This window comes from Sulfurimonas sp. (genome assembly GCF_026991475.1).
Lineage (GTDB): Bacteria > Campylobacterota > Campylobacteria > Campylobacterales > Sulfurimonadaceae > Sulfurimonas.
Window position 1 is genome coordinate 1 of the sequence record NZ_JALXBK010000047.1, and the last position, 57,671, is coordinate 57,671.

The window sequence follows — 57,671 nt, forward strand, 5'->3', positions numbered from 1 at the left end:
TTCTCAAAAGCTTCTACTTGAAGTCTCTCTAGCCCTTTTAAACAAGGTCTCTCTGTTTGTGGATGGGAATTATAGAGAAGTGATGCTTAATAGTTACTTAATGCGTTGGGAAATTTGGGGAGAATTTGAAATTCCTTTTCCAAGTACCCTTTTTACAATCAATTACTAATTATTGACCTCTATAAATACAGGCTCAGAAAAATTCGGTACATCATCATAAGAGAACACCGCATAATACTTATGGACATCTATATCACCAAAATTATCATAAGTGTAATTATCACTTCCTCCATATAGTTTCTGTCCATCATAAGGGCTACATGGAACTCTAAATCTATTTTTCACAACTATTACACCCTTATATCCATCATCATCTGGATTCGTCCATGTAAGTTTAATCATACCATCTTCTATTTTTGTAGATAAATCTTCAACTTGCTTTGGTGGATTTTTACGCTTTCTAATATAGTCTATACTTAATGTTGGCTTGTTTATATGTTTTTTATCTATCCAATTTATATTTACAGAGTGACTATTTTCTTTTTCTGATGTAGTGGACAAAATAAACATTGCTTTTGTTTGAGTTTTTGACATTTCAATAAGCTGTTCTAAAGTATATGTATCAAATACAAATCTTTGTTTTTTAGAATTTTTTACATCTTGAGTGCTAACATCATATCCTACTCTTTCTATAACATTCCTATTTTGAATTTTTTCATATGTCACTTCACCTTCTATAGATTCAATAAGCTCAACATGAAAACGTAAAGTATTTTCTTTTACATTTATCGTAGCAGCTTCAATATCTATATAAGCATCAGAAAAAACGGTATTATCTAAATCTGGAAGATTTAATAAGTCAAACTCAATACAAGCATATTTTTTCATGCCATTTTTATCAAAACCAGAAATTAGAGTATCTTCTTTAAAATTATTTACACTAACACTAAAAACAGAAGATGACTCTATATCTATTTTTGCTTCTTTGATTGTATATGTAATATCTAACTTTGGTCTATAGGTAAGTCCTCCACTAAATTTTCCATATCCTATATCCCACTGCATCATTTGTGAAGCCCTATCTAATGGTAAAGAGCTCGGTCCTTCCATCCTAAAGTATGCTTCTCTTCTTTTTAAAGCTTTTTGAAGTACTTTTAACTCTTGTGCAGCAAATTGGTATGTTCTCCATACTCCTTGAGATAGTTGATGTGAACTCGTAGGTCTATCAATATAAGAGAGCATCTTTGCATTTTTTATATCATCAAAGCTATCTATATCATCAATAGTTCTCTCATCCATCTGTCCAACACGCCATTCACCATATTTTTCAACCTGAACAGCAACTCTATTCATAGGATAAAATGATATTTTTGCTTCTGTTAAAACTGCATTTTCAGGAATACTATTTAAGGCAAACCCACATACTCCATAACATTCACCTTTTTGTTCTGAGATACCTACAAAAAGAGAGTTGTTTCCAAAGTGCTCTTGATTTTTCTTTGTTTTTTCACCAACATAACCTATTTTAGCATCTAAAGGATATAAAATTTTAGAGAACATACTCTCTGCTGGTTTTGTTCTTACACTTAAGACCTGTGCATATGGTGACTTAACGCCTTTAGCTTTACATACAGCACGAATATAATAGTAGTAATTGTTAGCACTCTTCAAGTTTGAATCTACATAAGTTTTAGATTTTGTTAGAGCTATTCTATTTGAAGCCTGTGCAAATCCCTTAAGTTTATTTGAACGATATATTTCAAAATAGATAGTTTCATCATCAGAATAATCCCAAGCAAGTTCTATCTCTTTAGCTTCTATTGTTTGTGCTACAAAATTTAATACTCTTGGTAAAGCATTTTCTTTTTTATAATTATTCACTTCAGATAAAGCCATAATAAGTGCTGGAATATTTTCCTCAATATTTTCACTCATATTTTCTTGATAATCACTAATGTTTCTCGTCCCAACTTCTGCCACTAAAGAGAGTGCTCCTTGTGAATAATAAAATTCTCGTCCGCTTCCAGATATAAGATGTACAGGAGGTTTTCCCATATGTATTCCATATTCACGAGAGGACTCTTTTCTAATCTCTTCTGCCATATTTCCAGCTAAGAGGTTCAAATCTATAGCGTCATCAGCATCTTCATGAATAAAATTATGCGCGGGGAAGAAGACATTACCTTGCGAATGATAATCCAGCGCTATAGTAATATTATTATGACCTAGCACGAAATCTCGTAATGCAGCAGTTTCTGGCTCACTAAACGCAGCAGGTCCAGAATAAACATTAGATGTATAAGTTTTGTTTGGAGTAAATCCCACACTAAAGTTTCTATTTAAATCAACTCCATAACTACCATCTGGATTTTTTCTACGATTTTTTCTCCAAAAAGCAAAATGGTTTCTTGAGTATTCAAAACCATCAGGATTAGCACAAGGAACCATATAAAGTGTTGTTTTATCTAAAATCTGATTTAGTATAGGGTCATAATCTATATGTTCAAGTATATATTTGGCAAAACTCAAAGATAATTCTATTCCAATCCATTCTCTTGCATGGATAGTTCCCGTATAAAAAAGTGCAGGTTTATCTAAATTAGTTTTTACATTTTTTGTAATACTAACTGCTATTATCTCTCTATTTTCCCATGTTGTACCGATTTTTTCGACTTGGAAAAGCTCAGGATTTGTTTTTTGTGCAGAGTTGAAAAACTCCACACACTCATCATAGGATGTATATTGTTGTCTCAAAGTAAGGCCTTCAAAGTAGTTTAGTAATGCAATTATACTTTAAAATGCTTCTCTTATCTTATTTTTTTGTTTTTCTATCTATTAAATCTACAATTAATTTTATCTTTTTATCATTGAAATCAAGACCTAATTTTTCTTGTTCTGGAGTTGCAAAAGCAGGAATACCATTTACTTCGAGTACTATATACTCCTCTTTTTCTCTATCATATATAATATCAACTCCACCAATATCTACACCAGTCGCATTACAGGCTTTTATTGCAACATCAATTATTTCATCATTTGCTTCTCGCATAAAAACACTCCCACCACTGGTTACATTTGTGCGCCAATCATCTCCACTCGCTTTACGCCCATAACAACTTACAAATTGTCCATCAACTATATCTACACGAAAATCTGTGTTATCATAATCTATAAATTTTTCTATATAAAAATATCGTAAATCCATCTGATTTAAAAATGGCATAAGCATATCTAAATTTGCTTCACTCTCTATTTTTGTTAAACCGACTCCACCCCAACCATCTGTTGGTTTATAAACCATTTTATCCCATTTCTTTATAATTTTTTTCAACTCATGCCCATCATCTCTATGACAAAGGTTATAATCAGGTGTCGCAATCTTATGATTACGCAAAACAAAAGAGGTATGGAATTTGTCTTCAGTCAAAGCAAAAGCATCATAAGAGTTTATCATCGGTATCACTCTATTGAGAGCTTGATATAAATACATTTGGTATTGTGTCTGCTCTCCGGCATTATAAGAGAAAAAGAGATCTAGTTTATTTAATTTTTCGCCATAATGCTCTTCTCCTCTATAAATAATATTGCCATTTTTAGCGATTGCATGACGCAAACTAACATCATCTAATGTCTCAATTTCTCTCTCTTTTAACTCTTTAATAATCTTTTTGGCAATTTTATCTCCGCCACCATTTTTATATAACCACATACCTATTTTTCTATTTGCCATTGCTATCCCCTTTTTTAAAATCACCATGTTGTATAAAATATTGAAATAATTTTTTGCTTAAATCTATCCGACTTACAAAACTCTGTTTATCTGCTCTTTCATGTACTGTATGATCACCATCACCATAAGGTCCAAAGCCATCTAAAGTCACTACACCACAGGAGCTTACAATATTTGCATCGCTTACTCCCCCTCTAGCTTCATGCAGAATTTCTTGAGAGCTTATACGCTTAATATCTTCTAGTAAATCTAATGATTCACAACTTTGTTGCATCACATCCCTTTGAATGCCACCACTTAACTTCGATTTTGTACCAGAGACATAAGAAGTATTTACAATATGATTCACTGCGTTTAGAACCCTTTGGCGTTCATCAATAGTGGTGTATCGCAGTTCAAAAACCATATGCGCATGGGGAGAAATTGTATTTGCACCTATTCCACCCTCTATTTTTCCAACATTTACTGTAGTTCCCCTTTTTAAGTCTGTAAGTTTTACCAACTCTTGAAGTTTATAGGAAAGTTCCAAATTTGCATCATAACCATCTGAATAATGGTTTCCAGCATGTGCTGCTTTTCCCTCAATATCTATAAAAAAAGTACCTACACCTTTACGAGCAGTTACAACTTCCATATTTTTTCCAGCTGCTTCATAAACGAAGCAGTAATCATAATTTTTTGCTAATTCGGCTGTTAAATGTTTAGAATCATCACTTCCACTCTCTTCATCACTGACAAAAAGAATATCAATATTTCGAATATCTAAGCCCTCTTTTTTAAGTGCTCTTAATGCCTCAACTAAGACGATGTTACCGCCTTTCATATCACAAACACCAGCTCCATAAACCCACTTTTCATCAACCCTATACTCCTCAAATTTTCCTTGAGGAAAAACTGTATCTAAATGACCTAAGAGAAGTAATTTTTTTGAGAATTTATCATGCGAAGAGAGATAGTGTCTATGATTTCCAATAGCATCACGCTTATGTATCTTTGGTGTATAACCCAAATCTTGCAGCCATGTATCAAATAAAAGACCAACTCTATCAACGCCACGTTTATTTTTTGTATAGGAATTAATTTTTACAACAGATTCTAAATCTTTTAAATATTGCATAATACTCCACTATCTTGAAAACTGATTTTGAGTTATTATACTATGTATGTTTGAAGTTTGTTAAAAATTTTGATGAAATTTTCTACACTATACATATAGTGTGTAAAGGGGGAATATTCTAAGGATTTATAGAGCTCAAGAGCTCAGAAGAATTATTTTCTTCTAAGTTCTTTAATACGAGCTTTTTTACCTGCAAGATCACGAAGATAAAAGAGTTTAGCACGACGAACACGACCGCGACGAATAACTTTTATCTCTGCAATTGAGTCAGAATAAAGTGGGAAAATTCTTTCAATACCAACACCGTTAGCACCGATTTTACGTACTGTAATAGTTTGACCAGTACCTTGACCACGTTTTGCAATACAAACACCCTCGTAGTTTTGAACACGAGTTTTGTCACCTTCTTTAATTGTTACTGCTAAGTTAACAGTATCACCAGCACGAAAATCTGGAATATTTTTCTCTGCTGTTTGTGCTTTTTCAAAGTTTTCAATATACTTATTTCTCAAGATTAAATCCTTAATTTTTTACAGCTTTACTGTAACTTTATATCTTTTTAGCTCATCTGGTCTGAAAAATTTTGTTTTACATTCAGACAAGGCTAATTTTAGTGAGCGAATTTTACTATGATTTCCCTTTAAGTATTCTGATGGAACACTTAGGCCTTCATATATTTTTGGTTTTGAAAATGATGGTGCTTCTAAAAGTGGCGTTTCAAAACTCTCAACCTCTAAAGATTGTGAATTTCCAAGTACCCCTTCTATATTTCTACTCGTTGCATCACATATTATCAAGGAGGCTAGTTCGCCACCTGTTAATATGTAATCACCAATAGAAAAAACTTCATCAGCATATTTTTCTATAACTCTCTCATCAATTCCCTCATATCTTCCACTCACAAAAGCTATATGGGATTTTTGTGCTAAACGCTTTGCATCATTTTGTACAAAAGGTTTTGCAACAGGAGTTAAAAAAACAATATGAACATTTTCATCTTTACATTTTAAATCATCCAAAGCATCAAATAGTGGTTGAGGATTCATAACCATCCCTGCTCCACCACCAACTGCCGTGTCATCTACTTTAAAATGTTTGTTTTTTGAGTAATCTCTAGGATTAAGATAATCTATCTCAATAACATCCTTATCAATCGCTCTTTTTAAAATTGAGTCTTTAAAATAACCCTCTATAAGGTTAGGAAAAAGAGTAACAAATGTGTATTTCATTATGATGCTTCTAAAATATCCATAGCACCACTCAGCGTGATAACTTTTTTATCTATATCAACATTCACTTTAAAAGGTTCCATAAAAGGAACTAAAAAGTTTTTTGCAAAACCCTCGTTCAGTAAAATTTCATCTGTTACTATACTCAAATAATTGGTAATACCAATTCTCTCAACTTCATGTACATTACCTAACTTCTTTCCATCTTCGTAAACATCACAATCTTCTAAATCAAAAAAGAAATATTCGCCTTCATTTAAATGACAATTCTTTCTTGTATCTTCATATGTTGTAAAAAGTTTCGCATTTGTAAACTTTTTTGCATCTTCAAGATTTGTAATATTATTCAATTTCACAAGTCCACGACCAAGGTTCACATCACTTAAAGTGACTTTATCCTTTTTATTTATAAAAAAAACTGCGCCTTTTACAAACTGTTCTGGAAAATCAGACTTAATATGTAATTTCATATCGCCTTTTAAACCAACTGTTTTACCAATTGTTGCGATATGAAGAAGTTTCATTGTGTTAAACTGCTTCAACATTGATTCGATAACTCACACCATCTTTAGCTTTACAGCCAGAAATAACAGTTTTAATCGCACCAATCATCTTACCACTTTTACCTATGAGCTTACCAATATCTTCTTGGTTTGCATAGAGAATTATTTGTGTTATTTCGTCACCCTCTTGTACTTCAACTCTTATATCATCCGGATTAGATGCTATCAGTTTTGCAAATTGTGCGACAAAATCAGCTATCATAACTACTAACGACCAGTTATCTTTTTAACACGGTCACTCATTTGAGCACCAACACCTAACCAATAATCAACTCTTTCATTATCAACTTTAAGTTCTTTTGTCATTGGATTATAGTAACCAATAAGTTCAATCCAACCACCATCTCTTCGTTTACGGCTATCTGTTACCGCGATACGGTAAAATGGTTGTTTTTTTCTTCCCATACGAGTAAGTCTAATTACTGTCATTTTGTTTCCTATTTTTTTAATTTACCTATTACTGGTTACATTTGTGCATCGTGAGAAAAGTAGTTGAAGGGGAAGTGTAAATGAAGATATAAATAAAATCTATATAGTTTTAGCTTCCCTCTTACCATCTCTATAGTTGGATGTACACATGTAACCAGTAAATAGGTTACAAATCTTCTTATCACAGAGGTATTGTTTAAGAAGATTTTAATTTCGAGCGAATTATAACTAAATAATTCTTAAATTATCTCATTCCTTGTGATATAGTTTCTATAAAAGCATTTTTTAATCCTTGAGACAGCGAACCGAAAAGCCGAAAGCACGACAGCCGTTGCCCGTGCCCGCATCGTCTGAAACGAAGTACAGATCGTACGAGCCAGAACCAGCCGGGCTACTTGACCAAATGATACCGCCTGAACCCTGATAATTCAGAGTGCCATCACCGCGGCCGCGGTCACCTGCAGATGGCAATTTTAAAAAATTATTAAAAACATCTGTATTATTTTCAAAGGAATCACCTCCACTGTTATTAACAGTTTCTGCTGCTAATTCATCTAGCGTTGGAACTCTAAAGCCTGCTGGGCAGACTGAATTGCCATCTGTTTTGCTCCAAGCTGTACTTCTTAAACTTCCGTTGTCATCTACACCACTTTCTGCACAGTCGCATGGTGAATTGCTATTTGTTATAAATTTACCATTTTCATTTGTAGCATTGATGTCTGTTGCTAGAGTTGCGGTTGTTGTGGAGTTGGACTTCTGGTGTCCATCTGCAGCTCTTCCCCACTGGTAGTAGTCTCCATAACTTTGATTGTCATCCACTGCCGTTGCTACTCTGGATGCTCCCAAGTTTCTGTCAAGCCAAATTTTTCCTGTATAAGGTGAGGCAACTTGACCATAGGTTTTTCCTCTCCATGTGATAGTTGCAAAAGTAGATTTATAGGTTTTGAGCATCGATTCATACGATGAAACAGCTACAGTAGTGTTTATCTCTTTTACTTTTTGTACAAAAACTCTCATATTGTTTTGTAGAGTCGTATCTGTAACAGTTGCGTTTATATCACTCTGTATCTGGGTATAGAGTGCATTGAGGCTTGTTGCATTCATATCTGCTCTTAGTTTATGAGTAAGATTGCCATCTTTTTCTACTACATAAAGCAGTTGCGCAAGTTTAGCCAGGTCTGTGTTGTTTGCAGCTATATAATCAACTGAAAAATCTGAGAGCGTTGCAGGATTATCACTAAGAGCTAAGTTTGCCAACTTTCCTAAAACTGTAGAGTTTCCATCTATAAATGTTGTAATGGGAGATATAACACTCCCACTACTACAACTCATATTTATATCAAAGCTTGTGTTTGTATCTTCATATGCTCCACCTGTAAGTGTAAGTGGATATGCTACAGAAGATGTAAAAGTATATTTTCCGCCTGCTCCGCTGTATGTTGCTGTTTGTCCCGAAGCATCTTTAAGCGTTGCATTTTTTATGTAACCATCGAGTGCCGTTACATTTGTTCCCGTTGAGCCTACATTTGTTGAATCAGGTGAGGAATTATTTCCTCCACTATTACAAGCATTAAAGCTTAGAGTAAGTGCTAGCAAAAGAGTTACTGAAATATATTTTCTCATTTTTTTGCCTTTTTTTAAGTATTATTAATTATAGTGTTCATATATTTAATATTTTGTTATTTTTCGGTTTGAAATGGGGGGGGGATTTTCATGAGTAAATATGTAACATTTCATATCTAAAGATATGAAATGAATGAGGTTTAAAATATGAACGAGGAGTCTTTTAACGAAGAAGTCCGCCCATTCCACCAGGACCACCTGATTGTCCCATCATTGCTTGGAGCTGTTTCATGCCATTTTTACCGGAGAATTTCTTTGCCATTTTACCAGCATTTTTGAACTGTTTTATCATTCTGTTTATCTCAACAACCTCAAGTCCACACCCTTTTGCGATTCTCTGTTTTCTTGAGTTGTTTAAAAGGTCTGGGTCTTCTCTCTCTTTTTGCGTCATAGAGCTTACCATCGCTTTGATGTTTTTAAGCTCACCGGAGTTTTCAAAGTCAAAGTCTTTAATGGCTTTAGACATATTGCCCATACCTGGAATCATTCCCATGATTGAGCTCATTGAACCCATCTTTTTCATCTGCTCCATCTGTTCTAAAAAGTCATTGAAGTTAAATTTTCCCTTTTGAATCTTTTTTGTCAGTTTTTTTGCTTGCTTTTCATCAATGACATTTGTTACCTTTTCAGCAAGTCCCTCGACATCTCCAAATCCCATAAGACGATTGACAATTCTCTCAGGTAAAAAGACTTCCAAATCTTCCATCTTCTCACCCATACCAATGAAACGCAATGGTACTTGTACTTGAGATGATAACCCAAGAGCAACCCCACCTTTTGCATCACCATCATATTTTGAGAGAATTACACCATCAATGCCGATTTTTTCTTTAAAAGTAGTCGCTGTTCTTACTGCATCTTGACCTGTCAGTGAATCTGCTACATAAAAAATCTCATCAGGCTTTGCAACCTCTTTTACATCATGAAGCTCCTGCATCAACTCATCATCAATCGCTAAACGCCCTGCGGTATCTATAAGGACAACATCAAAAATTTTCGAGTTTGCGTACTCAATCGCAGCTTTTACTACTTCTACTGGATTTTTAGTCGCTTCATCTTCATAGAGTTCTACTTCTATTTGTGCCGTGATTTGACGGAGCTGTTCAACCGCAGCCAAACGCTGTAAATCGGCTGCAACAATTAAAACTTTTTTTTGTCTGTTTTTTAAATATGTTGCAAGTTTACCCGTTGTTGTCGTCTTACCAGAACCTTGAAGACCTGTCATTAAAATAACAGTTGGAGGGTTTGGAGCAAAAACAAAGCCTTTGTTTCCTCCAACTTCTAAAAGTTCATTAAGTGTTTCACGGAGTGCTTCTAGGAATTGATCTTTTCCTATCCCCTTCTCTTTTGTGCGTGTCTGCACTTTTGTAATAAGTTCTTTGACAACTTTATGATTTACATCTGCTTTTAAAAGATTTTTCTTTAGCTCATTAAGAGCCTTTGAGAGTGCTTTATCATCATCATGAAACCGAATCTTTTTTATAGCATTTGTAAACGAATCCGTTAAAGTACCAAACATTGCATAACCTCTTTCTCTATAGTATAATTTTTTATCGTATTGTAGCCAAGTTTTTATTCAAAAGTTTTAAAACTCTTTGGTTCAGGTGCAGTAAATTCCATACCTAAAAGTCTTACTTTATGTGCATGAAGCATAACACGTTTAGCCCGACGACCACCGTATTGTTCATCACCTACAATAGGATGATCAATATATCTTGCATGAACACGAATCTGATGTGTACGCCCATTATGAATAATCACTTTTACTTTTGTCTTTTTTGCACTCACAATATCTGGAAAAAATTCTGTTCTTGCAGGTTTTCCTTTTGGTGAGACATTTGAATAGGCTCTGTTGTTTTTCTTTTGTGTAACAATAGCCTTATCCACTTCTATAGGTTCGGTTACAATCCCCTCTACCCATGCAATATACTCTTTATAGACTTTATCTTGAGCAAACTCTTTTATTGCTTTTTGGCGGAACTCTTCATTTTTTACAAGCATTAGAACACCACTTGTTTCACGGTCAAGTCTATGTAAAAGTCTTGTGCCTCGAAATTGTCTCTCAATCTCATCAGAGTTTACATAAGCTGGTTTATCTATGACTATAATGTCATCGTTTTCAAAAATTGGTTTCGCTTTTTCTATCTTTATCACTCTAAACATAGTCCGCTCATCAATCTCTCCACGAGCTATCATTACCTTTTTGTTTCCAACATATACAAGTCCACGGTCTATCATAGACTTTGCGTTTGAATTTGAAATTCCCTCTTGTTGTGCCAATAATTTATATGCTTTTTGGGTTGCCATATTTTATTCCTTAATTTTATCAATAACTTTTTGTAAATCTATCTTCTCTTCGACCATTGAAGGAGGAAGTTCTTTTGCTGCGTTTAGCGCTGCGTTTAACTCTGTTGCTTCTACATACTGCACATGATGTACATATTTAAAAAGCTCTTTTTGGTGAAAAAAGTGTTTACCTGTAATAATTTTACAACCAAAATATGCAGGTTCTAAAGGATTATGTCCACCAACATCATCTCTAAACGCTCCACCTAAAATTGCTATATCACTAATGGCATAAATATTATTTAATTCACCCATCATATCAACAAGTATCAAATCACTTGTAAAATTTTTATTTTGTGAAAAACGCTCAAGTGACAAATGCTCTTTTAACGCGAACTCTTCCATCAAAGAGTACACCTCTTCAAATCTCTCTGGATGACGAGGAACAATAACAAGTTTTGCTCCGCTGTTTGCAGTTTTATAGCTACTAAACGCAGCCAATACACTTTCCTCTTCATCTGGATGTGTACTTCCTGCTACTATTAGCTCACAATCAGGTTTCACATAGTCATAGGTTTTTTTAATCTCACCTGCAAGTTTAATATTCCCAATCACTTCAATATTTTTTGCACCAAGTGCAAAAAATCTATTTTTATCCACTTCACTCTGCACATACAAAGTAGAAACATTTGCCAGAAGTTTTTTGTAAAACCATGCAAATTTCATATACTTATCAACGCTTTTATCAGAAATTCTTGCGTTTAAAAGTATTACCTCCGCACCTCTAGCATGAGCCATAACAAAAAGCATATACCAAAACTCTGCCTCTAAAACAATAAGCTTCTTTTGTGGTTTTATCCAAAAAGGCAGATACATTTCATAAGGCAGGTATCGGATTTCAGCATCATACTTTTTAGCCTCATCCTGTCCAGTTTGTGTAATGGTCGTAATAACAACCTTCTCTTCATTTAATCTATCTAAAATAGGCTTCAGCGCTCGTGCTTCACCAAGTGAGCATACATGGAACCAAATAGATTGAGAATTTTTAAAAGGTGGATTTTTAAAAAGAAAAAAGCGTGAGGGAATTGACTCTTTGTATTTTTGTTTAAACGAAAGAATAATGATAAGTGGAAGTGCTACTAAAAAGAGCACAACACTTAAAATATAGTAGAAAAGAAAAAACGGCTTCAAGCCTACTCTTCTTCATTCGCTTTCATATAGAGAATACGTCCACAGTGAGGACAGTTTGTAATGTCTTCACCTTTGATTACATCAGCGTAAACTTTATCGCTTATAACCATGTGACAGCCCATACATGCTTGGTCTTCAACAGGTACAACAGTCGTATTTTTAGCCCAACGACGGATTTTTTGGTAAAAAGCTAAACCTTTTTGGTTTATTTCAGATAAAAGTTTCTCTTTCTTTTTGAAAACTTCTTGTCTTTCATTGTTGATTTTTTCCAATTTTGTATCAACATCAGCTTTTACATTTTCAAGATTTGCACTCAACTCTTCGAATGTCACTTTTGCCGCTTCTATCTGCTCTTTTTTTGCTTCAATGATTTTTTCAAGTCTTTGAATCTCTTCATTAGCAAATGTCACTTGCTCTTTTGCAATCTCTTCTTCAAGTTGCAAAGATTTCATTTCACGTTCAGTTTTCACTTCTGAACTTTTTTTTGCATTCTCTTCAAGTTTTTGAGAAAGTTCTGCAAGATGAAGCTCATTTTTTGCTTTTTTAACTTCTTCGTCTTTTATCTCATTCGTTAAGTTTTCAATATCTGACTCAATACTTTTTGTTTTTGCAAGTGCAGCTTCATAATTGTAGTTTGCTTCTTCAATTTGAGGTTCAAATGCATCAATTTCTTTGTCAATAATTGAAAGGTCGATTAACTGTTGTAAATGTTTATTCATTGGTGTCCTTTGGGCTTAAATATATATCAAATATATGTGAATGGGTTTTCTGATGATGCAATTATAACTTTTAAACCTAAAATTTTCAAATGCTTTTGTAAAATTTGAGCAAAAAAGCACTCACTTTCATAGTGTCCGATGTCAATTAAAGAGAGTTTTATGCTTTTAGCTTCCATTGCATCATGGTACTTAATATCCCCTGTCAGAAAGCAATCAGCATCTAAACTACGCATCAAAGAACAGCCCGAACCAGTCGTTAGCGCCACTCTTTTGACCCTATTTGCACATTTTACAGTTTTTGCACATTTAATACCAAACGCAGACGATACTTTTTTCACAAAAACATTAAAATCCTCATCTACATTAAGATAAGCAACAAATCCATTTTTTTCTTTAATTTCATAACCAAGTACCTCCGTTGCTACATAATCATTAAGGTGTGTTTGATCAAAATTTGTATGCATTGCAATATTTGAAATGTTTTTTTGAATCATTTTTTGAATTAAATTTGCAGGATATTTCGAAAAATTTAACTGCTTTAATCCGCCAAAAATAATAGGATGATGGGTAATTAAAAGTGTATTTTTTTCTAAAGAATCTATAAGTTTTTCATCTACATCTATACTTAGTGCAATGTTTGAAATATCATCTTCAAAATCACCAATTAAGAGCCCTGAATTATCCCAAGACTCCTGCAGATTAAAAGGTGAGAGTTTGTCTAAAAATTCATAAATTTCGCCTATTTTCATCTATGCTTCCTTTGTAAGTTTGTCTAGCTCTTCTTGTGCTTCTTTCATATTGCTATCTAAACGCAGTGCATTTTCATACATTTTTTTTGCCCCATCAAAATCTTTCATATCAACAAGTAGATTTCCATAATTGTAGTATGTAATAGGATTGTTTGCATCAAGTGAAAGTGAATTTTCTAAATGATCTTTTGCCTTCTCAAACGCAGCCATTTTTCTATAAAGTGATGCCATCGCCTGATGTATGTAGCTATTGTTAGGATCAAGTGCAAGAGCCTCTTTGTAATATTCTAGTGCCTCATCATCTCTATTTTGCTGCCCAAGAGTATATCCCATTTTAAAAAGTGTCTCAGGATTATTAGGTGCCTTAATATTTGCTTCTGAGTAGATTGCAAGTGCTTTTTGCAAGTCACCTTTTTGCATCTCTTCATCTGCTTTATCAATCAAAGATGAAGCATCAAACGGTGAAAAAGCCTCTGCTGTTCTAGGTGTATCATGCTTCATATCACTCTCTTGTGGATCTTGAAGTGTTTGAATATGTTCATAAATTTTATATGCAAAAAATGCCGAAGCACCAAGCATTAAGAGTTGAAATAGTGTCATTTTTTTCCTTTTAATAAATTATTGTTTAGTAGTGTAATCAACTGTAAGGGATCAACCTGTACTCCGTCAACTCTTGCACTAAAGTGTAGATGTGGCCCGGTTACTCTGCCACTTTTTCCTGAGAGTGCAATTATTTCTGAGCGTTTGACAAACGCACCTTTTTTTACTTTAAAACTGCTCAAATGAAAATAGCAGGTATAAATTCCCTCTCCATGATCTATAATCACCGTACCACCAGAATAAAATCTTTTCCGTGCTAAAACAACGCGACCATCATTTGCAGCTTTTATGGGTGTTCCCATTTTTGCGTGAAAATCTGTACCGCTATGGTAACCTTTGAGTGAATTATTATATACTCTAGCTGTTCCAAAGGGACTTGTAATGTTACTCTCAAGTGGTAAAATAAACTTCTTGGAGATATAACTCTTTTTATCAACAGTGTTGTAAATTTGCATAGCTTCTTTATACTCTTTTGCTATGCGTTTTTTTACACTTGCTGCTTTTGGATTTACCTTTTTACTTGAAACTTTTATCTGCTCTTTTTTATATTCCCCCACAAGCACATCTAAACGCAGTGCATGTTCTCTTTTTTCACCTGCGTTTAAATACTCAATTTCCATCTTTTTACTGCCAACACGCATATAATATGAAATCGGAACTAAGGCAAAATAGTATCCTTTCTTCATAGGATGTTTAAAAATAGGAAATTTCTTTTTATCAAATATAATATCTAAGTATTTTATGTGAGATGTCGCATGAAGTTCTACAAACGCAGTGCTTCCTCTTGCTACCTCATCATTTATCACACGAACACTAAACGCAGATAAAGAGGAGATAAGTAGACAAAAGACAACTAGATACCTCATTAGTAATCCTTCATTGCCCTTGCAATATCTCTCTTTTGTGCTTTCTCTTTTAAGTCATTGCGTTTATCATGCAAAAGCTTCCCTTTGGCAATTCCTATTTGCACTTTTGCAATATTTCTATCATTAAAATAGAGTTGCAACGGCACTATTGTATAGCCATCACGGGTCACTGCTTTTTCCATCTTTTGCAGCTGTTTTTTATGTAACAATAACTTCCGTGTACCTCTCTCCTCATGCCCATAGTAGTGGTGTGTAGTGTTTAATCTGCCAATGTGTGCATTAAATAAAAATGCCTCTCCTTTTACCAATCTAACAAAACTATCTTTGAGGTTTACTCTATGTGCACGCAAACCTTTGACCTCACTCCCACTCAAAACAATCCCTGCTTCAAACTTCTCTTCAATAAAATAGTCATGATATGCTTTTTTATTTTTTGCTATTGTTTCACCCATTGTTGTCCTCTTTTACTTTAAAAAAACTACTTCCGCTTCCACTAAAAAAATAATTTTCTCTGTAATGACTCTCTAGCGCTGGATACTCTTTGAGTGCTGGCGCAAAGAGGTCATTTGCTTCTTTTGGAGTCATACTTGCTAAAATTGCTTGAGAAGTCATCTTTTTAAGTGACTGCGTTTGAAATCCATCAATAGGATTATAAAAATTTTCTCTATATGATTTGTAAACTTTTGGTGTACTAATTTCTATATTAGGAGTAAAAATATCAAAAGAGAGCAAAGGCTCATCAAACTGCTCCACCACCTCACCAATACCACTGACATTAGCACTTTCATAACCATAGATAAAAAATGGTACATCTGCACCTACTCCAAGACCAATCACGGCAAGTTCGTTAAGACTCAAGCCCAAATGCAGCACTTCATTACACATTTTCAGGTAAGTTGCCGCATCACTGCTTCCCCCACCAAGTCCAGCGAAAGCAGGAATACTCTTCTCAACTTTTATAGCATGAGTATGCATCAAATTTTCTAAAGCTTCACTAGAAGTTGCTTTTTGCAGGGAAACATAGGCTTTATATATTGTATTTTGTTTTGTATTACATGAAAAATTACCTATAATTTTAAACTCAGAAGATGTTGCAGAAAGATCTTTTTTAGAGACAAAGCACAGCTCATCATAGAGATTATTTACTTTCATAAATCGTGAGACTATTTCATGGTAGTTATCTCGCATCCCAGTTATTTTTAAAAATATATTTACCTTTGCGAAAGCCCTGTATTTTTTCATAATCTTATGAGTTTCCTAACAATTTAGAGATAGCTGTAATGTCATTCTCATCAGAGTTGCCCATAGCCGCCCTATTTGTTTTTGCAATCTCTTCTAAAAGTTCACTACGCATAATAGAGATCTCTTTTGGAGCATCAATGCCAAGTTTTACGACACCATTTTCCACAGCAATTACTTTTACGACAATATTGTCTCCAATAACAATAGATTCATCTATTTTTCTTGCCAATACTAACATTCTATCCTGCCTAATTCATATTTTACGTCTGCTGCGTTTAGTGTTACAACAGAGATGTAGTTACCATTATCAATCCAGTAAGTTCCTGCTTCTTGCACTTTGAAATCTTTTAAAGCAAGAACTCTTCCATATCTAATATTATCATAATCACCCAAATAATAGTTTTGAGGGATATTAAGAGAGCTCTTTATATCTAAAGCTTTCTCATTCTCATAAAAAAACTGTCCCTCATTAAGCCGTTCAAGCATAGTTAGAGAGCCAAACTCTATGCCAAGTCTCTGTGAAACAATCAATCCAAGAGAACGGATATATGTCCCCTCACTCACCGTAGCTTCAAAAGTTACATATGGATGTGAGTAATGAATAAGCTTTGTACTATAAATTGTAGAGTTAATTTTGTTTAGAACAACCTCTCTACCAGCACGAGCCAAATCATAAGCACGCTCACCATTTATACGCTTAGCACTAAAGATAGGTGGTTCATACTCCAAATCACCCTCTAAAGATTGAATAACCTCTGCTACTTTTTGCTGTGACAACTCTGGTAAGATTTCAATGTCTTTTATCATCTCACTATCTAAAGTATCACTCTTTGCACCAAGCCAAAGTGTTGCACGGTATGTTTTTGGTGTTTTATTTAAAAAGCGAAAAAGTTTTGTATGCGAACCAAATCCGACAAGCAAAACTCCTTTTGCAAAAGGGTCCAGTGTTCCTGCAAAACCAGCCTTTTTTTCTGAGTACTTGCGTTTAAGAGTGTAGAGAAATTTATTTGAACCAATTCCGGAGGGTTTATATGCAACTATGAGTCGATTCATAATCTCTCAACAAATGATGCCAGTATTTCTCGTTTTGTTCCAGCAAAATTAATGTTTAATTTAAACTCTCTACCAGATTTACTGATGCCATTTATTCGACCTGTACCAAAAATTTTATGGCGAACTAGGTCACCCTTTTTAAACGCAGTGTTTTTCTCTACTATTAAAGAGCCTTCACAAAGTCCCGCTTCATTGAAAAATCTGCTTTTTTCCAAATCACTTCTTCGTCCCTTATAAAAACGACTTGCGGCATGACAAAGAGTAAGCGTCTCTTTTGCACGGGTAAAGGCAACATACCCCAAGCGCCTCTCCTCTTCAAGGTCACTACCCTCTCCAACAAGTGGCAAAAAGCCCTCTTCCATTCCTATAACAAATACATGTTCAAATTCCAAGCCTTTTGAAGCGTGAATACTCATCATATATATACTTTCACCTTCAACCTGATCCTGCTCACTTTGCAGTGTCAACTCATTTAAAAACTCATCTAAAGTCGCCTCTGGAGATTTTTTGATAAAGTCTCGAAAGAGTCCGTAAAATTCATCCATATTAAGTAGGCGTTCTTGTGCATCTTGTGTATTTGAATATATATCTTTAACATGAAAAGTCTCTTCTAATATATCTATAAAATCATAAGTAGACTCTTTTGTAGCTGCAGCGACATCCTCTAAACTTTGCATAAAAGTTTTCAAGGTAAGCGTATTCTTTTTCTTTACTAAAGCTTCTAGCTCTTTGACATCTACATTTTTAATATATTGAAAAATTGAGCTCCCCTGTGCATTAGCGGCCAGTTCAATTTTATCTATACTCGCTTTTCCCAGACCACGCTTTGGTTTATTTATAATTCTTTTTAAAGAGAAATCATCATGAGGGTTTGTAATGACTCTAATATATGAAATAAGGTCTTTTATCTCCGCTCTATCATAAAAGCGAAGTCCTCCTACCAGCCTGTAATTTATACCAGAACGATTTAAACCTTCTTCAATAGAACGAGAGAGAACATTAACACGGTACAAAACAGCTATCTCTTTTGCATGCACACCAGCATCTAAAAGTTTTTGAATATTTTGTGCTATTTTTCTTGCCTCTTCATTTTCATCATTGGAATTTAAAATAGTAACATCTTCACCGCTTCCTCTTGTAGCAATTAACTTTTTGCCTAAGCGTGAACGATTATGCTCAATAAGTGCATTCGCAACCTTTAAAATAGGTGAACGAGAACGGTAGTTCTCTTCAAGTTTAAATACTGTTGCACCATTGAAATCTTTATCAAACTCAATAATATTTCTAATATTCGCACCGCGCCAGCCATAAATACTCTGATCATCATCACCCACTACACAGAGGTTATTATGAGAAGTGCAGAGCTTTTGTAGAAGTTTTAGTTGTAGTTCATTTGTATCTTGATACTCATCAATCATTATATATTTGTAACGCTCAGAAGTTGCCTTTGCAAGCTCAGGGTTTTCATCAAGCAGTCTATATGTAATAGCAATCAAATCATCAAAGTCAACAAGATTATTCTCTTTGAGATACTTTTCATACTCTGCATAAACCTCTGCTATCTGTTTATAGTTAAAAAGTTCCGTTTGCTTATATGCATCATCAGGAGAGAGGAGTGAATTTTTATATCTTGAGATTTCACTCGCTATTAGTGGCGTTGGTAATTCTGAATTTATCTTTTTAATGATGCGTTTTTTATCATCCGTATCTATCACAACAAAATTATTTGCTCTTCCTATAAGATGGATATTAAATTTTAAGAATAATAAGCCAAACTTATGAAAAGTACAAAGCAGAGGAGGATAAGCAATATTTTCTATCATTGCAAGAGAACGCTCTTTCATCTCTTTTGCTGCTTTATTTGTAAATGTCAGCGTCAAAGTATTGGATGCTGGGATACCAACTACTTCAATTAAGTATGCCAAACGTGAAACAATTGTAGTAGTCTTCCCACTCCCTGCACCTGCTAAAATAAGCACAGGACCTTCTGTCTGCTTGACTGCGTTTGCTTGTGACTCGTTTAATTTATTAAATATTTTTTCCATATACAACCACTATTAACTTCAAATTAATAATATTATAACAAAATAATTTGAAATTATCACAAAACTATTGCAATAATTATAATATTGAGTTATAATTTTGATATTATTATTACTTATAGGAATTATTATGTTAAGAGATTTTGCTAAATTACAAACTTTTTTGATGGTTATCAAAGAGAAGAGTTTTTCAAAAGCGTCAGCAAAACTGGGAATTTCACAGCCTGCTGTGACACAACAAATCAAGTTTATAGAAGAGTATATTGACACCAAAATTGTTGAGAGAAAGAAAAACGGAATTGTGCTTACAAAAGAGGGAGAAGATCTCTATAGAATTGCACAAAGACTTGAAAAAGCGATACAGGCAAGTGAAAAGGATTTACTAAAAATTATTAACAAAGAGTTTACCTTTGTTATGGGTTCTTCATTTTCTATTGGCAACTATGTCCTTCCAAATTATCTTGGTGAAATAAAAAAACGTATTGGCAATGAAGTATTTATGAATGTTGATGTTTCAGAAAAAATCATCGACCAGCTTGAAGATAAGAAAATAGATGTTGCCCTTATTGAATCACCAATATTTAGAGATGGGATTATTTATAGAGAGTGGGTAGAAGATGAACTAGTTCTCTTTTCAAACCAAGCTATAAAAAAACATGTTGGTGCTGATGATTTATTAGATTTTGATTGGATATGTAGAAATGAAGATTCACATACAAGACGCTTAACTGCTGAAACTTTTGAAGAGTTAGGTGTAAACTGTAACAATTTCAATGTAATTGGTGTCCTTACAAGTCCAACTTCAATAAAAGAGACAATAATGCATGCTGATAAAAATGCAGAGAGACCTCTTGTTTCAATTATGTCACGCCATGTTATTAAATCTGAAATTGAAGAGGGAAGACTTTTTGAAGCAAAACTCAAAAATCATAAAATTACAAGACACTTCTATATTGCTTATCTTAAAGAGAGAAAGCATGATGCCTTTGTTGACAATGTAGTCAACTACCTTTTATCACTACACAGAGTATAAAAGGGAAAAACTTCCCTTACTTTAAAAACTTAGAATTCTCTGGATTTGACAAAAATGAAGCCATTGAGTTCTTCACACCACTTTCATCTGTCTTAGTCGTTTTTTCTTCGCGCTGCGTTTGCACTGCTAAATTAATAAGAACTGGTGTCTCATCTACAATCACCTGAATAATGCTCAATAGTGGTACACTTACAATACTTCCAAAATTATCACTACCAAAACCAGCCTCAAAAATAAGGTATCCATCTTCAATTCGAGCTGTCTCAAATGTATAACCTGCTAGAAAAAAGAGTGTTAATGGTCTAAACTCGCTATTTATATCTTCGGGAAGTTCAGGATTAAATGAAATCTCTTCAATTTTGCACAGTATTCCAAAATTTTGTTCTTTTTCAAAGAATAAAATAATTAAATCCTGAATATTTTTCTTCATTAAGCCGCCAAAATCTTCATCTTGAATTATCTTTTCTAACAAATTATATCCTCTATTTTTTTATAGCGTATTATATCAAAATCTATCATAGCATTCATCAAAGCCATACCCTCAAATTTTAATATATCATCCACACTAATTTGTGCCTCTTTGATTTTTCCTTCATCAAGCAAACGAGCCCGCATTGTACCCATAAGTAGAGGTTCTTTAGGTGTCAACCATTCACCTTTATACAAAAAGGCGCAGTTTGCTATTGTAGTATCTGTAATAAAACCATTTTTTACTATTAAAACATCATCTGCGGCAGCTTTTTGGATAAATAGAGTCTCTAAAGTGCCTCTATCGAGATATTTTTTATCATAAACTATTGTATCATCATAAACAAGCTTCAATGTCTCAACGCTGCGTTTAGTATAAGGATAATAATTTATTTCATAGCTCTCTTCATCATAAACAAGCCGACATCGAAACACTCCCTGCTCTTTTGGAGGGTTTAAAATTTCATCTAAACGCAATCTATTTTTCACTAAAGCACGATCTAAACGCAGCTGATGGTATGGCAAATTAAAAACCTTGCCATCCTCTACTTTTATTGTCTCAAGAAGCTTTTTATTCACAAAAGAGTTCTGTACTTAGGTATCTTTCTCCCGTATCACAAAGAATAGTAACTATAGTTTTACCTTGAAATTCTTCCCTTTGTGCTACTTGCATCGCGGCATATACATTTGCCCCTGCAGAAATCCCCACAAGCAGCCCCTCTTTTTTAGCCAACATTCTTGCTGTCTCTATAGCATCTTCATTACTCACTTTTATTACTTCACCGTAACAATGCGTATCTAAAATAGCTGGAACAAATCCAGCTCCTATGCCTTGAATTTTATGTGGAGATGGAGATTCCCCTGAGAGAATAGCTGAAGCAGCAGGTTCCACTGCAAAAACCGCTATGTTAGCATTATGCTCTTTTAAGACTTTTGATGTACCAGTAAGTGTTCCACCAGTCCCTACAGCTGCCACAAAAGCATCTACTACACCATCTGTATCGCGTAAAATCTCTTTTGCTGTTGTAAGTTCATGTATCTCTGGGTTCGCGGGATTTTCAAACTGTTGTAGTATTAAAGAGTCTGGAGTCTCTTTTTGAAGTTCTTCTGCCTTTGCAATTGCCCCATTCATTCCTTTAGCCGCAGGAGTAAGTACAAGCTCTGCACCAAGTGCTTTTAGAAGATTTCGTCTCTCTATACTCATTGAATCAGGCATAGTCAAAATAAGTTTTAAGTTTTGTGCAGCACAATTTGCCGCAAGTGCTATTCCTGTGTTACCACTTGTCGGTTCTATTATTGTAGTGTTGGACTGAATCATACCTGCTTCGACTCCTCGTCTAACCATATTAAAACCTATTCTATCTTTTACAGAACTTGTGGGATTCATAAACTCACATTTTCCTAAAATAGTAGCTCCACTAAGCGCAGATGGAGTGTTTAACCTTACTAGTGGTGTATTGCCCACAAGCTCAGTTATATTTTTTGCAATCTTCATTTTATAATTACCTCTATTTTTAGTATAATCGTATCATTATTATACTAAAAATAGAGGTTAAAAATGGCTATATACAATAGTGATGGAAAAAAATTGGTTGACGTTGAGTATGACGCAGTTCCTCAAGTAGGTGATATTATTGATACAATGCGTGTGTTATCTACTGATTATAATGAAGAAAATGAGTATGCGGTCTTTTTACTAGAACCAAATACAAGAGTAAGTTGTTATATTTTTGATGAAATTTTCATTATAGGAAATCAGAGTGGTTTTGAGAGTTTAAATGAAGCAATTTTAGCTTGGAAAAATAGTGAGATTTAAGCAAATGTATGGTGCGCAGAGGGGGATTTGAACCCCCACACCCTAAGGCACAACGACCTCAACGTTGCGTGTCTACCGTTCCACCACCTGCGCATATAAAAAGTGGTATAAAATGTCCGACTCAAAAGAGTCGAACTGAGGTTTACTTAATTTATCGTGAAACGATTAACCTAAGTAAGGGTTAGCGTAAAGTGCGATTAACGCAATTACTAGTGCATAAATAACTTGTGCTTCGATCATTGCAAGAGCGATGAACATTGTAGTCATAAGTTTAGCACCAAGACCTGGGTTACGAGCAGTTCCAGCGATAGTTGCAGCAGCAGTATGACCCATACCAACAGCTCCACCTAATGCAGCTAAACCAAGACCAACACCAGCAGCTATCATAGAGTAAGCTTTGATTGTTTGGTTAGCAACGTCACCGTCGTTAGCGAATGCAGCAGCTGAAAGAGCTACTAAAAGAAAAAGAATTTTTTTCATAATGTTTCCTTAAAATAATTACAACCCGTTCGGATAGCGTAACCCCATCAACGATGAAGCAACCTAAACATAAATGCCCAGATTTCCCTACTAGAAATTGATAGTCGAATTATATAAAACTTTTACTAAATTAACTCTTATGCGAGACCTAAAGATATTTTATTTCCCTTAAATTCCAATATTTCTACTGTAACTTTTTGTCCCTCTTTTAAAACATCAGAGACATTTTGTACTCTCTCTTTAGAAATTTTAGAGATATGAAGCAGTCCATCCGTTCCATCAGGAAGCTCTACAAAAGCACCAAAATCGACAATGCGTTTTACAACACCCTCATATTTTTGACCTACTTCATATTTTATTTTCTCTTTTTTAGGAGCATTTACAATTCCGTGAATATGCTCTTTTGCACCCTGTACACCACTTTTATTTTTACCGGTAATTTTTACTTTACCATCTTTTTTATCAATATCTATGGCAACTTCAAATTTTTCAATAATCTCACGAATAGTTTTTCCAGCCTGTCCTATAATCTCACCAATAAATCCTGGATCAATGTGAAAAAACTCTGTTGCAGGAAGAACGCCATCATTATACTCAATTGTTTTTTCTGCTTCTAACATAATGTCAATAATATGCGCACGCCCCTCTTTTGCTTGATAAAGAGCCTCTTTTAAAACACTTAAGCTAATACCACCTAGTTTAATATCCATCTGCATAGCTGTAATACCATCTTTAGAACCAGTTACTTTAAAGTCCATATCTCCATCATGGTCTTCAAGCCCCATAATATCTGAAAGAATTGCATACTCATTTTCACGACTTACCATTCCCATAGCAATACCGGCAATAGTATCACTTGTCTCTATTTCTGCAGCTTTAAGTGCCATATAGCCACCACATACTGTAGCCATAGAAGAAGAACCATTTGATTCTAAAATTTCTGAAACCAAACGCACAGTTTGTCCATCAAGATTAATAACAGGCTCCAAAGCACGCTTTGCAAGATTTCCATGACCCAGTTCTCGTCTTTTTGTTCCCATAACAGGTGATGCTTCACCTACAGAAAAACCTGGAAAATTGTAATGCACCATAAAGTTTTCATTTTGTGTACCACTGTCTGTGAGTGATTCAAACATTTGTGCATCTTTTGCTCCACCCATTGTAAGTGCCACCAATGCCTGCGTTTGACCGCGAGTAAAAAGACATGAAGAGTGTGCACTTGGAAGTACATTTGTATCTATTGTAATTGGTCGTACCTCATTTAAAGCACGCCCATCAGCTCGTACTTTATCGTTTAATATCTGCGCACGCACACGCTCCTTTTTTACCGATTCAATAGCAGCTTTAAGTTCTAACTCATCCCATTCACTATTATTTTCTAAAATTTTCTTTCGTAAATTTCTCAGTGCAGTTGAGCGTTCAGATTTTGCCATCTGTTTTATAGCTGCATCAATATCTTGCATATGATTGTCTGTTACAAAAAGAAGCATCTCTTCATTAAGAGCATCTTCTTTTAAATCAAGTGGCTGTAACTCTTTTTGATGTACTCCAAAAGAGACTTCATACTCCGTATTTGCAGCAAAAAGAGCTTTCTCTGTTTTTGCGAATACTTCTATAAGTTCATCTTCACTCATTGCGTTTGAAACATGTGTATCGAGAATAATTGTGCCAAGGCTTGGGTCCATTAAAGGGTCTAACATTGGCTCATAACTATCTTCTACATCTATTTTTTCACTTCCAATTGAACGCATTTCAATCATTAGCAGGTCAGTTTTTGTACCAGAAAGATACAAGTCAAGTGTAGAATTTTTCAAATCACTCAAAGTAGGATTAAGAACTATTTCACCATCAATTTTAGCAGCTCTAATAGCACTTACACTTCTATTTATATCGATATTTGAAGTAAAAAGTGCAGCTGAAGCTGCATTTAGTGCAAGTACCTGCATATCTGAATCAACATCAGCACTAAAGACCATAATTGTAACCTGCGTAGGATGTCCAAAACCTTTTGGAAAAAGCGGACGCAAAGATCTGTCAACAATTCGTGAAGTTAAAGTTTCAAAATCACTCGGTTTTGTTTCACGCTTAAAAAAGCCGCCTGGTATTTTACCAGCAGCGTATGTTTTTTCTATATACTGCACAGTGAGTGGTAAAAAGTCATCTTTTACAATTTCTGTTTCATCTATTACAACTGTTGCGAGTATTACTGTTTTACCAGATTTAAGCCACGCCGATCCATTTGCCTGTTTTGCAACATATCCAAAAGAGTACTCTTCGGTTTTGTTTTCTAATTCTAATTTCACATCATATTTCATCTATTTTCCTCTAGTAATTTTTCAAGTTCTTCATCATTTACATCATTAAAATCTTTATAATAGAACTCTGTTTGTACATAATCCTCTATATCATAAAGAAAAAATATCTCATCCACAAAAGTTTCTAATATTTCGAGTACATCAGTAGGGATGAGCGGTACAGCTATATAAACAGCTTTTGGCTTTTGCGCCAAAATAGTTTTAAGTGCCGTCATAAACTTGCTACCCGTTTCGCTTCCATCATCTACAAGGAGCACCACCTCATTTTGCATATCTGGGAAGGGCTTTCCTTTTCTGTATTGATAGATATAGCTAAGTATATCTTCTTCATGCTTTCTATGAGCTTCCCCATAAATGTAGTCATATTGTACACCAAAAGAGTTTATAAGCTCCTCATTTAGTACTATCTCCTCATTTTCACTTACACGGGCAATTTCACATTCAGGATTGTTTGGTGCCATAATCGCTTCTGAAAACAAAATATCTAGGTGATTAGAATACTTTCCCCGTATTGTCATACCAAGTTCAAGTCCTGCACGAGAGACTGCAACTATATTCCATTTTTCATCTCTAAACTTTTGCATAGGAAGAATATCTACAAGTTTTCGTGCAGCATCAGTTCTATTTAACAGTATATTTTTATATCTTTGCACTCTATTTTACCTTTAGTTCGCTAATTTATATGAAAACAGGGAATTATTCGCACTAGGTTTCATAAATGGTTTTAAAATAATTGTTAAATAGATATATTTATCATACACAGATGACTTACTTGTTTCACTATTTGTCAAAATAGGTCTATTATTCTCAGTGTATTTTATCCCAAAATCCCAACATCTTTTCTTATACATAAAACCAATTGAAGCACTTTTTTTCTCTTGTGTTTGCAAATCATAATTATAACTTGCATTATATGAGTAGTGAGATGAGTAGATATAATTAAGATTTGTTGTCAAATAACTTGTATATCTTTCATGATTTATAGTTTGTGGTAAAAAATCATCTTTAAAAAGATGTGAAGTAGAAAGTGTTACACCATAATTATGAAGGCTAATTTTATTAAATATTTTTGAAAATCTATTTTTATCATAATTATAAAACATATTATTATAGATTGAAAAGTAACTGTTCACCCTATAGTCCAGCTCATTTTCCAACTCTCCATACCTTTGTTGAGAATTTGAGTATGAAATTCTTTGTGAGAGTCTCTGATAAAATATCTCTTTTTGTTTCGCATCATATAAATACTGTGTAAAATCAATTTTGGCAGCATTTTCTATATCACTTAAATTGTAAAATTCACACTGAGCATCAGCTTGATTTTCAGGATTTGAACAATAATCAGCGACATCTTTATAATATCCAGTTTTTCTTTCCCATGATGATTGGTTATAACTCATAGCCATTCCAATTACATGCGTATATTTTTCATACCTTTTTGTTAATTGTGTTGAAGCAGCAAACGTATGGTAGTTTCTAGCAAAATAACCTGTTTTGTAAGTAGAGTTTTCAGAAGCCGTTATAGCTGTTCCAAAGAAATTTGAATGCTGCAGATAAAGATTTGCTTGATAAGACAAATTTAGATACTCATCAAAGAGTGAAGTTTGCAATGCTATAGGAAGATTAATATCTGTTTGAATAACTTTTTTACCCTTTTTTCTATAAATATTATTTCCTTGAACATCCAATGAATAAAGTAGATGGTTTTTTAATAATGTATTTAAATAGTGATGATAATGCAGTGTAGGAATTTTTTGCAGAGTCTCATCATTTGAAGGAAGTGTTAAATCTTCATAATACTTCAAGTATGTACCAAAATAGTTCTCATTTGTATTGTAAAAGAGATTCACTCTTGAGAGAATTTGTGTCGCTGTTGTCTGCCTTATTGTATCATTTGAGCTAAGGTTAATATAATCAACATCATTCATATGGTTTAAATCAACGTATATGCCAGACTGTCCTTCATAATTTTCATGAAACCACTGATTAAGAAAATCACTGTTTTTATATTTAAAATTAAATCCAAAATGTGATTGATTAAGTAAATTATTCTCTTGAAAATATGCATCTTTTTCTTTAAAATAACCTGCTCGAAATTCACCACCTGAGGTTGGAGAGTCTACAAAACGAAAATTTTCATAGATTCCTACGCCTCTATTTGTTCGTACCTGTGGTAATAGTTCTAAATCCCACCAATTTTGTTCAGCAATATAGAGAGGTTGTTGAAAATAAAACCCTTCAGAGCTAGAGAGTCCTAAATCTGGAGTAAGCAAACCTGTACGTCTTGTAGTATCTAGGGAGTATCCAAAATAAGGTGTATAAAACAGAGGGATGTCATAAATATAGAGTCTTGTATTATATAGATTAACCCATTTTGTTTGAGTATTATAATCAGATGAGCTAAACTCCATTGTCCAGAGGGGATCTACAGGATTACATCCACTCACAACACCAGAGGAGATCTTAATATTCTCCTTTTTACTCTCTCCCTTCTTTGCACTCATCCAAACTTGCGATCTATTCTCAAGCATATAAAAAGGCTGAAAACTTTTCTCTTTTTTAGCAATATTTAATTTTGCATAGTTTCCTAAAATTTTATATTTACCCTTGTTGTCAATACGAATATTATCGTAAAGTTCCAAATCTCCTGTTTTGCGATTATAAATTGCCCTTTTAGCTGTTAAAAGATAGTCTTTATAAGAAACACTCACCCCTCCACTTGCTTCTATCATACCATTTTTACTACTGAGAGTTGTAGCGTAAATTGCTACTTTGTCATCTGCGTTTACACAAGATAAAAAAAAGATAAAGAATAGAAGAAGAAATTTAAGCATTTACTACCAGAGTTTTGGCAGTTTTATCATGCCATGTTTGACGGGTAGGATTCATTACTCCCCATAAAAATCCAAGATAAAAAAGCATTTCACTTATTATTCTAAAAATAGCACGATTAAGGGAAACTACAAAACTTGGATTTGCCAAAGTTGCTATTTCTATCACTCGTATTTTAACCGCCAATTTTCCGAGTGTCGCACCATACTGCATTACAAAAAATGTCTGATAAACTATTTTCATCAGTAAATATTCAAAAAGATAACTGTTCGTTACTATAATAATATCTTGCATAGTTTTGGCATTTGAAAAAGTATCAGACATTGCAATAACCAATAAAAATGAGAGTAGTATCTCATCTATCAAAAATGCCAAAGCCCTCTTTTGTATAGAGGCTAGTGTTAAATGTTCACGATGGAGTAAATTTTGGATATTTTCATTCAAAGTTATCAGTTTCCTAAAGTGCTTGGTAGGCAATATCTCTGCGAAGTTTTTTTCCGGCAAAATGGACTTGACCACATCTTAAATATGCTCTATCTCGTGCCTGCTTAATGCTATCACCCAAGCCAATACAGACTAAAACGCGTCCACCTGTTGCATAGAGTTTTCCATCTTCAAGCGTTACCCCAGCAAAAGAGATATGTGTATTTTTTGCAATCTCTTCATGTTTTACATCATCTAAAATAATCTCAGCTGGAGTAGAAGAACCATACGGATAGTTTTCACTTGCCATTACAACACCAACAGCATACTGGTCTGAAAATTCTACTTTTATATCAGCTAAACGATTTGTAGCAGCCTTGTAAAACATATCAGAAACAGGAGATGTCATAAGAGGCATTAAAATCTCACATTCAGGATCACCAAAACGAACATTAAACTCTAAAGTTATTGGTTCTCCATTAACAACCATAATTCCAATAAAAAGAACACCTTCAAATGGTGCACCCTCTTTTTGCATACCGTCAAGCGTAGGACGAATAACTCTATCACGTACTTTTTGGTAAAGCTCTTCATCAACAAGCGGTGTCGGTGCGTAAGCTCCCATTCCACCAGTATTTGGACCAGTATCTCCATCACCAATGCGTTTATGATCTTGTGCAGCAGGAAGTAAAATGTAATCTTTACCATCACATACGGCAAACATAGAAAGCTCATAGCCATCTAAGAACTCTTCAACAATTACTTTTTTACCTGCATCTCCAAAGCTTTTACCACTAAGCATCTCAGAAATTGCTTTTTTTGCTTCATCATGTGATTGGGCAATAATTACACCTTTACCACCACAAAGTCCATCTGCCTTAACTACGATTGGAGTGCTTAAACTATTTGTAAATTTAAATAAATCTTCAATAGAATCACTCTCAATATATTTCGCAGTAGGAATATTATACTTTGCCAAAAAGTTTTTCATATAAACTTTTGAACCTTCAAGTTGAGCAGCCTCTTTAGAGGGTCCAAAAATCGTAAGTCCATTTTCTTTAAATATATTAACAATACCATCAACCAAAGGTGCTTCTGGTCCTACTATTGTCAGTTCAATTTCATTCTCTTTTACAAATGTAACAAGTGCATCATAATCGCTAATAGCAATGTTTTTACCAAGTTCATTTGTAGCACCATTTCCAGGCTGAAAAAAGAGTTCATGTTCCTCTTGCTCATTTTTAATAGCACGACCTATAGAGTACTCTCTACCACCGCTTCCCAAAATTAATATTTTCATAAATTCTCCAAATAAAATAAAAAGTTTAATCAATCCACCATAATGGAGCAAATAAACTTTTCAAAAGAAGTATCCAAGTAGCCGTCACACGTTGGCTTGGTTCTAAAAGCCGAATTTGGGTGAAGAGAAAATTGCCTAACGGCGACAGTTTCATCGGCAGAGTTAACATACCTCAAACGAAATCATCGACACACGACAACCTTACTAATTCACGATTTGTATATGTAGAACCCGCATTGATGTGTTGACACGCACTACTCAGATGGCGTTATTATACTAAAAAGATACTTGATTTATTTTTATTTTTCATCAAGATAGAGCTCAATTTCACTCAACAGTCGTAATAGATGTGCTTCAAAATTTTGAAATGCTTTTAATATTTTAGGATATTCTTGACGTTCTAACTCATATTCTAAAGATGCAACACTTTCACAAACTGAATATGCGCCAATATTTAGAGATACATCTTTTAAATCTCGTGCCAACATAATTGCATCTTTATATTTTTTTTCTCCTATCATATTATTAAATGATTCAGCAGAGTTTGCATACATTGTTTGAAAATCACGTAGTAAAGATTTATAAAAATCTTTCTCTCCGTCAAACTTTCCTAACTCTTTGAGTGTTGCCAACTCACTCTCATCATCCTCTTTTGTTACATTTTCATCTACATTTATCTCTATTTTATTCGATAAAGCATCATAAATTTTTTGATAAAAATCATCTAAAATAATAGGCTTTGTAATATATCCCTGCATACCAACTGCAAAAGCTTTATCTTTTGCTTCTTGTTTAGATTTAGCACTCAACGCGATAATGGGGATATTATTATTCGTTTCATCTTTTCTAATCTCTATTGTAGCATCATATCCGTTGACAATAGGCATCTCAAGGTCCATAAGAATCAAATTATATTTATTGCCTTTTTTAATCAGATTAATAACCTCTTGCCCATTTGTCACAAAACTAATATCTGCTCCCGTTTTTTCCAAAAGATTTGCTAACACTTTATGATTTAATTTATTGTCCTCTGCAACTAGTATTTTCTTTAATGAGATCTCTTTAATTTTCTCTTTTGTTCTACTTACATCTACTTCTGTTTTTAGCTCTTTAACACCATACATACCTACAAGTGTATCAAGTACATTTTGTTGTGTAAATGGTATTTTTAAAAAACCTGATATATCAAGTTTATTCATTAGATTATCATCAATTTTCGTAAATCTATATGTTGTTAAAATAATTTTGCTCTTTGCTCTATTTTTAAAGTGCATTTTTTGAAGATTTTCAATTGATTTTTCATTTATTTGTGCTTGATTAATAACAATTACATCATACTTCATTGTACTCTTAATCATATCTGCATCAAGATATGGTACAACATGCGTTTTATATCGAAAGTAACGGAAGGCACGTAAAAGTGCAATCACATTTTTATTTGAATTTTCTACAATCAGAATAGTTTTGTCGAGATAATTTTTAGATGGAAGATGATAATGACGATTGTTGTCAATATCAAAAACTTTTACCTCTGCTGTAAAGACAAAGGTAGTCCCAACATCTTTTTGACTGCGTACTTTTATAGTTCCACCCATCTTTTCCACTAACTCTTTAGAGATTAAAAGCCCTAAACCAGTACCACCAAACTCTCTGGATGTTGAAATTTCAGCCTGTGAATAAGATTTAAAAATTTTCTCCAGTTGCTCCTGTGTCATTCCAATACCATCATCAATAACACTAAATTCTAAAATTATACTCTGTGTTCGTGTCTCTTTTTTTCTGATTTTTAAATTTATATTTCCATTTTTGGCAAACTTGATCGCATTAGAGAGAAGATTGACAAGAACCTGCCCTAAACGCAGTGAATCACCAATAATATTTGCAGGAACACCATTTTCAACTTCTAATGTAACATCAATATTATTATGTTTAGCTTGCAAATATGTACTACTTAACACATGTTCTATCATAGCATTAATGTTAAATTCTCTATTTTCTATTCTTAATTCACCTGCATTTATCTTTGAAATATCTAATATATCATCAATAATTTCTAAAGCTTTCTCTGCAGATTGTTCTATATTTTGTACATTCTCTTTTTGAAAAGTTGGTAGCTCATTTTCTAAAATCAATTGACTAAGACCCATCACTGAAGCGATAGGATTACGTAGTTCATGACTAACATGTGAAAGCATTTTTTCTTTTGATTGCAGCTTACAATTTTTATTAGACAATTCAAATGACATCGTCTCATTCTTATTTTTCAACACACTGATTTTACGCATTAAAATCAATATAATAATAAGTAATGCCACAATTATTAAGCCTATAATTAATAAGACGATAATTATATTTTCAGATTTAAAATTTTGAGGCTCTGTAACTACAGCAGGTTTCTCTTTTATCTCTTTTTTTACAATTTTTTCTGTTGCTTGAACCTTAGGAACTACTGGCATAACTTTTTTTTCTACTACAGGTCTCTTTATCTTAGGAGTTTTAATTTCTATTTTTTTAGGCTCTATCTTTTCTACCTTCACAGGTAAAGGTTTTATTTTTTTAGGATATGCACTTTTATACTTTATTCTTAAAGTATCTAGTAGTTTTTGTACAACTTCTTTATTTGTTAGCGGTTCTAAAACTATTATGTAGTATTCATTTGATTTAATTATTTTAAAATGAAAATGATACTTCTCTTGATACATCCGCATCTCTTTATGAGAATAAAGAAATTTTTCTGCTTTCTTAAGTGTTTGTTTTGCTGGAAGCTCTGACAAAAAAGAGCCTAATCGTATACTTCTTACATATGTTGATGCATTCAAAGAGCTAAACATCACAAAGAACACCAATATTACATATCTCATGTTCATCCCTATTTTTTCTTTGAAGCATATTTAATTTTCACTTAAGAAAGTGTTAAAAATCTATATTTTTAGATATTTTTTGCCAATTCTACACAACTTTCAATAGTGGTATTCTCACTAATGTGATACTCAATCCCTTTTGGAACTGCCTTTGCCGTTGTCTTTCCTATAACAATAAGAGTACTGCGTTTAGAGAGAGTATGTGTTTGTAAAAAACACTCCAAACTAGAAGGAGATGTAAAAATCAGTATTGACTCTTCTACTACTTCTACATTAAGAATATCTTTTGAACATTCGCTCACATAAACAATTGCTTCATCTATAAGATAACCCTCTTTTTTAGATACAAAAACAAAATCAGAAGCAACTACTTTCGCCCTCAAATAGAGCCATCGCATACTTTTAGGATAGTTTTTTATTTTTTGTACTAAATTATCTCCATATCCTTCACCAACATCTAAAACCCTGCCACCAATTGCCTCATAACTTTTTGCACTTGCCTTTGAAACACAAAGTGCAGGAATATTTTGAAATAACTGCGTTTGATACTGTTGCAGTGCTTTTGATGCCTGTTTAGAAGTGATAATAAAAGCATCATATTTTGAAAAATCAATTTCAGGTTGTAAAAAAGTAATAGAGAGAGAATTGACACTCACCGTATCAGGATGAGAGGATATAGAAAAGAGATAAACTGGACGCATGGGAAAAGCTTTCGCCTATTCCCACTCTATAGTTGCTGGTGGCTTACTAGATATGTCGTAAACCACTCTATTTATGCCATCAACCTCGTTGATAATTCTTCTTGAGATTCTCTCAAGTAAATCATGTGGAAGGTGTGCAAATGTTGCTGTCATTCCATCAACTGCTTCAACAACACGCACACATACTGTGTTGTCATAAGTACGGTTATCACCCATAACACCTACAGATTTTACATTGAGTAAAACTGCAAATGCTTGCCATGTTTTTGCATAGTATCCACTTGCTTTTAACTCATCTAGTAAAATTACATCTGCTTCACGAAGAAGATCTAAATCAGCAGGATTTACATCTCCCATAATGCGAATTGCAAGTCCTGGTCCAGGGAATGGATGACGATTTACCATTGATTCTGGAAGGCCTAGTTCAAGTCCAATTTTACGTACCTCATCTTTAAAAAGTTCACGCAACGGCTCAATAAGTTCAAAATCCATCCAGTCAGGAAGTCCACCAACATTATGGTGAGATTTAATCACTTCAGATGGTCCATTTACAGAAATAGACTCAATAACATCAGGATAAAGTGTTCCTTGTGCTAAAAATTTAATACCATCATGCTTTTTAGCCTCTTTTTCAAACTCTTCTATAAATGTATGTCCAATAATTTTACGCTTTTTCTCAGGATCACTCACACCTGCAAGTTTTGAGAGGAAACTCTCTCTTGCATCTACAACAACTAAAGGAACTTTGAGGTTAATTTTAAAGACCTGCTCAACTTGCTCACGTTCACCTTTTCTTAAAAGTCCATTATCTACAAAGACAGGAACAAGTTGCTCACCAATTGCTTCATAGAGCATTGCTGCAACAACAGAACTATCAACACCACCGCTGAGTCCACAAAGAACTTTGCCATCACCAACACGTTCTCTTATAGATTCTATTTGTTGTTTTAAGAAGTGTTCCATTTTCCATTTTTCAGCTACACCACAAATATTTTTTGCAAAATTACGAAGCATTAAGTAACCCTCTTCTGAGTGTTGTACTTCTGGATGAAATTGCATTGCATAGACGCGTTTTTCATCATTTGCAATTGCTGCATATGGAGAGTTACTTGAAGTTGCAATAACTTTAAACCCTTCAGGAAGTGTCTCAACTCTATCTGAATGACTCATCCATACAATTCTATTATTGTCACAATCTTTAAAAAGTGGCGAAACATCATCAGGATAGCCCACTAATTCAAGCTCTGCTTTTCCATATTCATGATGATCAGAACGAATAACACTACCACCAAAATCCACTGCAATTCTTTGCATACCATAACAGATACCAAGAATAGGCAGACCCATATCGTAAACACCCTGATCCACTTCATAAGCATTTTCATTATAGACTGATGAAGGACCACCACTCAAAATAATACCTTTAGGATTTTTTGCTTTTATATCTTCTACTTTTGTATGATAAGGAAGAATTTCGCAGTAAATTTTATCTTCACGCAGACGACGAGCTATAAGTTGTGTATATTGAGAACCAAAATCGAGGACGATAATGCTAACATTTGTCATTTGAAATGCCTTTTTAAAATATGATAATTAATGAGAAAGAATACTATAAAGTAGATTAATATTTGATTTAAACGCAGCCATTAACTGCGTTTAAAAGTTAAAAATTTTAGTAAAGTCCTAAAATTTCAAATTGAACATACCAAATAGCAATTGAAACGAAGTATCCAGCCAAAACTGTCCATGAGTGTTTCATATGTGAACCAAAAGTATAAACACCACGCATTTTACCCATAACACCCACACCTGCAGCAGAACCAAAACTGATTAGACTACCACCAATACCTGCTGTCATTGTTACAAGCATCCACTGGTCTGTATCCATAGATGGAGATGATTTCAAAATAGCACTCATAACAGGAACATTATCAATAACTGCAGAGAGGAAACCTACACCAATATTTGAAGCTGTTGCCCCTGCCATTGCATAAACATCATGTACGTATTCTAAAAAGCCTAAAAAGTGTAAAGCTCCAACTGCTGAGAGAATACCAAAGAAGAAAAGAAGTGTATCGTTTTCCACTTTTTCCATATTTACATAAATATTAAATGCATTTGCACCTTTTCTTTTTAACTGAAATGAGTAGAGTTTTAAAATTGCAAGTCCAAACATCATACCCCACATTGCTGGAAAATGGAAAAATGTATGTCCTAAAACTGCAATAACAATAGTAAGCACACCTAAATATGCGACAGTCATACCACCATCTAAAACAACAGGTTTTTTCTCAGTTGAAGCATCAAAGGGAGGCTGACCATCAGGAAGGGAAAGACTTAATAAAAATGCTGTTACACCCCATCCTATTACTGAAGCTGGAAAAAGATAAAGAAAATCTACAAATTGACCTTTTTCTGCAGTCCAAGACATGAGTGTTGTAATATCTCCAAATGGAGACCATGCACCACCTGCATTTGCAGCAACAACAATATTTATAGCCCCTGGAACTAAAAATGAAATATTTTTCTTATCAATTGTAAAAAGAACAGTTGAGAGAATAAGCGCTGTTGTTAAGTTGTCTGCAACAGGAGAGATAAAAAATGCTAAAAGACCTGTTAGCCAAAAAAGTTTTTTATATGTATAACCCTTTGAAACAAGTTTATACTTCATCAAATCAAAAACACCACGCTCAAGCAGTGTTTCGATGAAGGTCATAGCCACTAAAAGGAAGAAGAATATTTCAGAAATTTCTAAAATTAATCTCTCAAGTTCTTTATGTAAAGGCATTGGATCAAGCCCGTTTATAGCATAGTAAATCCCAATAAGCATAAACATAAATGTTCCGGCAAAAAGTGATGGTTTTGCCTTATTTATCTCGTACTTCTCTTCTGTAGCTATAAAATAGTACGCTATAACAAAGACTGCTAAACTTAGCCATCCTACCCATGTCGTTGCAAGATTAATTGCTTCGTGTTCCATTATTTCTCCTCTTGTATTGTGTGAACCCCTATAGATTCACTGCGTTTAAGTGCTGATGTTACTATCTCTTTTGCGGTTAGTAAACGAAATCTAAGTAGTTTACCAATATTTTCATTTAAAAGAGCATTAATTGTCTCTAAAGCATCATTTAATCCACTTTTTGTCCGAACTATAGAGACATTTTCCCACATTATTCGTCTTAATTGATTTTTAATGTTTTTATCATTTTTAAGGCTCATCTCTTCATCTTCAAGATCGAACCTTATATCTTCTTTCTCTTCATCTATATGCTTTAAAATATCATCCACTGCTCTTGCGGCAAACACCATTCCCTCAAGTAAAGAGTTTGAAGCAAGGCGATTCGCACCATGCACTCTGGTAGATGCGACTTCACCAACAGCATAAAGATTTTTTACGCTTGGTACTTTTGCATCTAAGTCTGTTTTAATGCCACCAATAGCATAGTGAAACGCAGGAGAGATTGGTACCCGTTGTTGTGGTACTTTGTAGCCTAAACTTCGTAAATTTTTATAAATATTTGGAAAACGGTGTGCAAAATACTCTTCATTAAAATTATTAAACGCAAGATAAATTTTTAACCCTGTTTTTCTTGAGTAGTGATACATCGCTTTTGAGACAATATCACGAGAAGCAAGCTCTCCTCTCTCATCATAATCAAATAAAAATCTTCTACCATTTTCATCTTCCATTGTTGCACCCTCACCACGAAGCGCTTCTGTAAGCAACATTTTTTGTGCATTTGTAGAGTTTACAAAAACAGTTGGATGAAACTGCAACATCTCCATTCTATCGAGTGCTATGCCTTTCATCACACAAAGCCCTTGCATATCTGCACTAATGCAGGGTGCATTGGTATGGTACTCAAAGAGTGAACCAACACCACCACTCGCTATAATGACATTTTTAGCATAAATATTTCGTCGCTCTCTATGCTCAAGCAGGGTCACTCCATAACACTCGCCATCTTTAATGAGCAAATCAACAACTCTAGCATTACCAAGCATAGCGTGCGTGTTTTGTTCGAGTAAGAAGTAGTGTAAATAGCGCCCCGTAGCATCACCACCAGCATGTAAAATACGTTCACAAGAGTGTGCTGCCTCTTTTGTATAGAGAAGTTTGCCATTTTCATCTCTGTCAAATTCAAATCCATTTGCTATTAAATCATCAATGGCTGCGCGTGAATTTTCACTCAAAACATTGACAGCTTCTGTGTCACACAAACCTGCACCAGCTTCTAGTGTATCTTTTATATGAAAAGGTATATCTGCTTTATCGCGAGCAAGAGCTACACCACCTTGTGCATAAAAAGTATTGCATTTAAAAGTTTCACGCTTATTGATGAGCAGGACTTTTTTATCTTTTGGCAGATTCATAGCCGCATAAAGCCCTGCTACGCCTGCTCCTATTATTATTACATCATATCTTATCATTGGCTGCAACTCGCATTATTATCTTTTTGTAACTCTTTTTTTTGAATTATAAACTTCACATTTTTATCGCTAAAGCCTTTCTCCTCTTTGTAATATGGAGCAGCTTTATAGCCACATCCACTAAAACCTAAGAAAAAGCCTGCTATAATTAACAGATGAAAAATGTTAGCGATATTCTTAATTCTCTTCAAAATAAACCTCAGTTTTCTAAGCTTTCGCACTATAAATGCATCTCTAGGATACAGTCGTTATTTTCGCCACCTTTACAAAAGATGGTCAAGTTTGCATACATAAAAAACAACACACTTTTTTTTGTACTCAACCATCCAGGTGCCAAACAAGAGTTTGATAATAATATACAAAGCATTAAAAGTGCTTTAAAGTTCTATAATCCTGATGAGTGTCAAGCAGATAACATCCAAGATATTAAAGCATTTGTTACACATACTCCTACAAAAGTATTCACATTAGAAAAAAAAGAGCCTCAAAGATACACAGAACGCTCAAGTGGAGAGTTTGAAATAAACATTCATAACCAAGAACTCAAATCGCTTGTAGCGTCTATTCAAAACATCATAAAAGAGAAAAATGCAACTGTTAGAGACGATTAAACAACTCCCCTCTTCTGCGGGAATTTACCAATACTTCGATAAAAATGGTCACCTTTTATATGTTGGCAAGGCAAAAAATCTTGCAAACAGAGTGAAAAGCTATTGGAAATTTACACCGAAATTAGGGGCAAATACAAATCTTTCTGTGCGTATAAAAAAGATGATAGAGCAGACAGTCTCCATGAATTACATCGTCGTAAACTCCGAACATGATGCACTCATTCTTGAAAACTCTCTTATCAAGCAACTCAATCCAAAGTACAATATACTCTTAAGAGATGATAAAACCTACCCCTATATTTACATTGACAACTCTCAGGAGTATCCCCGTTTTGAAATAACACGAAAAATTATAAAGAGTAAAGACATTACCTACTTTGGTCCCTATTCTGTTGGTGCAAGAGATATTTTAAACTCTATCTATGAAATCTGTAAACTTGTCCAAAAAAAGGGTTCTCTTAAATCAAAAAAACTCTGTTTATACTATCAAATAGAGAAGTGTTTAGGGCCATGTGAACTTCCAGTTTCAAAAGAGCGTTATCAAAAAGAGATTGATTTAGCTACAAAACTCATTAAAAACAAAACATTTTTAACAAAAAACTTAAAAGAAAAAATGAACTTTTATGCCCAGGAGTTGCGTTTTGAGGAGGCAGGTGAACTGCGTGATAGAATAGAGAGGATTGAGCGTTCAGAGATTAAAAGTGACATAGATTTCGCAACAGATGAAAATTATGATATTTTTGTTATAGAGCACTCCCCCAAACGTGCCGTTGTTGTGCGTATATTTATGCGTCATGGTAAAATCATCTCCTCTACTCACAACTATATAAATCTAAATGAGGGATTTAATATAAATGAGGCCTATTCCCGTGCCTTGATTGATTTTTATAAAGATGAAAAGCCCCCTATCGTTGCACCTATTTTAGTTGCAAATATGTTTGATGACTTAGAGCTTATAGAAGAGCATTTAAGCAAGATATTTGAAAAAAAAGCCTCTATATCGATGCCACAAAGAGGTAAGAAAAAAGATTTAATCGCTCTTGCAAAACTAAACGCAGCAGAGTTACTCTCAAGAGAAACAAACATATCTAACACTAAAATAGTAGAAGATATTCAAGATTTATGCCACTTAGAAAGAGTCCCTCTAAGAATTGAGACTTTTGACAATTCACATATGGCAGGGGTGGCTACTGTTGGGGCTATGATTGTCTATGAAAACGGAAAGTTTGATAAAAAATCTTATAGAACTTACCATCTAAACGCAAGAGATGAATATGCGCAAATGAGAGAGACACTCTCTCGTCGCGTTGCAAGTTTTTCTAAAAATTCTCCACCAGATTTATGGATACTCGATGGTGGAGCAACACTTTTAAAACTTGCTTTAGAAATTTTAGAATCAAATGGCGTTTTTTTAGATGTTATTGCTATTTCTAAAGAAAAAGTTGATGCAAAGGCACATCGAGCTAAAGGAAAAGCAAATGATATTATTTACACAAAAGAGGAAGCTTTTAGACTAAAAAACAGTGACAAAAGATTACAATTTATCCAAAATTTACGAGATGAATCACATAGAGCAGCTATTACCTTTCATAAAAAAACCAAGCTCAAACTCGACCAAGAGAGTAAACTGCTCAATCTAAATGGAATTTCACCGGCAAAAGTGCAAAAACTTTTAAACCATTTTGGAACTTTTGAAGCACTCAAAAATGTTACCCAAAATGATATTTCTTCACTTTTAAATACAAAAGATGCAAAAACCATCAAAAATATTTATAAATAAGTTTTTTTTTTATCCCTTTATGATATATTTGTGATAGATTAATAATTCAAACAATTATAAGGTTTTTTTATGAGTAAGGTTATCCCAAAAGATAAAGAGTATTTTTTTGATGACAATGTGATCATTAGCCAAACAGATATAAAAGGTATTATTACATATGGAAATAGAGTTTTTTTTCAAGTTTCAGGATATAAAAAGGATGAGTTAATAGGTCAATCACATAATATTCTCAGACATCCAGATATGCCTAAAGAGGTATTTAAAAAGATGTGGAAAGCAATTCAATCTGGACAAGCTTGGAACGGACTTATAAAAAACCTGCGTAAAGATGGTCTTTACTATTGGGTGGAGACAGAAATACTTCCTGTACGGGATAATAATGATGAAATCATAGGTTACATAGCAGCAAGAAAAGCTGCTTCGAGAAAAGATATTCAAGAACATGAAGAGATTTATCAAAAAATGTTAGAGACGCAAAAGTAAGGAGAGACAATGTTAATATATAATTTTCAAAAAGAATTTTTAGGTATAGATGCTAAAGATCTCCAAGAACTGGGCTATCATGATCTATCTTCATTAAGAAGTGAAGTAACAGATTTTGCTGATTTATTTGTAAAAACACCTGGTTATATCCACAATTTTCAACATGTGCATTGGATAGATTTTATTGATTGTGCAGATGATGGTGAAATACAAAAAGTTATTATTAATGCAAATGGGAAAAACTTTACCGCCAATCTCTTAATTACATATGCTTATCTCAGCGATAATCCAATAGAAAAAGCATATCTTATTCATCTCAACAACTTAAGAGTTTTATCTAATGGAGAAGTTGAGCATATTCATGATGATATTTTGCAAAAATCTACTCCGATACATAACAAACCTATAGTAGAACCAGTTCATGAAACAGAGCAAATCCTGACACCAGAAATAGGAGAAACACCAGTACAAGATATATTGCCTCCAGAAGGTGAGAGCAATAATATAGATGAATTTATACCTCAAGTTCAAGAAAGTGTACAGGAGAATGTTCAAGAAGTCCCTGCTGTCGAAGATGTATATGACACTAATGATATAAAACTTGATATTGACTTCAAGGAAGAACCTTTTGCGAATGTCACACCTCCTACCAAAATAGCTAAAAAAGAAAAATTTGACAATGGATATATTTATAACCCAGAAGTAGCTTCAAAAGAGTTAGGTCTACCACTTGATTTAATAGAAGAGTTCATTCAAGATTTTATAGAACAAGCTGAAGATTTCAAACCTGAACTTTATAGTTCACTAAATGATGGAGATATTGACAATGTTAAAACCTTGTCTCATAAACTCAAAGGTGTTGCTGCTAACTTAAGAATTGAGGATGCATTTGAAGTTCTCGCACTTATTAATACTACTCCTGATATTTCAGTTATTCAAACAAATTTAGATCTGTTTTACAAAATTATTGCTAAACTAGCTGATAAAGAGATCGATGAAATAGTTACAGTTGAAGCAGAACAAGTGCAAGAGCAAAATCAAGGGAAAGAAGAGAAACAAGAAGAATTTTCACTTGAGCTTAAAGATGATGTTATTGAAGAGCCTATAAAAATCCAAGAAGAAGAAGAACTACCACTCACCTTTAAAGACGAACCTCAAGAAATCATTCCAGAAGAAGCTCAAGAAACTATTGAAATCAACTATTCAAAAGAGAAAGTAGCAAATGAAATTGGACTTGATATTGAAAGTTTCAAAGAACTCTTTAGTGATTATATTCATGAAACAAACATACTTATCAAAGAGATGCAAAATGCCGCTGAAAGCAACAACTTTGAGCTCGTTAACTTTGAAGTAATGAAACTCCAGGGAATGAGTGAAAATATGAGAATAAATAGTTTTAATAGTGAACTTAAAGCACTTACACACTCAACAAATCAAGATGAGTCATTCAAGCTCATTCATAAAATTCAAAATATTGTAGACCAGTTATCAAAAGTAGGAGCTTAACAATGCAACTCAGCTTAAAAAACAGATTACGACTTATCAGCCTACTACCAATTGTTATTCTATTTTTTGTAACAAGTTACTTTGTGTATACTTCTTACGACAGTTATAAAGCTGCCCAACTGTTACAAAATAAGCTCTCAACTAATAGAGAGCTCAATGACCTACTTAATAATATCTCACGAGAGAGAGGTATGACCGTTATTTACCTTGCAAACTCCTCACAAAACACTCTTAAATCTTTAATAAAGCAGAGAAAAATTGTAGATACCTTAGCAAAAAAATATCTACAAAATATCAAAAAATCTCCTAACAGACTAAGTGTTGCTTTAAAAGAGATTCAACAATCTCGTCTATTGGTAGATGAGCATAAAATAAGTTTTGAAAATGTTTATCAAAATGTATACGCAAAAGCTCGAAATATTGCAATTGAAGAACTTGAAAAAATTACGAATGAGCAACTCGACACAAATATCAATGAATACGCGAACAAGTATATAGAATTTGTTCGAGCAAGTGCATATACTGCAGCAGAAAGAGACTACCTCTCATATACTATTGCTAAATCGACCCCTTTAAATGAAGAATCAATTAATAAATGGATTTCCCTTATTGCAAAAGCAGATGCCTTAGACTATGATACTTTAAAGAATAAAATGCTAGTATCAAAGCTTAACAATATCTTTAAAAATGAGGATGCAACAGAATTATTAGAAGATATAAATGGCCAAAGAGCTGCAATTTTGGTTGAGGCCGCGCAAGGGAAATATGATACAAACGCGGGTGTTTGGTTTGCTATGCTTTCTGAAAAAATTAATATGATTTCTAATGCTGAAGAGATACTACTTGAGACAATGGATGCAAGAGCTGCCACCATTAAAACAGATGCTCTACAACTCCTTGCAATTACCCTTACAATTTGGCTTATTTCAGTTATATTAGCAATTTTTGGATTTTTACTCTCTAATGAAATTGCTAAAAATATTCTTAATCTGGAAAATGTTTTAAAAAGAGTTGCAGATGATACAAATGACACTTCCCAAAAAAGAGAAATAAATCTTCATACCGCAAAAGGTACGGAAAAAGCTTATAATCTTCTTGAACATATTATTGAGCAAACACGGCTTGATAAGGAGAGTGCACAAGAAGCAAGTGAAGCAAAATCAATGTTTCTAGCAAACATGTCACATGAGATACGAACGCCACTCAATGGTATCGTTGGATTTACTGAACTTTTAAAAGATACAGATCTTCAAGACGAACAATCTGAATTTGTTGAAATTATTGAAAAAAGTTCTGAAAATCTTTTAGAAATCATCAATAATATTCTTGACCTTTCAAAAATTGAGAGTAATAAATTAGAAATTGAAGATGTTATTTTCAATCCTATAGAAGAGTTTGAAAGTGCTGTTGAAGTTTACTCTGTTCGTGCTAGTGAAAAACAGATTGACTTAGCCTGTTTTATAGATCCGGAACTTGAACAGCCAATTAAAGGTGATCCAACAAAAATTAAAGAAGTAATCATAAATCTTCTATCAAACGCAGTCAAGTTCACAAGTAGCTCTGGAGTGATTAATGTCGACATTAGAAAACAAACTTCACTGCAAGAGGGTGTTACAAGAGTTAGATTTGAAGTGGAAGATAGTGGTATTGGTGTTACAAGTGAGCAAAAATCAAAAATATTTGAAGCCTTTTCACAGGCAGATACTTCTATTACACGTAAATATGGTGGTACAGGTCTAGGACTTACCATTTCTGCTAGATTTATTGAACTTATGGGCGGACAACTTGATTTACAAAGTGAACCAGGAGAGGGAACAACTTTCTTCTTTACCCTTGACTTTGAAGAGATTAAAACGAAGAATAGGACTCTTAAAGGAGCTTATTCAAAAATTAATGCTCTTATTTTAGAATCAAAACATAAAACAAAAAGACAAGATAGTTACCTCTTAGAATACCTTGATTTTTATGGTGTAAGTTATACAAAATACAAAGATTTAGCTGAATTAGAGAGTCTTCAAAAACAAATTAACTATGATTTACTTTTTGTTGATTATGAACACTGTAATGAAAGAGAGCTTAATTGGTATGCATCTCTTCGCCAAAAACTGATTTTAATCACAAAATCATTTTATATGAAGACTATTGAGAGTTTTGATATTGAAATATTTAAAACACTCTATGAACCACTCAACAATACAAAATTAAAAAGTGCACTTGAGAGTTATCAAAGTGAAAATTTTATAACTCTAATACAAGAGAAAAGGGTTCTAACTAATATTGATATGGAATCTGCAAAATTTAATGCAAAAGTTTTAGTTGCTGAAGACAATATTATCAATCAAAAATTGATAAAAAGGACACTTGAAGATTTAGGTCTTACAGTTAGTATTGCATCCAATGGGCTTGAAGCATTCCAAAAACGTAAAGATGGTTATTTTGATCTTATATTTATGGATATTCAAATGCCATTCCTTGATGGTATTGAAGCGACAAAAGAGATTTTAGAGTTTGAAGAAGATTACCATAGAATTCATGTTCCTATTATTGCACTAACAGCAAATGCCCTTAAAGGTGATAGAGAAAGATTTATAGAAGCTGGGCTTGATGAATACACCACAAAACCACTTGTACGTTCTGAAATTGTACTACTATTGACACAATTTTTATCTGATAAAATCATAGATGCAAGAGAAGAACCAGACATTAAAATTGAGCCTGAAGCAGCAATAGAAGAAGAACTAACAGAAGAAATAAAAGTAGAGGAACCAGAAGCTGCTGTAGAAGAACAAGAGGTAGAAGAGGTAGCAGTAGAGGAAGAAGAACAAATACCAGAGCAGAGACAAAAACAGGAGTACAAAGCAGATATAATCCTTGCTAAAAAAAGTCCTTTTGAAACAAAACTTTTTCAGAAAGTTTTAGACTCACTCGGCTATAGCTATGACGTTGCTAACACTACTGCAGAGCTAGAGAGTATGATTGCAGATAACAATTACAAAGTTATTCTTTTTGACAAAGAGTTACAAAACTTAAACATTGAAGCATTTTCAAAACTTGTTAAATCAGCAAGTCAAGAGAGTAATTTAGAAACATACCTTGTCTTAATGAATAACAATGACAATAATGGCGAAGATCTAGCTTATGTACACGAAACCATACGCAATATAGTAAATAAAGATTTACTGCGTTTAGTTATTGAAAAATTTATATAAAGGAAAATAGATGCAAAGAACTGATTTGATCGTCCTAGCAGTAGATGATGATATAATTAATTTAAAACTTTTAAAATCTATGCTGATGAAAAATAGTCATGTCAAAGAGGTTGTAGAAGCAAAAAATGGCTCTGATGCCATTGGGGTACTCAAAGCAAGAGATGACATAGACTTAATACTTTTAGACATTATAATGCCCATAATGAATGGCATAGAGATGCTAAAAGTCGTAAGAGCAGATGACAACCTTCGTCAACTTCCTATTATTGTTCTAACAACAGATGAAACTAAAAAAAATGAGGCACTCGAATCAGGTGCAAATGGATTTCTCATGAAACCAATTAGAAATGATGACCTGCTCAAAAAAATGGCAACGGTCATCCTCTAATAAACATGCAACAAGTTCTACACGAGAACTTGTTTTAAAACCTCTTCAACTCTTTTAACGGGAACAATCTCAAGTGCTTCTTGCACCTCTTTTGGAATATCTTCTAAATCTCTTTCATAATTTTTTGCAGGAATCAATACTTTTGTCATTTCAGCCTTATATGCTGCAATAAGTTTCTCTTTTAAACCGCCAATAGGAAGCACATCTCCACTCAAAGAGACCTCTCCTGTCATTGCAATCTCAGAACGAATTTTACGTGAGCTTAGTATAGATGCTATAACGCTTACCATAGCAATACCAGCACTTGGTCCATCTTTTGGAGTTGCTCCATCTGGAACATGAATATGTAGATCATAGCGCTTATAAACTTCACTAGAATCAACTTCCACAATCTCCTCTTTCTCTTTAAATGTCAAAGGGATATTATCTTGTGAAATACGTAGTTTTCTTTTATCTATAAGTGTTTTGACAACACTCATGGCAATGCGCGCTGATTCTTTCATCACATCACCAAGACTACCAGTGAGCTGAAGCGTTCCTTTACCTTTGATGCGTATACTCTCAATTTTAAGTACGTCACCACCAACCGCAGTCCAAGCCAAACCATTTACAACACCTACAACTGGAATTCTATCAGTCTTTTCAATCTCAAAAACACTCTTATCAAAAAATGTTTTTAAATTTTTCATAGATACAGAGACCTTATTCATCTCAGGATGTTTAAGTATATCTAAGGCAGCTTTTCGAGACATCTCTGCAATTCGTCTACGTAAATTTCTCACTCCCGCTTCACGTGTATAAGAGTGTATTAAATCTTTTAAAGCCGGCTTAGAAATACTAAGCTCATTTTTTTTCAGTCCATGCTTTTTTAACTCTTGTGGAATCAAATAGCGACGCGCTATCTCAAACTTCTCCTGAGGAGTATAAGAGCTGAGTGTAATAAACTCCATTCTATCACGAAGTGGAGCAGGAATACGCCCAATATCATTTGCAGTGGCAATAAAAATGACATTACTTAAATCTAAATCGAAATTAAGATAATAATCACGAAATTCACTATTTTGCTCTGGATCCAATATCTCTAAAAGTGCTGCGGTAGGGTCACCTCTTTGTGAGCGTGTTATTTTATCTATCTCATCAAGGACAATCACCGGATTTATTTTTTTAGCATCAATCAAACCTTGAGTAATACGCCCAGGCATAGCCCCAACATAAGTACGACGATGACCACGAAGTTCATTTACATCTTCAAGTCCACCAAGTGCTATTCTTACAAGAGGACGCTTTAGTGCAGTTGCTATTGAGTTAGCAAGTGATGTTTTTCCAACCCCTGGAGGTCCTGCAAAACATAAAATTGCACCCGCACTTTTTTTCGCAGTAATACCGCGAAGCTCAAGCAGCTCTTTAACTGCAAAATACTCTACTATACGCTCTTTTGGTTTCTCAAGTGAAAAGTGATCTTTGTCCAGCTGCTCTTCTACTGTCTCAATCTTTAGTGATTTTTTCGCTAAATTTCCAAAAGGGATATCTAAAACCCAGTCAAGATAGGTCTGCGTCATAGAAGCATCAGAAGAGTCAGGATGCATACGAGAAAATCTCTCTAACTGTTTAGAAATCTCTTTATAAGCATCTTCTGTCATCTTCTCTTTTTTTGCTTCAAGTTGTTTCTTATACTCTTCTATCTCTTCATCACGAGAAGTATCAACACCAAGTTCTTGCTGAATCTGCTTCATCTGCTCTTTTAAGAAGTACTCTTTGTTTACCTCTTCAATATGTGAATGCACTTTTGAGCGAATCTCTTTTTGCAACTTATTTGCTTCTATCTCTTCAATAAGATAATCAATCAAATCCAAAAATCTTTTTTCAGTATCACTCTCCACAAAAAGTTTATATGCCTGCTCTTTTTTAAGCTTAATAGTAGAACAAATCAAATCAATAATACGGTTATGGTCATGATTCTCTTCTATAGTTCTGAGCAAATCGGGAGGAAAATAGTTACTTACCGTAGAGAGCGCTCTTACCTTTTCTCTCACTACTTCTAAAATGGCATCAGCCTTAAGTGTATCAACATCTGAAGACTCAATTATATCAACATGTGCTATAAGAGGATTTTGTGAGATCTGATAAAGAGATTTTGCACGTGCAAGTCCTTGAAAAAGCACTTTTACCCTTCCATCAGGTAGAGAGACCTTACGCATAATAGAGCCAACAACACCCGTATCATATAAAGCATCAAAATCCCGCTCACCTTCATGTCCTGCTTTACTTGTACATACAATAACAAGAGAGTTGTTATCTATAGCTTTTGTTGCTGCGTTTATGTTCTCTTTATCACTTAAAAAAAGTGGCGATATCATAAACGGGTATAAAAAAAGTTCATCTTCTGCTATTACTGGAATATCAGCAGGAAATTCTCCATAATTACTCAATTTCATAAATTTTCATCCTTTACTTCGTTATATTTTCATCACTATCGCTCACTGTATTTCGTGAAACAACACTTTTTGTATCTGGTATTAAAAAAGCATACCAACTTGATTTACCATCTCCAACAAACCACTCTCTATACCAAGGAATCTTAGCTGGCGTAACATTTTTCCAGTTTATCCATGGTTGAGGATCAAGATCTCTATAATATCTTGCTGCTCTTGGTTTATCAATTCTATCATACAAGCCTGCAATACTCTCATCAAACGAAGCCCTTCCAAGATAAAGTCTCGTAAGCATTGTATCTACTAAAGAGTAATACATAGAGCGTGGATAGTTCCTCTCAAACGATTCAGCTTGTTTAATAGCCTCTTGAATAAAAACCTGATCTCTTCTTGGGTGTGGCAGTGATTTATATTTTGCTTTGATTTTTAAATACTCTGCAAACTCTATCTCATTGGCGTTTGCATAACGCTTGATATAATCATTTAAAAAATGTTCCGTTAAAAGGTACTCCCCATTATGCATGTGTGCAATTGCCAAAATCATCGTTGCCTCGGGTAAAAGTGGTGAACCAATATGCTCACCTTGCAGTGATGAATAGTAATCATCAGCCTTATCATAGTTTCCATCTGAGAGGGATTCTATAATTTTACCATACCAATAAACGGCCGGTTTATTATACTCATCAACATTTTTTGAACATCCACTAAAAAGCAGACTCAACGCAAACAAACTCAAAAATATATACATTCTCTTCATAGAATAGACTTCCTTTCGTAATTAGATTGTTATTTTATCTAAAAGATATATAACACGCATTAAATAAAAGAGATTTCAGCTTCTTTAAAGCTTACTCATTAGATAATGCAATATAGTAACTATGCTTTGCTACTGAGCCCTATTATGTGGTGCAGTGATTTTACTCTAAAGGGGACGCTATGAAAACTATAAATTTTATCAAAACTTTCACCATTTTTACATCCTTATTTATTTTCACATCGCCATCTCTTTTTGGAGATACTGCCTGCCCTGCAGGTTCTACTGCAAACTGTAGATACAATGTAACAGCGGAGGAACTAGCAGCACAAATTCAGGGTGTTGGAATCACAATTACAAACCCAAAAATCACTCATGGATCAGGAAAACAGGTTGGTATCTACACAAACGGCTCAGGTGCAAACCTTGAAATTGACAAGGGTATTATTCTTACCGGTATGAATGTGCAAGAATCTTTTACAACAAACTCTTCATGGCAGACTTCTATCAGGGAGTCAGGAACATATAACGATCCAGATTTGACAGCTATCGATACACGTTCAATTTATAATCCTGTTATTTTTGAATTTGATGTTACCCTTGATGAAAATACAAGACTTTTATTGATTGATTATCAATTTGCCTCAGATGAATACAATGAGTATGTTGGTTCTAGATTTAACGATGCTTTTGGATTTTTTGTCTCTGGGGGTGATTTAAACCAAACATACAATATTGCACGGGTTGTAGATAACCAGACTTATGTTAAGATTGATAATATCAATAATTACGCACCAGTAACAGTCAATAATGTGAACGATGGTTCAGTTGGGGTATATAATGATCCTAATATACCAGAAATATTGACAAATACTTCTTATTTTATCAATAACTGTAATACAGGTAATGGTGGTCCAAATTGTACACAATCCACCTCTCCAATACTTGTAGAGTATGATGGTCTTACACATAAGCTTCATGCAACACTTGACAACTTAACACCAGGTGAAACCTACCATTTTAAAATGGCTATTGCCGATACCGATGATGCAAATTGGGATACCGGTGTATTTGTAAATAAGATCAACGGTCTAAGAGAGCCAAATATCTGCTACGATTATGCTTATAAACAAAACGGCATCTACCTTACAGAGGGCTATGACTCAAGTAAAGGTCCCTACATAAATGCAGCAAATGTTGTAGCAAATAATCCAAACCAGCCGATTGAACTTGCTATGTACTTTAAAAATACAAAAGATTCTGAAATTGTTGCAAGCAACATTGTATTTAACCTTATTGATATTAATACAACACAAGCAACCTACCACAGAGACAGCGTATGGGTAACAGAGCCAAACAGCTTTACAAGAACAAAAGTTAATGACTCACAGCTCAATGTCAGTGACAGCTATGTAAAAGGTATTCCTGTTAGTTCGTTTAATGCGTTTGACTACTTTTATATCTATGCATCACTTGATCCTCATCAGCGATCTCTAGAGCTTCCTATTATTGCACGTATAGATTATGATTTGACTATCCCTCTGTCGGCAAATGATAGTATCACTATAAATAGATCAAGCTTTATTGACAAAGATATTCCTATTTGTAGTGGAGGTATCGGTACCTATGCACCGGTTTATGGCTACTTCAACATAATTGAGAATGGTCTCTATACAGATGATTCCAACTACTACTACAATATAAACACACAAGTAACCAATAGACGTGGTGATTTAAGTGTTGTCTCTGTCGATGCGAACACAACGACAAACCCTGATTTGCATACTCTTAAAAACATCAGTACCGTTGTAGGTGTCGACATGCTTGACCTAAAATCTTTCCACTACACTACAGCAACCTGTAGTGAAGTCACAAACTCTATCAGTGATAGAGTCTGGGTTGTTTTTAATGCACAGTCTAAAGTACCGCTTATACCTGATGATGTAACATTTAACAAAATTGCCCGTGAAGATGCTGCGTTTAGAATAAGTTATAATCTTGCAGGTGAAGATGGAGACTTACTTCAACTTGAAACTCTTGTCAATAATAACAATAATAACAATAATAACAATAATAACAAATACAATATACTCAATTTACCAAATGATACTGAATATAACCAATGTACAAAGAGTAATGGTGGTTCATGTACAACATCAGGCACTAACTATGACGATGCAATGACAAAAACAGAACTTGATACCTGTATGGAGTGTATCTACGGTATCAATACAAAACTCATCTGTTCCCGCGACAACTTTGCTATACGCCCTGAGTCGTTTTCAGAAAACATTTATGACCAAGATCAAAATACTACGGGTCTGCCAAATATTAATCTAACGCCAAATTATACAGGCGCGACAACACTCACGGCTCAAAACTTACATCTTGCTGCTGGCTACCCTTATGTTCTTGAGGTAAACGCAACAAACCATATAGATAACAACTCATCACGAGGTTATAATGTAAAATATGAAGATATATCAGGAGCAAGTGCAAAATATTTTTGGTCACCATCTACTGCAAAACCTTCATGTCTTGATACTACTGATAAAAATGCAAGCGTAAATTTTTGGGATGGACATAGTGACAAAAACAACTCGGTATCACAGATAGGTGAATACCGACTCTCTTTACTTGACACTTCATGGACAAAAATAGACAGCATTGTGCAGAGCCACCATACAGGATCTTACTTTAAACATACTCCGGATTGTGTACTTAACAGCGCTTATGTAGCAGGTGAAAATGCATTTGATCATTTTAACGGATGTAATATCAGCTCAGTACATACCAACATTGACAACCACAGAAAATATGTAGATATCAATATAACTATACACCCTTATGAATTTGATCTCTCAGGGGTAACACCTTCTGTTGGCATCAATAATGATGCGAACATTACAGCTGATACTTTTATATATATGTCAGATATGAACAAAAGTAGTGATGAGAACATGTCTTTTCATCTCGATGGAAATATCAAAGCAGTTGGAAAAAATGCTATTGTAACAACAAATTTTGTAGATGGCTGTTATGCCAAACCATTAGAAGCAAAAGTGGACAAAGTTACCATCAACCTACCCGTTGCCTATCAGTACAAACTCCACATCTTAGATGAAAATTCTACACAGATTAGAGAAGAGTTTAAAGACTTGAACAATACACAAAATACTATCTCTTTACCAAGCTCAGATTTTATTCCCACTGCAAAAGGAGAGGTAAAAACAATTCTAAATCTTAACTACTCACGAGCTGTAAATAAAGCTATAAATCCAGAGCTCATTACTTTTAAAACTTATAAAGTTGAATGTAGTACTCCTGCAAACTGTGCATATGCAGCTGACCTCAATCTCTCAAACGCAGCAGAGGGGAAAAAAGATTTAAACTATAAAATCAAGCACTATTATGGTAGAGCACATGCATTAAGACAGAGATATTTTGGTTCTGATGGAAATGTTTCTATCTATTATGAGGTCTATTGTGACTTATCGAATGATGGTAATAAATCAAATGATGGTAACAAATCACTCTTACAAGATAAATTTAACTCAAAATACAGTGATGATCCCAGATGGTTTATAAATACAGAACATAAAACTGCTAAAGATGGTCAAGTAAACAGCATCAATCAAAGAGGCTTTCCTTTGGGTTCGGGTAATGTTAAAGCCACTGCAATCGATACCCAAACACCAACAAAAGCACATCTTAAATACTCCACGGCAAGCACTAATGGCTACCCATATAAAACAACAATGGAAATAAATGCTTCTAATTGGTTGATTTATAATAAATACAATCAAAATGCAAAGAAAAATGGATTTGAAGTTGAATTTATAAATAGTTCAGCAGGTTGGGCAGGAGAACACGAAACCGATTCTACAACCAAAAAGAGTGCAGCAGATATTACAAATAGGAGACTAATGTGGTAAAAAAGTCTGCATTTACTCTTATTGAGTTAATTTTTGCGATTGTTATTATTGCAATTACTGTACTTACTCTACCTATGATGACTCGCGCTACAGAAAAAGGTATTGAAAGCAGCATTATCCAAGAAGCTATATTTGCAGCAGCAACTGAATTAAACGAAGCAACAACATACCATTGGGATGCAAATTCTATAAATCCTACGACACCTAACTCTTATGCAAAAGTCATTGATATTAATGGACAGTGTGATAACAATACTAGTTCTCCTCGTTATAGACTCCTCCCTGGTCAAATTGAACAGCCTTTACATAGAAGATGCTTAAATAGTAATATAACAATGCCTGCAGATAGTAATTCAACAACTGTAGAAACTGTTGAGAATGCTGCACATGGCTATAAATTAATATTTTTAAATCCAACTCCAGATAAAGAAGGTTATAAAGATAAATATAAATCTGAAGTTATAGTAGGAAATAAAGCTACATTTGGTGACTTAAATAATAATACAAATATTAAACCTATTCAAGTCACTATAAAAAATTCAAATGGTACTATTTTAACATCACTTAAAACATATGTAACAAATATCGGTGAAACCGATTACTACAAAAAGGCCTATTAAATGAAAAAGCATGCTGCGTTTACCATGGTCGAACTAATTTTTGTCATTGTTATTATGGGAATAATTGGAAAATTTGGTGTGGAATTTTTAGCAAAAGCATACCAAAGTTTTATATTTGCGAAAATTAATAATGAACTTCAGTCAAAAAGTGAAACTGCTGTTGAAACAATTGCTGCTCGTCTTCAATATAGAATAAAAGATTCTGTTATAGCGAGAACCTCTAAAAATGCAAACCCTATAGCCATTGCCGATGCAACAGGCAACAATTATAAAGTTTTAGAGTGGGTTGGTATTGCCCAAGAGAGCCGAAGAGGGTTAGATCTCAACACCAGTGGAACACCTTATCTTCCAGATTGGAGTGGCATAATAGACCTAGATGCAGGAGCTAAAAATAGACTTATTTCTCCTCAAACAAATACCACTAATATAAATACAATGATTAGTGATTTAAGTGATGGGAATACAACTATAAATGATGCCGCTATTTACTTTGTAGGATCAAACAGTAATGTACAAACAGGATATGGTTGGAATGGAGCACTTAACAACCAACAAGGAGCAATGCATCCCATAACAAGCGTAGCAGGTACAGCCAATGCCTTTACAAGCTCAAATGGAGTGGACTTTAGTGGTGTGGATGTTTATGAGTACTATTTGCTTGCATGGACAGCCTACGCTATTGTCTATGAACCTGGAACAAACAACAAAGGAACACTGCGTTTATATTATGACTATCAACCATGGAACGGTGCAAAAATGACAAACGGTAAGAGTTCCATTTTAATGACAGATGTAAGCACATTTCAGTTTATGTCTATAGGTTCAATTATGAAGATTCAAGTTTGTACCAAAAGTGACTTAGCAGAGGAGTACTCTTTATGCAAAGAAAAAACAATTTTTTAGCCAATAGAAAAGCGAAACCAGCTTTTGCTATGATTATGGCAATAGCTCTAATAGTTGTCATCTCGACAATAATGGCATTAGCCATGTTTTTAAGTGCAAAGTCCACGAAAAAGACAGCTGACCTCTATCTCTATGAACAAGCCGTACTAGAAGCACATAGTGCAGCAGAATACTCTCTTTTAAAAATTGCCAAAGATGGACCCTGCACACATTTTAATGATTTACACTTCATACAAGACGGTATTTATCAAATTGACATTACAAATAGATTTATCTATACAACTCCACTTCCTGCCGGATGTGTGGATGATGGCACGGCAAATGACAATGTCTATGCCACTGTTATCACTCCCGAACAAAATGGTTCTGTTTTGATGGATATATCAGTAAGTGTAGTTAATCCGACTGTAGTTAGTGAGCCTATTCGATATTTTAAAAGAAGCATACAAAAATTATAAATTTATAATCCTTTATCAACTTTTTAATGCTATAATTGACTTATATCACAAAAAAGGATTTAAAATGAATATTAGTATGACAGGAAGAAATATTGAACTTACTGATGCTATTAAAGAGCATATCTCATCTTCTATAGAAACATTAAAAAAATTTAATCTTGACATTATTTCAGTCAATGTCATTGCATCTTCACAAACAAAAAAAGGCAAAGAACATGCATTTGTTGATTTTGTTATCAACTTAGCTCATAAAAATACAATTATAATTAAACAAAATGATGAAGATTTATATGTTGCTATTGATTTAGCTACAAATAGAGCACAAAAAGCGCTCCGTCGTCTACATGACAAAGTTACAGATCATCAAAAAGTTGGTCTCAATGAAGTTAAAGCAGAAAATATTGATGTGAAAGAAGCATCTCAAGAGATAGAAGATGAAATCGTTCCGGTTGAATTAGATCTCTACAAACCTCGTGAAGTTGAAGATGTTTTAGAAGATCTCAAAGCAAGTGGTAAAATGTTTGAAATCTTTTTAGACAACGAAAACAAAACACGCGTTCTCTACAAACGCAACGATGGAAAATTTGGGCTTTATTAAGCTCAAATTTTCAAGTCTCGTTTTACTTGCTTAACCACTTTTTCATCCTCTGCAAAATCAATCCATCTAAACTGACTTCCACTTTGTGAGAGACCTTTAAGCAAATCACCACTTTTGCGAAATTTCAAATCCAAATTTGCTATGTCAAATCCACTTGTAGTATGTACAAACTCTTCAAGCCTTTGTGATTTTTGCTGGTTTGTGTAAAGATAACAGTAGCCTTTAAGCCCCGTTCTACTCACTCGTCCGCGAAGCTGATGCAGTGTTGAGAGCCCAAGCCGCTCCGCTCCTACAATCACAACAGTGGTAAGTCGAGGCAAAGATATGCCAACCTCTACAACAGTTGTGGAGATAAGCAAATCTCCTTTTTCTCTAAAATCCATAAGTACCTGCTCTTTTTCTTTGTCCTTTCCATGCGTCACATAAACATTCTCAAAGTTCTTCTCCCAATACCCTCGTGCCTCATCAATACTCTGATAATCAAGCATCTCACTCTGCTCTACTAAAGGATAAACAATTAAGACTTGGTTTTTTTTCGCAATTTCAGCTTTTATATGCGTTAAAAGTGTAGAAAAATCACTTTTATGAATAACTGATGAATCAATATCTTTTGTAAAGGGTGTCGAAGTAATCAAGCTTACATCAATGTGCGCACTCTCTATCATAGCTTGTGTTCTAGGAATAGGTGTTGCAGAAAATTGCAAATAGTGTGGTCTTTTTTCATTAGCACTCACAAGTTTTTCAAGCATATTTCTCTGCAATGTTCCAAAGCGGTGCTGCTCATCCACCATCACAAGCGCTGCGTTTGGTAACTCTCTGTATAAAAGTGCATGAGTACCAATGATGAAATCATAAGCACTCAAATCCTCTTTTTTTGTTTTGTTTGTTACAAGGGCTATTTTTATATCTGGTAGAAATTTTTGCGCCTCTTCAAAGAGTTGATTTGCCAGTATTGTTGTAGGTGCCATCAAGATGGATCGCTCTGGAAGCATCATATAGGCTGCTGCTAAAATCACCATGGTTTTACCACTCCCAACATCACCCACTACCATTCGTTTTGCTGCTACATCTTTTTTCAAATCATTTTGTATATCTTCTATTGCCTTTATCTGCTCATCAGTAAGCACAAAAGGCAGAGTTTCAGTCCATGGAGCGTAATTTCTACTTGAAGATTTCAGTGCTTTAAAGTAGCGTCTTTTCCCAGCTAAGAGACGCATATAAGAGTAGAGCTCTATATACTTCAGTGCTTCTAAAGATGTTTTATTTAGCTCTCTTGCATCAAGTGTCTCTACATTTGGAAAATGAAGTTGCAGCACGGTATCTGCTATCGCTGCGTTTATACCCTCACTTAACAAGTTCTCTTTTGTAAGGTATTTCTCCACCAAACGCAGCATAACATCATTCCTTAGTGCTGTTTTATATTTTGGTGTGATTTTACCAATGTTTGTCACTTTTTTTGGCATGCTCATTGAGCAATGTCCCTGTTTACAATCTATAATTCCATAGTAGTAATCTCTATCTCCCACTTTAAACTGATGCAACATATAGGGTTTAGGACGAAAAAGAACACCTTGAATGGTATATCCTAAATTATGTGCAAAAAAGGTTACTTGTATGGAATTTGGTGCTTTATAAACAGATTCAACAGTTGCATCTATAAGTTGTGCTTTTTGTGGAAGAAGTTGCGAGTGCAGTCTGTAATCTTCATAGGAGTGAGGAATTAAAAGAGAGAGTTCTAAAAAGGAATCAATACCAAGCTTTTTAAATTTCGCTGCAATATCTTTGGATAAATTCATAATAACTACTCGATTTTGTCTTCGAGTTTTTTTACTCTTTTATATAAATTTCCTATCATAAAGACCATAATTACTATAATGAGAGTTAAAACCATATCT

Annotated in this window: 52 protein-coding genes and 1 tRNA gene; 13 read left to right on the plus strand and 40 right to left on the minus strand. The window is 34.1% G+C overall.

The genetic code is table 11. The annotated features are described in order from the left end of the window. Nucleotides 1–165 precede the first annotated feature (165 nt). From MV589_RS03350 to MV589_RS03450, 21 genes are all read right to left on the minus strand, one after another. Nucleotides 166–2,754, minus strand: coding sequence for a M14 family zinc carboxypeptidase (locus MV589_RS03350; RefSeq protein ID WP_297432033.1), 2,589 nt, complete (start codon nt 2,752–2,754; stop codon nt 166–168). Nucleotides 2,755–2,812: 58 nt separating this feature from the next. Next, nucleotides 2,813–3,730: an ATP-grasp domain-containing protein gene (locus tag MV589_RS03355; RefSeq protein WP_297432035.1), complete on the minus strand. Its 918-nt coding sequence runs from the start codon at nt 3,728–3,730 to the stop codon at nt 2,813–2,815. Next, entirely contained in the window at nt 3,720–4,847 is a 1,128-nt protein-coding gene (locus MV589_RS03360) for a M20 family metallopeptidase (protein ID WP_297432037.1), read from the minus strand. The genes MV589_RS03355 and MV589_RS03360 overlap by 11 nt, the downstream gene beginning before the upstream one ends. Before the next feature lie 152 nt (nt 4,848–4,999). Beyond that, nucleotides 5,000–5,359, minus strand: a complete 360-nt coding sequence (gene rplS / locus MV589_RS03365; protein ID WP_297432038.1) for a 50S ribosomal protein L19 — start codon at nt 5,357–5,359, stop codon at nt 5,000–5,002. A gap of 18 nt (nt 5,360–5,377) precedes the next feature. Continuing rightward, nucleotides 5,378–6,076, minus strand: coding sequence for a tRNA (guanosine(37)-N1)-methyltransferase TrmD (trmD, locus tag MV589_RS03370; protein ID WP_297432040.1), 699 nt, complete (start codon nt 6,074–6,076; stop codon nt 5,378–5,380). Next, nucleotides 6,076–6,600: a ribosome maturation factor RimM gene (rimM, locus tag MV589_RS03375; protein ID WP_297432042.1), complete on the minus strand. Its 525-nt coding sequence runs from the start codon at nt 6,598–6,600 to the stop codon at nt 6,076–6,078. Before rimM ends, trmD begins: the two co-directional genes overlap by 1 nt. A gap of 4 nt (nt 6,601–6,604) precedes the next feature. Then, on the minus strand, nt 6,605–6,841 hold the full coding sequence (locus MV589_RS03380; protein WP_297432044.1) for a KH domain-containing protein: 237 nt from the start codon (nt 6,839–6,841) through the stop codon (nt 6,605–6,607). A 5-nt stretch (nt 6,842–6,846) separates the two neighbouring features. Continuing rightward, on the minus strand, nt 6,847–7,068 hold the full coding sequence (rpsP, locus tag MV589_RS03385; protein WP_297432047.1) for a 30S ribosomal protein S16: 222 nt from the start codon (nt 7,066–7,068) through the stop codon (nt 6,847–6,849). 285 nt (nt 7,069–7,353) lie between these two features. Beyond that, a complete protein-coding gene (locus MV589_RS03390; RefSeq protein ID WP_297432049.1) occupies nt 7,354–8,691 on the minus strand; it encodes a fibrobacter succinogenes major paralogous domain-containing protein in 1,338 nt (445 codons plus the stop codon). Between the two features lie 163 nt (nt 8,692–8,854). Then, nucleotides 8,855–10,210 carry a signal recognition particle protein gene (gene ffh / locus MV589_RS03395; RefSeq protein ID WP_297432051.1) on the minus strand — a complete coding sequence of 452 codons (1,356 nt, stop codon included), beginning with the start codon at nt 10,208–10,210 and terminating at the stop codon, nt 8,855–8,857. A 53-nt stretch (nt 10,211–10,263) separates the two neighbouring features. Further along, nucleotides 10,264–10,998, minus strand: coding sequence for a pseudouridine synthase family protein (locus tag MV589_RS03400; RefSeq protein WP_297432052.1), 735 nt, complete (start codon nt 10,996–10,998; stop codon nt 10,264–10,266). Nucleotides 10,999–11,001: 3 nt separating this feature from the next. Further along, nucleotides 11,002–12,168 carry a lipid IV(A) 3-deoxy-D-manno-octulosonic acid transferase gene (gene waaA / locus MV589_RS03405; protein WP_297432054.1) on the minus strand — a complete coding sequence of 389 codons (1,167 nt, stop codon included), beginning with the start codon at nt 12,166–12,168 and terminating at the stop codon, nt 11,002–11,004. A gap of 2 nt (nt 12,169–12,170) precedes the next feature. Then, nucleotides 12,171–12,887, minus strand: coding sequence for a zinc ribbon domain-containing protein (locus MV589_RS03410; RefSeq protein WP_297432056.1), 717 nt, complete (start codon nt 12,885–12,887; stop codon nt 12,171–12,173). A 26-nt stretch (nt 12,888–12,913) separates the two neighbouring features. Next, nucleotides 12,914–13,636 carry a Nif3-like dinuclear metal center hexameric protein gene (locus tag MV589_RS03415; protein WP_297432058.1) on the minus strand — a complete coding sequence of 241 codons (723 nt, stop codon included), beginning with the start codon at nt 13,634–13,636 and terminating at the stop codon, nt 12,914–12,916. Further along, complete coding sequence (locus tag MV589_RS03420) at nt 13,637–14,236, minus strand: tetratricopeptide repeat protein (protein ID WP_297432059.1); 600 nt, start codon at nt 14,234–14,236, stop codon at nt 13,637–13,639. It lies immediately after the preceding gene. After that, complete coding sequence (pgp3, locus tag MV589_RS03425; protein WP_297432061.1) at nt 14,233–15,102, minus strand: peptidoglycan metallopeptidase Pgp3; 870 nt, start codon at nt 15,100–15,102, stop codon at nt 14,233–14,235. The genes MV589_RS03420 and pgp3 overlap by 4 nt, the downstream gene beginning before the upstream one ends. Then, nucleotides 15,102–15,554, minus strand: a complete 453-nt coding sequence (gene smpB, locus MV589_RS03430; protein WP_297432063.1) for an SsrA-binding protein SmpB — start codon at nt 15,552–15,554, stop codon at nt 15,102–15,104. The genes pgp3 and smpB overlap by 1 nt, the downstream gene beginning before the upstream one ends. Beyond that, the gene (locus MV589_RS03435) at nt 15,547–16,344 is read right to left on the minus strand and encodes a 4-(cytidine 5'-diphospho)-2-C-methyl-D-erythritol kinase (RefSeq protein ID WP_297432065.1); all 798 of its coding nucleotides are present in this window, start codon (nt 16,342–16,344) and stop codon (nt 15,547–15,549) included. The genes smpB and MV589_RS03435 overlap by 8 nt, the downstream gene beginning before the upstream one ends. A gap of 4 nt (nt 16,345–16,348) precedes the next feature. Further along, complete coding sequence (csrA, locus tag MV589_RS03440) at nt 16,349–16,582, minus strand: carbon storage regulator CsrA (RefSeq protein WP_297432067.1); 234 nt, start codon at nt 16,580–16,582, stop codon at nt 16,349–16,351. Further along, nucleotides 16,576–17,397 (minus strand): pseudouridine synthase family protein, encoded by an 822-nt coding sequence (locus MV589_RS03445; RefSeq protein ID WP_297432069.1) that lies wholly within the window; start codon nt 17,395–17,397, stop codon nt 16,576–16,578. Before MV589_RS03445 ends, csrA begins: the two co-directional genes overlap by 7 nt. Further along, a complete protein-coding gene (locus MV589_RS03450; RefSeq protein ID WP_297432071.1) occupies nt 17,394–19,442 on the minus strand; it encodes an ATP-dependent helicase in 2,049 nt (682 codons plus the stop codon). Before MV589_RS03450 ends, MV589_RS03445 begins: the two co-directional genes overlap by 4 nt. Nucleotides 19,443–19,569: 127 nt before the next feature. Here MV589_RS03450 and MV589_RS03455 point away from each other — a divergent pair, with 127 nt between their 5' ends. Next, nucleotides 19,570–20,472: a LysR substrate-binding domain-containing protein gene (locus MV589_RS03455; protein WP_297432073.1), complete on the plus strand. Its 903-nt coding sequence runs from the start codon at nt 19,570–19,572 to the stop codon at nt 20,470–20,472. A gap of 16 nt (nt 20,473–20,488) precedes the next feature. Here the strand turns inward: MV589_RS03455 and MV589_RS03460 are convergent, their stop codons facing one another. Genes MV589_RS03460 through cysK form a run of 3 tightly spaced genes read right to left on the minus strand, consistent with a single transcriptional unit; the run spans nt 20,489 to nt 22,435 of the window. Beyond that, on the minus strand, nt 20,489–20,944 hold the full coding sequence (locus MV589_RS03460; protein WP_297432074.1) for a hypothetical protein: 456 nt from the start codon (nt 20,942–20,944) through the stop codon (nt 20,489–20,491). After that, complete coding sequence (locus tag MV589_RS03465; protein ID WP_297432076.1) at nt 20,938–21,519, minus strand: aminotransferase class IV family protein; 582 nt, start codon at nt 21,517–21,519, stop codon at nt 20,938–20,940. The genes MV589_RS03460 and MV589_RS03465 overlap by 7 nt, the downstream gene beginning before the upstream one ends. Beyond that, on the minus strand, nt 21,512–22,435 hold the full coding sequence (gene cysK / locus MV589_RS03470; RefSeq protein WP_297432078.1) for a cysteine synthase A: 924 nt from the start codon (nt 22,433–22,435) through the stop codon (nt 21,512–21,514). Before cysK ends, MV589_RS03465 begins: the two co-directional genes overlap by 8 nt. Before the next feature lie 63 nt (nt 22,436–22,498). On the opposite strand from cysK, the gene MV589_RS03475 reads away from it, so the two are divergent. Then, the gene (locus MV589_RS03475) at nt 22,499–22,756 is read left to right on the plus strand and encodes a hypothetical protein (protein ID WP_297432080.1); all 258 of its coding nucleotides are present in this window, start codon (nt 22,499–22,501) and stop codon (nt 22,754–22,756) included. Between the two features lie 9 nt (nt 22,757–22,765). Here MV589_RS03475 and MV589_RS03480 read toward each other — a convergent pair. From MV589_RS03480 to MV589_RS03540, 13 genes are all read right to left on the minus strand, one after another. After that, nucleotides 22,766–22,849 (minus strand) — tRNA-Leu (locus MV589_RS03480). Between the two features lie 72 nt (nt 22,850–22,921). Continuing rightward, nucleotides 22,922–23,236, minus strand: coding sequence for a F0F1 ATP synthase subunit C (locus MV589_RS03485; protein ID WP_297432082.1), 315 nt, complete (start codon nt 23,234–23,236; stop codon nt 22,922–22,924). 137 nt (nt 23,237–23,373) lie between these two features. Further along, entirely contained in the window at nt 23,374–25,551 is a 2,178-nt protein-coding gene (locus MV589_RS03490; RefSeq protein WP_297432084.1) for a polyribonucleotide nucleotidyltransferase, read from the minus strand. Continuing rightward, complete coding sequence (locus tag MV589_RS03495; RefSeq protein WP_297432085.1) at nt 25,548–26,204, minus strand: phosphoribosyltransferase; 657 nt, start codon at nt 26,202–26,204, stop codon at nt 25,548–25,550. The genes MV589_RS03490 and MV589_RS03495 overlap by 4 nt, the downstream gene beginning before the upstream one ends. A gap of 12 nt (nt 26,205–26,216) precedes the next feature. After that, the gene (locus MV589_RS03500; RefSeq protein ID WP_297432087.1) at nt 26,217–28,385 is read right to left on the minus strand and encodes an LPS-assembly protein LptD; all 2,169 of its coding nucleotides are present in this window, start codon (nt 28,383–28,385) and stop codon (nt 26,217–26,219) included. Next, on the minus strand, nt 28,378–28,827 hold the full coding sequence (locus MV589_RS03505) for an RDD family protein (RefSeq protein ID WP_297432089.1): 450 nt from the start codon (nt 28,825–28,827) through the stop codon (nt 28,378–28,380). The genes MV589_RS03500 and MV589_RS03505 overlap by 8 nt, the downstream gene beginning before the upstream one ends. Before the next feature lie 13 nt (nt 28,828–28,840). Next, nucleotides 28,841–30,106 carry a phosphoribosylamine--glycine ligase gene (gene purD / locus MV589_RS03510; protein ID WP_297432090.1) on the minus strand — a complete coding sequence of 422 codons (1,266 nt, stop codon included), beginning with the start codon at nt 30,104–30,106 and terminating at the stop codon, nt 28,841–28,843. 299 nt (nt 30,107–30,405) lie between these two features. Beyond that, on the minus strand, nt 30,406–32,967 hold the full coding sequence (locus MV589_RS03515) for an ATP-binding protein (RefSeq protein WP_297432091.1): 2,562 nt from the start codon (nt 32,965–32,967) through the stop codon (nt 30,406–30,408). Between the two features lie 68 nt (nt 32,968–33,035). Beyond that, on the minus strand, nt 33,036–33,668 hold the full coding sequence (locus tag MV589_RS03520) for a uroporphyrinogen-III synthase (protein WP_297432092.1): 633 nt from the start codon (nt 33,666–33,668) through the stop codon (nt 33,036–33,038). A 15-nt stretch (nt 33,669–33,683) separates the two neighbouring features. Next, complete coding sequence (gene guaA, locus MV589_RS03525; RefSeq protein WP_297432094.1) at nt 33,684–35,234, minus strand: glutamine-hydrolyzing GMP synthase; 1,551 nt, start codon at nt 35,232–35,234, stop codon at nt 33,684–33,686. Between the two features lie 106 nt (nt 35,235–35,340). After that, on the minus strand, nt 35,341–36,648 hold the full coding sequence (nhaD, locus tag MV589_RS03530) for a sodium:proton antiporter NhaD (protein ID WP_297432096.1): 1,308 nt from the start codon (nt 36,646–36,648) through the stop codon (nt 35,341–35,343). Next, nucleotides 36,648–38,099 (minus strand): L-aspartate oxidase, encoded by a 1,452-nt coding sequence (gene nadB / locus MV589_RS03535; protein WP_297432098.1) that lies wholly within the window; start codon nt 38,097–38,099, stop codon nt 36,648–36,650. Before nadB ends, nhaD begins: the two co-directional genes overlap by 1 nt. Next, the gene (locus tag MV589_RS03540; RefSeq protein WP_297432100.1) at nt 38,096–38,290 is read right to left on the minus strand and encodes a hypothetical protein; all 195 of its coding nucleotides are present in this window, start codon (nt 38,288–38,290) and stop codon (nt 38,096–38,098) included. Before MV589_RS03540 ends, nadB begins: the two co-directional genes overlap by 4 nt. Before the next feature lie 81 nt (nt 38,291–38,371). On the opposite strand from MV589_RS03540, the gene MV589_RS03545 reads away from it, so the two are divergent. The 6 genes from MV589_RS03545 to MV589_RS03570 all read left to right on the plus strand — a co-directional run bounded on the left by MV589_RS03545 (nt 38,372) and on the right by MV589_RS03570 (nt 46,076). Then, nucleotides 38,372–38,710 carry a hypothetical protein gene (locus MV589_RS03545; protein WP_297432101.1) on the plus strand — a complete coding sequence of 113 codons (339 nt, stop codon included), beginning with the start codon at nt 38,372–38,374 and terminating at the stop codon, nt 38,708–38,710. Further along, the gene (uvrC, locus tag MV589_RS03550; RefSeq protein ID WP_297432102.1) at nt 38,688–40,490 is read left to right on the plus strand and encodes an excinuclease ABC subunit UvrC; all 1,803 of its coding nucleotides are present in this window, start codon (nt 38,688–38,690) and stop codon (nt 40,488–40,490) included. Before MV589_RS03545 ends, uvrC begins: the two co-directional genes overlap by 23 nt. Nucleotides 40,491–40,559: 69 nt before the next feature. Continuing rightward, nucleotides 40,560–40,973, plus strand: coding sequence for a PAS domain-containing protein (locus MV589_RS03555; protein WP_297432104.1), 414 nt, complete (start codon nt 40,560–40,562; stop codon nt 40,971–40,973). 9 nt (nt 40,974–40,982) lie between these two features. Next, a complete protein-coding gene (locus MV589_RS03560; protein WP_297432106.1) occupies nt 40,983–42,479 on the plus strand; it encodes an Hpt domain-containing protein in 1,497 nt (498 codons plus the stop codon). Nucleotides 42,480–42,481: 2 nt separating this feature from the next. Next, nucleotides 42,482–45,688, plus strand: coding sequence for a hybrid sensor histidine kinase/response regulator (locus MV589_RS03565; protein WP_297432108.1), 3,207 nt, complete (start codon nt 42,482–42,484; stop codon nt 45,686–45,688). A 10-nt stretch (nt 45,689–45,698) separates the two neighbouring features. Beyond that, complete coding sequence (locus tag MV589_RS03570; protein ID WP_297432110.1) at nt 45,699–46,076, plus strand: response regulator; 378 nt, start codon at nt 45,699–45,701, stop codon at nt 46,074–46,076. A gap of 17 nt (nt 46,077–46,093) precedes the next feature. Here the strand turns inward: MV589_RS03570 and lon are convergent, their stop codons facing one another. Together lon and MV589_RS03580 are read right to left on the minus strand one after the other, a co-directional pair. Continuing rightward, nucleotides 46,094–48,511 (minus strand): endopeptidase La, encoded by a 2,418-nt coding sequence (gene lon / locus MV589_RS03575; protein WP_297432111.1) that lies wholly within the window; start codon nt 48,509–48,511, stop codon nt 46,094–46,096. 13 nt (nt 48,512–48,524) lie between these two features. Then, nucleotides 48,525–49,265 carry an outer membrane protein assembly factor BamD gene (locus tag MV589_RS03580; RefSeq protein WP_297432113.1) on the minus strand — a complete coding sequence of 247 codons (741 nt, stop codon included), beginning with the start codon at nt 49,263–49,265 and terminating at the stop codon, nt 48,525–48,527. Between the two features lie 179 nt (nt 49,266–49,444). On the opposite strand from MV589_RS03580, the gene MV589_RS03585 reads away from it, so the two are divergent. The 5 genes from MV589_RS03585 (at nt 49,445) to hpf (ending at nt 55,776) form a co-directional block, all read left to right on the plus strand. Then, nucleotides 49,445–53,197 (plus strand): choice-of-anchor L domain-containing protein, encoded by a 3,753-nt coding sequence (locus tag MV589_RS03585; RefSeq protein ID WP_297432115.1) that lies wholly within the window; start codon nt 49,445–49,447, stop codon nt 53,195–53,197. After that, nucleotides 53,191–53,817, plus strand: a complete 627-nt coding sequence (locus MV589_RS03590) for a type II secretion system protein (protein WP_297432117.1) — start codon at nt 53,191–53,193, stop codon at nt 53,815–53,817. The genes MV589_RS03585 and MV589_RS03590 overlap by 7 nt, the downstream gene beginning before the upstream one ends. Next, complete coding sequence (locus MV589_RS03595; RefSeq protein ID WP_297432118.1) at nt 53,818–54,720, plus strand: type II secretion system protein; 903 nt, start codon at nt 53,818–53,820, stop codon at nt 54,718–54,720. It abuts the gene before it with no gap. After that, nucleotides 54,696–55,178, plus strand: a complete 483-nt coding sequence (locus MV589_RS03600; RefSeq protein ID WP_297432119.1) for a hypothetical protein — start codon at nt 54,696–54,698, stop codon at nt 55,176–55,178. Before MV589_RS03595 ends, MV589_RS03600 begins: the two co-directional genes overlap by 25 nt. Before the next feature lie 64 nt (nt 55,179–55,242). Further along, nucleotides 55,243–55,776, plus strand: a complete 534-nt coding sequence (hpf, locus tag MV589_RS03605; protein ID WP_297432121.1) for a ribosome hibernation-promoting factor, HPF/YfiA family — start codon at nt 55,243–55,245, stop codon at nt 55,774–55,776. A gap of 2 nt (nt 55,777–55,778) precedes the next feature. Here hpf and recG read toward each other — a convergent pair whose 3' ends face one another. Further along, nucleotides 55,779–57,572, minus strand: coding sequence for an ATP-dependent DNA helicase RecG (recG, locus tag MV589_RS03610; RefSeq protein ID WP_297432123.1), 1,794 nt, complete (start codon nt 57,570–57,572; stop codon nt 55,779–55,781). Nucleotides 57,573–57,671: the final 99 nt, after the last annotated feature.

Bases quoted from the DNA above. Each gene is read 5' to 3' on its own strand.
- MV589_RS03355 (WP_297432035.1), bottom strand. From the start codon at position 3,730: ATGGCAAATAGAAAAATAGGTATGTGGTTATATAAAAATGGTGGCGGA.
- MV589_RS03360 (WP_297432037.1), bottom strand. From the start codon at position 4,847: ATGCAATATTTAAAAGATTTAGAATCTGTTGTAAAAATTAATTCCTAT.
- trmD (WP_297432040.1), bottom strand. From the start codon at position 6,076: ATGAAATACACATTTGTTACTCTTTTTCCTAACCTTATAGAGGGTTAT.
- rimM (WP_297432042.1), bottom strand. From the start codon at position 6,600: ATGAAACTTCTTCATATCGCAACAATTGGTAAAACAGTTGGTTTAAAA.
- MV589_RS03380 (WP_297432044.1), bottom strand. From the start codon at position 6,841: ATGATAGCTGATTTTGTCGCACAATTTGCAAAACTGATAGCATCTAAT.
- rpsP (WP_297432047.1), bottom strand. From the start codon at position 7,068: ATGACAGTAATTAGACTTACTCGTATGGGAAGAAAAAAACAACCATTT.
- MV589_RS03390 (WP_297432049.1), bottom strand. From the start codon at position 8,691: ATGAGAAAATATATTTCAGTAACTCTTTTGCTAGCACTTACTCTAAGC.
- ffh (WP_297432051.1), bottom strand. From the start codon at position 10,210: ATGTTTGGTACTTTAACGGATTCGTTTACAAATGCTATAAAAAAGATT.
- MV589_RS03400 (WP_297432052.1), bottom strand. From the start codon at position 10,998: ATGGCAACCCAAAAAGCATATAAATTATTGGCACAACAAGAGGGAATT.
- MV589_RS03410 (WP_297432056.1), bottom strand. From the start codon at position 12,887: ATGAATAAACATTTACAACAGTTAATCGACCTTTCAATTATTGACAAA.
- MV589_RS03415 (WP_297432058.1), bottom strand. From the start codon at position 13,636: ATGAAAATAGGCGAAATTTATGAATTTTTAGACAAACTCTCACCTTTT.
- MV589_RS03420 (WP_297432059.1), bottom strand. From the start codon at position 14,236: ATGACACTATTTCAACTCTTAATGCTTGGTGCTTCGGCATTTTTTGCA.
- pgp3 (WP_297432061.1), bottom strand. From the start codon at position 15,102: ATGAGGTATCTAGTTGTCTTTTGTCTACTTATCTCCTCTTTATCTGCG.
- smpB (WP_297432063.1), bottom strand. From the start codon at position 15,554: ATGGGTGAAACAATAGCAAAAAATAAAAAAGCATATCATGACTATTTT.
- MV589_RS03435 (WP_297432065.1), bottom strand. From the start codon at position 16,344: ATGAAAAAATACAGGGCTTTCGCAAAGGTAAATATATTTTTAAAAATA.
- csrA (WP_297432067.1), bottom strand. From the start codon at position 16,582: ATGTTAGTATTGGCAAGAAAAATAGATGAATCTATTGTTATTGGAGAC.
- MV589_RS03445 (WP_297432069.1), bottom strand. From the start codon at position 17,397: ATGAATCGACTCATAGTTGCATATAAACCCTCCGGAATTGGTTCAAAT.
- MV589_RS03450 (WP_297432071.1), bottom strand. From the start codon at position 19,442: ATGGAAAAAATATTTAATAAATTAAACGAGTCACAAGCAAACGCAGTC.
- MV589_RS03455 (WP_297432073.1), top strand. From the start codon at position 19,570: ATGTTAAGAGATTTTGCTAAATTACAAACTTTTTTGATGGTTATCAAA.
- cysK (WP_297432078.1), bottom strand. From the start codon at position 22,435: ATGAAGATTGCAAAAAATATAACTGAGCTTGTGGGCAATACACCACTA.
- MV589_RS03475 (WP_297432080.1), top strand. From the start codon at position 22,499: ATGGCTATATACAATAGTGATGGAAAAAAATTGGTTGACGTTGAGTAT.
- MV589_RS03485 (WP_297432082.1), bottom strand. From the start codon at position 23,236: ATGAAAAAAATTCTTTTTCTTTTAGTAGCTCTTTCAGCTGCTGCATTC.
- MV589_RS03490 (WP_297432084.1), bottom strand. From the start codon at position 25,551: ATGAAATATGATGTGAAATTAGAATTAGAAAACAAAACCGAAGAGTAC.
- MV589_RS03500 (WP_297432087.1), bottom strand. From the start codon at position 28,385: ATGCTTAAATTTCTTCTTCTATTCTTTATCTTTTTTTTATCTTGTGTA.
- purD (WP_297432090.1), bottom strand. From the start codon at position 30,106: ATGAAAATATTAATTTTGGGAAGCGGTGGTAGAGAGTACTCTATAGGT.
- MV589_RS03515 (WP_297432091.1), bottom strand. From the start codon at position 32,967: ATGAGATATGTAATATTGGTGTTCTTTGTGATGTTTAGCTCTTTGAAT.
- MV589_RS03520 (WP_297432092.1), bottom strand. From the start codon at position 33,668: ATGCGTCCAGTTTATCTCTTTTCTATATCCTCTCATCCTGATACGGTG.
- guaA (WP_297432094.1), bottom strand. From the start codon at position 35,234: ATGACAAATGTTAGCATTATCGTCCTCGATTTTGGTTCTCAATATACA.
- nhaD (WP_297432096.1), bottom strand. From the start codon at position 36,648: ATGGAACACGAAGCAATTAATCTTGCAACGACATGGGTAGGATGGCTA.
- nadB (WP_297432098.1), bottom strand. From the start codon at position 38,099: ATGATAAGATATGATGTAATAATAATAGGAGCAGGCGTAGCAGGGCTT.
- MV589_RS03545 (WP_297432101.1), top strand. From the start codon at position 38,372: ATGGTCAAGTTTGCATACATAAAAAACAACACACTTTTTTTTGTACTC.
- uvrC (WP_297432102.1), top strand. From the start codon at position 38,688: ATGCAACTGTTAGAGACGATTAAACAACTCCCCTCTTCTGCGGGAATT.
- MV589_RS03555 (WP_297432104.1), top strand. From the start codon at position 40,560: ATGAGTAAGGTTATCCCAAAAGATAAAGAGTATTTTTTTGATGACAAT.
- MV589_RS03560 (WP_297432106.1), top strand. From the start codon at position 40,983: ATGTTAATATATAATTTTCAAAAAGAATTTTTAGGTATAGATGCTAAA.
- MV589_RS03565 (WP_297432108.1), top strand. From the start codon at position 42,482: ATGCAACTCAGCTTAAAAAACAGATTACGACTTATCAGCCTACTACCA.
- MV589_RS03570 (WP_297432110.1), top strand. From the start codon at position 45,699: ATGCAAAGAACTGATTTGATCGTCCTAGCAGTAGATGATGATATAATT.
- lon (WP_297432111.1), bottom strand. From the start codon at position 48,511: ATGAAATTGAGTAATTATGGAGAATTTCCTGCTGATATTCCAGTAATA.
- MV589_RS03580 (WP_297432113.1), bottom strand. From the start codon at position 49,265: ATGAAGAGAATGTATATATTTTTGAGTTTGTTTGCGTTGAGTCTGCTT.
- MV589_RS03585 (WP_297432115.1), top strand. From the start codon at position 49,445: ATGAAAACTATAAATTTTATCAAAACTTTCACCATTTTTACATCCTTA.
- MV589_RS03595 (WP_297432118.1), top strand. From the start codon at position 53,818: ATGAAAAAGCATGCTGCGTTTACCATGGTCGAACTAATTTTTGTCATT.
- MV589_RS03600 (WP_297432119.1), top strand. From the start codon at position 54,696: ATGCAAAGAAAAAACAATTTTTTAGCCAATAGAAAAGCGAAACCAGCT.
- hpf (WP_297432121.1), top strand. From the start codon at position 55,243: ATGAATATTAGTATGACAGGAAGAAATATTGAACTTACTGATGCTATT.
- recG (WP_297432123.1), bottom strand. From the start codon at position 57,572: ATGAATTTATCCAAAGATATTGCAGCGAAATTTAAAAAGCTTGGTATT.